Source organism: Fischerella major NIES-592, assembly GCF_001904645.1.
Classification (GTDB): Bacteria; Cyanobacteriota; Cyanobacteriia; order Cyanobacteriales; family Nostocaceae; genus Fischerella; species Fischerella thermalis.
On the sequence record NZ_MRCA01000003.1, the window covers coordinates 1 to 57671 of the forward strand.

A 57671-nucleotide genomic window follows, 5' to 3' on the forward strand; every position below is an offset into this window, starting at 1 on the left:
TTAAGTATCTGACTGCAATGGTCTACATGCTGGCGAAATGTTGGTTCTACTTCGTAAAGCTGGCGTCCCATATTTACATACTGGCTACCTTGACCTGAGAACATAAACACGACTGGACATTGACCGGGTTTATGGTGGTGAGTGAAAACACGTTGCGGATCTTGGTCGGTTAAGGCTTTCACTGCGTCTTCAAGGGAGTTGCAAACTACTATGCGGCCATAGTCGAAACTTCGTCGACCAACTTGTAGGGTATAAGCCACATCAGGTAGGTGAAGATCGGGATGTTGTTGGAGGTGAGCAATTAAATTTGCTGTGGTAGTTTCTAGGGCTGTGCTGGTTTTGGCTGAAAGCACCAACAATTGCCAAGGACGTGAGTGTAGAGACGTGCCACTTCTAGTCTCTACAACTGGGGCTTCTTCCAGGATTACATGGGCGTTAGTTCCTCCAATACCAAAAGAACTGACCCCAGCGCGGCGAGGTATACCGTTTGTTTTCCATTCGGTAAGTTTAGTATTGACGTAAAAGGGGCTGTTGGCAAAGTCTATCTGGGGATTAGGCTGTTGAAAGTGTAAGCTAGGGGGTATTTGTTTATTTTTAAGGGCTTGGACAGTTTTGATTAAACCAGTTACACCAGCAGCTGTATTCAAATGTCCCACATTGGTTTTAACCGAACCAATAGCACAGAAGCCTTTTTTGTCAGTACTGCGACGAAAAGCCTGTGTGAGAGCTGCAATTTCAATCGGATCTCCCAAAGGAGTTCCTGTTCCATGAGTTTCAATATAGGTGATGGTCTCGGGTTCCACTCCAGCTAAAGCAAGTGCTTCCAAAATTACTTCTCTTTGACCATCTACACTGGGGGCTGTGTAACCAACCTTTAAGGAACCATCGTTATTGATAGCTGAACCTTTGATCACTGCATGAATATAGTCGCCATCAGCAAGGGCATCTGCTAATCGCTTCAATACTACAATGCCCAAACCATCACCAAAAACAGTTCCCTGAGCATTAGCATCAAAAGCTCGACAGTGTCCATCAGGAGAATTAATTCCTCCTTCTTGATATTGGTAGCCAACTTTTTGTGGCACTTGTATCGAAACACCACCGGCTAAAGCGATATCACTTTCGCCATTCAGCAAACTCTGGCACGCTAAGTGAACTGCAACCAATGATGTGGAACAAGTAGTTTGCACATTAATGCTGGGCCCGGTGAGGTTTAGCTTGTAAGAAGTTTGGGTTGGTAAGTGGTCTTTATCATTACCAATAAAAGCTTGGAAATCATCTACTAACTGTGTTAAGTCTCGGTTGGGGTAGAGGTTCGTAAAAAAGTAACTACTGAAAGCTACACCAGCGTAAAGACCAATGCGACCAGTGTAAGTTTCCGAGTTATAGCCAGCATTTTCTAATGCTTCCCAAGCAGATTCTAAAAACAGGCGGTGTTGTGGGTCTGTGATTTCGGCTTCTCTGGGAGTAAATCCAAAGAATGAAGCGTCAAATAAGTCTATATCTTCCAGTACACTGCCTGCTTTGACATAATTTGGGTCACGTAGCGCAGCTGAGTCTATCCCCGCAGATACCAGTTCCTCATCTGTGAAATAAGTAATAGATTCTACACCATCTCGGAGATTTTGCCAAAATTTATCAACATTGTTTGCCCCAGGAAAACGACCTACCATGCCAATGATGGCTATTTCATCGTTATCATCGAAGCTGTTAAATTCACTGAAATTATTCATAGCAAAAAATCCCCACCGATTCTCATTCACAGCAACTACGCTACGTTCTCAGCAGCTTCTAGAGAATTTGATATTGATAACTCTGAGGCAATCTGAATCTGATCATTTAAAACTGCGTCAATATCATCTTGAGTAGTAAGTGGATTGGCAAGCACTGCACGCAGTGCAGTAATAGAAATGTTTTCTCCAAAGCAGGTAATTGTTTTCGTTGTCCGTGAAATAAAAGTACGACCAGCTTGGCGCTGAATTTTCTGAAGGCGTTGATTAAATTGATTAATTTGTTGATTGTCCGCTTCCGTCAATTGATTTTTGGCAACAAGTCCTCTAAATGGCTCCGGAATGTAACGATAAATAAGGAGATTCATCTCTGGTTCTGCCAGTAACTCAAACTCAGGCATGGCACAGATACGCGCAGCCATATACTGTGTCTTGCGGATTCCTTCATCAATCAAAAATTCATATCCCTTCAGCCCAATCAGATTTAGCCCTGCATGTAAAAATAATGCCATACCAGGTCGAGAGCCTTCCAAAGCGCGTTTCCCTAAATCGAAGGAACCCTTACGCATGGTGTAACTAGCACTCTTTTCAATCGATGCAGCCAGCTGTGGTTCGCGCAGAAAAAGCATACCAATCCCCATTGGTAGATACAGTTGTTTGTGTCCATCAATGGTCACAGAATCAGCCCGTTCAATCCCAGCAAGTTTGTGTCGATGTTGTTCAGAAAATATGAGTGGCCCACCCCAAGCCGCATCTACATGAAAATGAACATTGGCTGCTTGAGCAATATCTGCGATCGCTACAAGTGGATCAACATTACCAGAATCCGTAGTCCCAGCAACACCCACGATCGCAATAATATGGAACTTCTGAGCGCGACAGTCTGCAACAGCTTGACGCAATGCTTGTAAGTCAACATCATTATTGCAATTAGTGGGGACTTTAATCAAGCCATGCATACCAATGCCTAATAAATCTGCTGCTTTATCAAAAGAATAATGCATCAAATCAGAACCTATCACTACTGCTCCCTTATAGCCGTAGTAATCTAAAGCCGCAGCTAAACCTTCCTTTTCTACACCAGCAAAACCATCTTTTGGACCCAAAGAAGCATTACGGGCACACCACAGCGCGATGATATTTGCTGCTGTACCTCCAGAAACCAAAATACCCAATGTACTCTGGCTATTTTGAATGTGCTGAGTATAGAAATCATCAGAAAAATTATAAATTAGCCGATGCATCATCGCCAAAGCCTGACGTTCGTAAGGACTTAAGACTTTAGCAGTTTCCATTTTGACGACATTTTGGTTCATTGCTGTCATCAACTTTGCCAATGGTCGCACAAAATAGGGAAGGGCAGAGGTCATATGACCAATAAATCGTGGCGAAGATGTGCGTATAGAATGAGCAACAACATTATTAGCTAAATATTCAACATAGCTATCAAAATTATAAGGTTCAACAGGCACCTTACTATCAGTAAACTTAGACACTAACGCATTCAAATCAACATCAGTATTAGTATTGATCTCACCTAAAAAATCATTAACTAAAGTATTAACTTGCAGATCCATCTTACTTTCTACAGATACCGAGTGACTTGATGGCGTAAATAACTGCGTAACTTTTTCGGCAATCGTATACTGCAATGTTTGTTCAGTCTCAGCTACGTAATTTTGCTTTGTCATTTCTTGTTGACGCTTACTTAATGTCATTTGATACTCCAAAATAATTGTTGAGTAACTCTCTTAAAACTAGCCCCTTTGTGTTAGATAAAAATCCCAAAAATTTCGCCCAATTAAAAGCTTTTTACCTTCGTGTCTTTGTGTCTTTGTGGTTAATAAAATGATTTTTTCACCACCAAGACACTAAGACACCAAGAAAAATAGATTACTTTAACTTACAGCACCAAAGTCTACTCTATTAAGATTTACGCACCCTCTCAAATCCTTGGCGTCCTTACGGAAGCTGCTATCGCGTCTAAGCCGTTTTGGCGGTTTGTTAAATTAAGCTTATTAGGAGACTGAACTCATGTTGTTTTTCTATAATTTTGTCTGACTTCTCTACGACGCTTAATTGAAGTTGTTCTAACTTCAGTACGGTAAGAATCTTTTGTCAAAGCTGCTGGTTTATTTTGCTCTTGACTTAAATATTTAGCTAAGGAGCTAATAGTTGGATATTGAAACATTTCTACCAAGGATAAATCTTGCGGCAATATTTTTTGCAACTTACTATGAACCTGAACCAAGAGTAATGATTGACCACCGAGTTCAAAGAAGTTGTCATAAATACCTACTTCTTTCACATGCAGTACTTCTTGCCAAATATTAGCAATGGTTTGCTCTAGATCATTTTGGGGTGGTTGATAAGTCGTTTCCAACTCCGGACGTGTTTGGTCAGGTGCTGGCAGCGCCTTCCTATCTACCTTACCGTTAGGTGTCAATGGTAGTGCCTCTAGCGTCACAAAAGCGGTTGGAACCATGTAGTTCGGCAACTTCGACTTCAAAAAGTGGCGCAGTTCGGAAATTATCAGTGCTTGGTTTGGCTGTGGGAGTACATAGGCGACTAAACGTTGAGAACCAGGTTCATCCTCCCGGATCAAAGCTATACTGGTTTCAACTCCTGGATATTGGTTTAATAAAGCTTCAATTTCTCCCAGTTCAATGCGAAAACCACGGAGTTTGACTTGATTATCAATCCGCCCTAAAAACTCTATGCTGGAGTCAGATCGCAAGCGAACTAAGTCGCCTGTCTTGTAAAGACGTCCTCCTCCCGCCTCTTTGTGGAAGGGGTTGGGAATAAATTTCTCGGCTGTGAGTTCTGGTCGGTTGAGATAACCACGAGCTACCCCAGCACCGCCGATATATAATTCTCCTGGAACACCTATAGGAACGAGATGTTGGTGTTGGTCAAGGACATAAAATTGCGTGTTGGCGATCGGGCGACCAATAGAGACAATGCTATCTGTTTGTTCTGTCTTGTTTTCTACAATTTGCACAGCCGACCAAATAGTGGTTTCTGTGGGACCGTATAAGTTCCACACTTGCTTGCTACGTTCAAGTAACTGATTGGCAACAGAGCGATTGAGTGTTTCTCCTCCACAAAGAATCTTCAATTGTTTACTACCTTGCCACCCAGCCCCCAGCAGTAACCGCCAAGTGGCTGGTGTGGCTTGCATGACATTTGCTTGATGCAAATCTAGTTGTTTTGACAATTGAATGCCATCGCTAGCAATTTCACGGCTAACTATAATCAAACGAGCGCCGACAATCAGTGGTAGATATAGTTCCAATGCCGCAATGTCAAAAGATAGGGTAGTGACAGATAAGAGGATATCGTCTTGAGTCAGTCCCGGAGTTTGGCGCATTGTACTTAAGAAATTAACCACAGCGCTGTGGGGGATTTGTACTCCTTTTGGTCGACCTGTGGAACCGGAAGTATAAATTACATAGGCTAAGTTTTCAGTGCTGGCTTTATTTATAGGATTATCTATACTCTGTTTGTTAATTTTCTCCCAGTCGGCATCTAGGCATACTACCTTAGCTTGATGTTCTGGCAGTTGCGCTGCTAACTCAACAGAAGTCAGTAGCAGTGACACTTGGGCATCTTCCAACATCAAAGCTAAGCGCTGTTGCGGATAAGTTGGGTCTATTGGTACATAAGCCCCACCCGCTTTCAGGATCGCCAACAGTCCAACCAGCATTTCTATTGAGCGTGGCAAGCAAATTCCTACCAGTACCTCTGGTTTGACTCCCAGCTTTTGCAAATAGTGTGCTAGTTGATTAGCTCTTTGATTTAATTGAGTATAAGTTAATTGCTCGTCTTGAAAAACTACTGCTACAGCGTCAGGTGTACGTTCCACCTGGGCTGCAAATAACTGATGGATACACTGGTTTGGATACTCAGTCTCGGTGTCATTCCACTCGACTAATAATTGCTGTTGTTCAGCTTCGCTTAATAGTGGTAACTCCCCTAGCCGCTGTTCTGGATTGGCAACTATGCCAGAGAGTAAGGTTTGAAAGTGCTGTACCATCCTAGTGATAGTACTGTCATTGAATAAGTCGGTGCTGTATTCTACTAGTCCTGCTATCCCTTGTTCTGTATCCGAGAGGTTAAAACGCAGTTCAAATTTTGCAGTCCCATTATCAAATGCTAAAGGAATGACGGTCAAACCCGAAAGTTCTGGTGGTTCCACCTGTGCCAGCTGTAAATCAAACTTGACTTGAAACAGTGGCGTCATCTGGCTGAGAGTTCGCTCTGGATTCAACTCTTCTACCAGCTTTTCAAAGGGTAAATCTTGGTGAGCATATGCCCCCTGCATAACTTCACGTACCCGATGGAGTAATTCGCGAAAGCTAGGGTTTCCAGACAAGCTAGTACGCAATACCAAAGTATTGATTAAAAACCCTATTAATCCTTCGGTTTCAACCCGATTGCGATTAGCAATATCAGTTCCGACGATGATGTCATCTTGATGAGTGTACTTGCAAAGCAAAATGTTGAAAGCTGTTAATAGTAAGGTAAACAGCGTTACCCCTTCCTTTTTACTCAAGTCCTTAACAGCATCAGATAGAGGTTTCGATAATACCAACGACTGTTGCGAACCTTGGTAAGTCGGAACAACTGGCCGGGGTCGATCGCTTGGCAATTTTAACACTGGTAAGTTACCCTGAAGCTGCTTTTGCCAATAATTTAGTTGCTGTTCTAACACCTGTCCCTGTAACCACTGGCGTTGCCAAATTGCCCAATCTGCGTACTGGATTGGCAGTTCGGGAAGGGGTGAAGGTTTCCTATTGACAAAAGCTTCATAAAGTGCTTTCATTTCCCGGACAAATATTCCCATTGACCAGCGATCGCAGATGATGTGATGTACTGTCAACAGCAATATATGTTCTGCTGCGCCTAATCGGAGAAGAGTCAATCGCAGTAATGGTTTGGTTAAGTCAAAGGGCTGCTGCGCCTCCTTGACTACTAGCTGCTGTACCTCCTCCTCTGGATTAGAAACCTCTGTCAGATCCATGATCGGCAATGTTACAGGCTGGGGCGGAGTAATAACCTGGATCGGTTCTCCAGAAGGATTGGTAGTAAAAGTTGTGCGTAAGGTTTCATGACGCCTGACAATTTCAGTGAAGGTTTGTTCTAGCACTGCTACGTTTAGTTGACCCTGAATACGCAAGGCACTAAAAACGTTATAAGCACTGTTGTCAGGATCTAATTGCTGGATAAACCATAACCTTTGCTGAGCAAAAGATAAAGGCAAAGAATCAGAGTCTTTTCTCTGAGAAATTCTGGAAATTTTTACAGAACTCAAGCCTTTTTGCTGAAGTCGCTTTTCAAATAATGCCCGCTGATCTGGAGATAGTTCTGCTATTTGTTGATACAAATCTCTCATTAATGAGTACCTGAGTTAATTTATATTTAAAGATTTGTAGTTGGGTGCTGTACAGGGAAAAAACGAACACAGATGAACACAGATGAACACCGATCAAGCAGTGCTTTATCCAAGAGAGAAGGGTTATACGTTAATTTATTAGTTGAGTAAACTTACTTTTTCTTTTTTTGAATTACAAATATCTTTTAACTCTTTGAGATAAGATAAACTCGCCATCACTGCATCAAAATCTGAGTAAAAATCAATGAGACACGCCACTTCATTAACACCAGCCTGCTTTAAAAGTTCTATCATTCCCATACAGGTAGTTTTTGAACCAATTAAAGTCCTCCCTTTCAGCCAACCTTCGTAAGCAAAGCGCAAAAGACTTTTTATATCCGCTTCGGTGAATGTTGCCAAATTCACGTTTACGCCGGAATTTTTCGCTAGATTCTCTAGCAAGTCAATGTGTGTTTTGAGGTAGTTGTAAAAAGGTTCCCTCACTTGTTCTTTGACGATATTGAAGTCTTCTCCCACAAAAGTATGCAACATCATTGCTACTTTTTTAGCGAGAGGATCATGACCATGTTTTGCTAAAGATTCGCGATAGAGTGATATTTGAGTTGCCACCTCTTCTAGAGTCCCTCCCAAAAGAGAAGTTAGTATGTTAGCTCCAATCTTGCCTGCTTCAATAAATGTTGCTGGAGATTGACAAACAATCCAAAGTGGGAAATTGGGCTGCACTGGTTTGGGAAAAGTTCTCAACTTGAAACTTTTTCCCGTAACATCTTGGAACTCTACTTGTTCACCTTGCCACAGCTTTTGTACAGTCTCGATTCCACGCCACATAGCTTCTCTGCGATTAGCATGTGTTTCAGTAGACAGTACAAAATCATCTACAGTCCAACCAGAGGCAAAAGCGATCGCTACTCTACCTTGAGACAAATTATCAACCACAGACCAATCTTCAGCAATCCGTGCTGGATTATGAAGTGGCATCACAACACTTCCAGCCCGTAACTGAATCTGTTCAGTTACCATCGCTAGGGCTGTACTAGTTAAAGATGGATTAGGATAAAGCCCTCCAAACGGATGAAAATGTCGTTCCGGAGTCCAAACCGCAGAAAAACCATTTTTATCTGCAAATTTAGCAGATTCTATTAATAAATTATACTTGTTTGTTTGATTTGTTGAACCATCACCGGAGAAATAAAATAAACTGAATTCCATTCTGTAGCTCCTGATGTTTTGATGCGAGGGATTATTAAGTTGAAAATAGATGTGGGGGTGTAAGGGTGTAGGAAAATTAATCTTTTCATGCACTCTTTGTGGGATTTTCTCGTGATTGACTAGCTTGAAAATAGAGATTGAGAATCAACTTAACAGCAAACCCATAATCCATCGGTGTTAATCGGTGTGCATCTGTGTTCGTTATATTCTTCATCTCCTCATTGTGGGCAATAGCCCGTGAGAGTCTACCTTGAAAATAAGGAACACAGAGAAGCAGAATTTTCATGATTTGTTGTGTACCAACGTCAACGACTGACTTGAAAATAGAATTAAGATAAAAAACGAACACAGATGAACACAGATGCACACCGATGAAGCTCTAGCAATTCATGTTGGATAATTATTAATTTCTGTGATTAGCTAGACCAAAAATCTTTAGCCATTTCTGCTTGAACTTCTTCCGCTGAAAGATTCTTGACCTCTTGTAATAAAGCAACCATTTCTTCTAATTCTTCCTGTTGAGGTTGTTGTTGAGCAATAACAGCAGCAAGTCCAGCAACAGTGGATGCCTCAAACAGAATGCTGTTAAGCGGTAAATCTACTTGAAAAGTTTCTCGCAAACGAGAAGTAACTTGGACAGCCAACAAAGAGTGTCCTCCTAATTCAAAAAAGTCGTCATTCACACCTACTAGAGAAACTCCAAGAATTTCTTGCCAAATGTTGGCAATGGTTTGCTCAATCTCATTTCTGGGAGCTACATAAACAGTTTGTAAATTCGGTCTTGAGTGCTGTGAAAAAGAATCTGCCTGCTGTGAGTTTTTAGAGTTGCTGACAGTTTCTAAAGGTTTGAGCTTCAGGGATTGATTAATTCTTGCTTGTAAATCCCCTGTGGAAACAACAATCTGGTTTGCCGAACCCATAGACAAAATGCGTTGAAAAGCTTCCCAAACTTCCTTCGGTGTCATGAATAATTCTGTTGCAGTTGATCCCAATGACACATATTTTTCTTTTTCTAAATCGGAGATAAAAGCTTGGCGATTCACACTGAACCAAGGAACAGAATTTTGCTGTTTTTTTTGATGAACAAAGGCGTCCATGAATAGGTAAGCTGCTGAATAGGCAACTAGTCCTAATCCTCCCAAAATTGATGATAGTGAGGATTGTAAAAGATAGAAATCAAGCTTTTTATCTTGTAAAACTTTTTCTAATACAATAAGTCCATGTACTTTTGATTGAAATTCCTGCTCACATTCAGTCCTACCTATTTCATGAATAGATAAAGTAGATTTTTCATTGCCACTTATCTCTGGTACATAAAACACTCCATGAATTTGACCAAAACGCTCATAAGCTATGGTCATAGCCTGTTGCATTTGTTCTTCATTGACAACATCAGCTTTGATGATCAGAACATCTCCGCTTAACTCTTCTAAAGTCTGGATTCTTCTGATTTGATCACTGATATTATTGTGTTGATCATGAGTTGCTAGCCATTGTTCCCACTCATTTCTTGCCGGCAACTCTGAATTTTCAATTAAGATGAGTTTTGCATGTATTGTTTGAGCTAAATATTCTGCAAACACTAAACCCAGACCTTTGACCGGATCACCTACGATCAGGTAAACTCCCCCTTCTCTTAACCGTGTTTTTTCTGGAACTACTTCGTTCAATTGAATTGGTTCAAAGGTTTGCACCCAACGATGACCATTACGATAAGCAACAACTAAATCAGATGGTTGTTGAGTTAATTCAGCCATGAGTTGGTCTATAAGTTGCTTTTCCAGAAAAGTCTCCGATTCAGGGATGACGATATCAACACTGCGACAGGTGATATGTGGATATTCTTGGGCGATCGCTTTACATGGACCTAGCACTGTCGCTTTTTCTGGCTGCAACTGTTCTTGACCCACCACCTCGTGCATATTGTTGGTTATGGCTATTATTTGCACCGGGGTAGTTAGATGGTGTTTGGTCAATTGTTGTGCTAAAAATAGCAGACTGTAGAAAACTAGATCCTGAGATTTGCAAAAGTCCTCGACCCCTAATTGTGTTTTTGGGTGTAAAGTTTTACCCAGTGATGTAGTATTTGCTGTGACACCCCAGAAATGAGCAATATTTTGTGGAGTTTTACCTAGTTCGCGAAGAGTTTGCATTAAGGTAGTATAATCATTCTGTTGCTGAGGATTGATTGTGTAGACCGAATCACTCAGTTTGGTGAACTCTTCTCCTATTGTGACTATAATTACATCCTGACCTGCTTGTTCCAGTCGTTTGGCGATTTGTGAACCCACTCCACATGAATCGACAAAGATCAACCAGCAGGACTTGTGCTGATTTAACCCTTCTGTTTTCCAGGGTTCAAGTAACATGACTCGTTTCCAAGCAGGAACGTAGAACCAGTCAGCCATATTCGGCTTTCTGGTTAGTTTTATTTGAGGATGGCTATTGTCTACTTTTTGGGCTTCAATCCAGTAACGCTGGCGCTGAAAGGGATATGTTGGTAGGGGTATCCGTTGACGCGACTGCTGAGCATGAAATTTATACCAATCTACCTGCACACTCGCTAGCCAGAGTTGACCTACGGTGGTCAGCAAAAATGCTGAATCTGATTTTTGGTATTTTGGATGGCGGAGTGTTGCCAAAACTGTAGGTTCATCCGTCCTACTTTGTCTGGCAAAGGTACTTAATGTCATCCCCGGCCCAACTTCCAGCAGAATTCGTTCTGGCTGTGTCATTAACTCAGCCATTCCCTGGGCAAAGCGGACTGTTTGTCGTAGATGTTTAGCCCAGTAGGTCGGGTCAGTTGCCTCTTTGGCGGTAATCCAAGTACCAGTTAAGTTAGAAATAAAAGAAATCTGAGGAGGGTTGAGTTTAATTTTTTCTACCTGGTTTGTGAACGATTCCAAAATAGAATCCATCATTGGGGAATGAAAGGCGTGGGAGGTATGCAGGCGACGGCACTCCACACCTTGGTCAGTGAGACGACTTTGCAAATGAGCGATCGCTTCCTCAGAACCAGAAACTACACACAAATTAGATGCGTTACTGGCAGCCAGAGAAACTTCTTCACCCAGCCAAGGTTGCACATCGTCTTCTGCAAGATGAACAGAAAGCATTGCACCTGTTGGAAGTTCCTGCATTAGTTGTCCACGCACAGCAACCAATGTCAAAGCATCTTCTAAGGAAAGCACGCCCGCTAAACAAGCTGCTACATACTCGCCAATGCTATGACCAATCATGGCTTCAGGGTGGATGCCCCACGCCATCCATAACTGACTCAGGGCATACTCAATCACAAATAAGGCTGGCTGGGTAATATAAGTCTGTTGCAGTTGGTGTGTAGCTGCCTCAATCTGTTCTTCACTCGGATAGAGGACATGGCGCAAATCTATATCTAAGTGAGGCTTGAGCAGTTCACAGCAACGATTTACTTCTTCCCGAAATATTGGTTCAGTTTGGTACAGTTCTCGACCCATATTTACGTACTGCGCCCCTTGCCCAGGAAACATAAATACAACAGGTCGATTATGGAGTTCTTTTAAGTAAGTCGAACCTTGCTCTTGATTGGCAAACTCCAATTGTTTGACTGCATCCTCAAGGTTCTGACATACTACCATGAACCGATGCTCAAATGCTTGCCGACCTACTTGCAGAGTATAAGCAACATCAGCCAAGTTTAAATCACGATGTTGCTGAAGGTAGGCTACTAAGTTTGCTGTTGCAGTTTCCAGTGCCGTTCTGGTTTTAGCAGAGAGCAATAACAGATGCCAAGGTCGAGATTGTACAGACGCATCATGGCGCGTCTGTACAACAGGCGCTTCCTCAAGGATTACATGGGCATTAGTTCCCCCAATCCCAAAAGAACTAACCCCTGCACGACGGGGTGTGCGGTTTGTCTGCCACTGGGAAAGCGTGGTATTCACATAGAAGGGACTGTTGCCAAAATCAATCTCGGGATTAGGCTGCTGAAAGTGTAAACTAGGTGGTATTTCTTTATATTTGAGGGCGAGGACAGTTTTAATTAGTCCTGCAACACCAGCTGTGATATCTGAGTGTCCAATATTTGTCTTGACCGAACCGACAGCGCAGAAACCTTTTTTGTCAGTACTTGCACGAAATACTTGTGTGAGTGCAGAAATTTCTATTGGATCTCCAAGAGATGTTCCAGTTCCATGAGCCTCGATGTAGGTAATTGTCTCGGGGTCAACCTCAGCCATAACTTGGGCTGCCTTAATCACCTTTGCTTGGCCATCTATACGTGGTGCAGTGTAGCTAACTTTGAAAGCTCCATCATTATTAATAGCAGAGCCTTTGATCACAGCATGAATACAATCGCCGTCAGCGATCGCATCTTCCAATCGCTTTAAAACGACGATACCCACACCATTACTAAAAACAGTTCCCTGCGCTTTAGCATCAAAGGCACGACAGCGACCGTCCGGGGACACAATTCCCCCTTCTTGATAAAGATATCCTTCTTTTTGCGGCACATCGATCGCCACACCACCAGCCAAAGCAATATCACATTCACCACTCAACAGACCTCGGCAGGCTAAATGTACCGCAACTAATGAAGTTGAGCAGGCAGTTTGAATACCTACAGCCGGCCCTTCCAGGTCTAATTTGTAAGATACCCGTGTAGCCAGAAAATCTTTGTCATTGCCAAAGAAAAGTTGGTTGCGATCAATAGAACTTCTAATATTTTGATTGGAATAAATATTTAGTACATAGTTGTTTGAGCCTGCGCCAGCATAAACTCCGATCAAACCTGAGTACATTTTTGAATTGTAGCCGGCATTTTCCATAGCCTCCCAGGCACACTCTAAAAACAGACGATGTTGCGGATCAATAATCTCTGCTTCTCTAGGATTGAACCCAAAGAACTCAGCATCAAATAATTCTATGTCCTCTAATACAGCCCCAGCTTTCACATAATTGGGATCGTTGAGTAGGTCAGGGTCTATGCCGCCAGCAAGCAACTCTTCATTAGTGAAAGTAGTAATAGACTCTACGCCATTGCGTAGATTCTGCCAAAATTCTTCAATATTTTTAGCACCTGGAAAACGGCCCGCCATCCCAATAATGGCTATTTCTAAACCATTGCGACTAAATTCTACTGTATGACTCATTTTTATTGATTTCTCTTACTAATTGTCAAAAATTGCTTAATTCGTGCCTTGCCTTTTTCTAACTGTTCCGAGCGATCGCCAGTTTCCGAAAAAGATACTTGTTTGTTTTGCTCCTGACTTAAATATTTAGCCAAAGAGCTAATAGTCGGATATCTAAACAGCTCTAAAATCGATAAACTTTGCTGAAATCTTTTTTGCAGCTGGTTATGAATCTGCAACAACAGTAATGAATGACCACCCAGTTCAAAAAAATTGTCATGAATACCCACTTCATTCACATGCAATACTTCTTGCCAAATCTGAGCAATGATTTTTTCTACCTCAGTTTGGGGCGCTTGATAAGTCTGTTTCAACTCCGGACGTGTTTGGTCGGGTGCTGGCAAGGAATGGCGGTCTACCTTACCGTTAGGTAACAGTGGTATAGCTTCCAGAATCACAAAAGCTGACGGCAGCATATAGTCAGGCAGTTTCTCTTTCAGAAAATGATGCAGTTCGCTGACTGTAATCACCTGCTCCTTTTGAGCAACTACATACGCCACTAGTTGCTTATGATTTGGTCTATCTTCCCTCGTTAGAACTACAGCATCCTCCACTCCCGAATATTGAACTAGCGCCGCTTCAATTTCTCCTAGTTCAATGCGGAAACCACGAATTTTTACCTGATTATCTATCCGTCCAAGAAATTCTAGATTTCCATCAACTAAATAACGAGCTAAATCCCCAGTTTTATATAGACGTGTTCCTACTTCAGGAAAACCCAAAGAAAATTCTTGGTGTTCTTGGTGTCTTGGTGGTTTATTCTCGATTCCTATTTTATGCAACGCCGAAAAAATATTTGGTATAAACCGCTCCACCGTCATCTCAGGTCTGTTGAAATAACCCCTTGCCAATCCGACTCCACCGATATACACCTCACCCGGTACACCAATAGGCACAGGCTTGAGGTTTCTATCCAGCACATATACTTGGATATTAGCTATGGGACGACCAATAACAACCCGCGCCGGAACTGCATCTTGCGGACTTAAACTGTAACAAGTAACGTCAGCAGATACTTCCGACGAACCGTAAAGGTTTAAGAGAGTACTTTCCGGCAGCGTCTGGCGAAACTTTTGTAATAAGCTATGAGAAAGTGCTTCCCCACTTGTTACCCAAAGTTGCAACTGAGGCAATCGCTGTTGTAAATGAGTGTAGGTATCCAAGAGTACACGTAGCAATGAGGGGACAACAACCAGCCGTGTAATCTTGTTGCTAGCCAGAATTTCTATGAATTTTTGCGGAGCCTTAACAACACTATCTGGTATGATAACAATCTGGACTCCTTGGAGTAGGGGCCCAAAAATTTCCCAAACCGAGTCCACAAAATTTAAGGATGTCTTTTGACAACACACCTCCCCCTGTTTAAAAGGATAGTTCTGCCACATCCAAGCAAAACGATTGACAGCGCCTTGATGCAGACCTAAAACTCCTTTGGGTTTACCTGTAGAGCCAGAAGTATAGATGACATAAGCCAGACTGTTGGCAGTAGAACTATTAATAGGGTTGTCTTGGCTTTCTTGGGCAATACTACTGCGATCGCTGTCCAGACAAACCACTCGTGCCTGATGTGCTGGAAGTTTCTCAAGCAAATGCTGTTGAGTCAGCAGTATTGACACTTGGGCATCTTCCAACATCAAAGCTAAGCGCTGTTGCGGATAAGCTGGGTCTATTGGCACATAAGCCCCACCCGCTTTTAGAATTGCCAACAGTCCAATCAACATTTCTATTGAACGCGGCAAGCAAATTCCTACCAGTACCTCTGGTTTGACTCCCAGCTTTTGCAAATAGTGTGCTAGTTGATTGGCTGTTTGATTTAATTGAGTATAAGTTAATTGTTCGTCTTGAAAGACGACTGCTACAGCGTCAGGTGTACGTTCCACCTGGGCTTCAAACAACTGATGGATACACTGTTGAGGATACTCAGCCTCAGTATTATTCCACTCGACTAATAGCTGCTGTTTTTCAGCTTCGCTTAACAGTGGTAACTCCTCTAACCGCTGTTCTGGATTGGCAACTATGCCAGCAAGTAATCTCTGGAAATGCTCTGCCAGCCGTTGTATAGTTTGCGCCTCGAATAAGTCAGTGTTATACTCCACACTGCCAATCATGCCAGAGGCTGTTTCTGCCATATACAGTGTCAAATCGAACTTGGCAGTGCCACTATCACTTTCTAAGGTACTCAAGGTCAAACTTGGTAACTCTATCTCTAAACTGTGTGCATTCTGAAGCACAAACATCACTTGAAATAGAGGTGTGTGACTTAAATTGCGCTGGGGCTGCAATTTTTCTACTAATTTTTCAAAAGGCACATCTTGGTGGGCATAAGCTCCTAAAGCTACTTCCCGCACCCGACGTAGCAACTCTCGAAAGCTAGGGTTGCCAGATAAATCGGTTCGCAGCACTAGGGTATTGACAAAAAAACCGATTAACCCTTCTATCTCCCTGTGGTTACGATTGGCAATGGGAGAACCAATTACAATATCATTGTTTCCCGTGTAGCGATACAGCAGCGTCTTGAAGGCTGCCAGCAAGGTCATAAATAAGGTGCTTCCTTCTTGCTGGCTCAAAGTTTTCAACGCAAGAGTTTGCTCTGGAGATAGCCGGAAAGAATGGGTAGCACCTCGGAAGGACTGAACAGCAGGTCGTGGGTGATCAGTAGGTAACTCTAGAACAGCTGGCGCACCATGCAACTGCTGACGCCAGTAAGCAAGCTGAGATTCCAGTACTTCTCCTGTGAGCCACTGCTTCTGCCAAGCGGCAAAGTCTATATACTGAATTGGCAATTCAGGTAACGGGGAAGGTTGCCCGTGACAAAAAGCTTGATAAAGTGTCGCCAATTCATGCACTAGCACACTTGTTGACCAACCGTCAGAAACGATGTGGTGCATGGTCAACAGGATCACATATTCCTGTTCACTAAGGCGGAGTAATTTCACTCGCAACAGAGTATCAGTCTCCAGGTTAAAGGGCTGTTGTGCCTCTGCAAGTGCTAGTTCTTTGACTTTGGTTTCTCGTTGAGCAGCAGGTAATTCCGCCAGGTCAATGACTGTTAATAGCTGCGATGTTACCGATGAGATAAATGCTACGGGTTGCCCTTCGACTGTCTTAAAATTAGTTCGCAAGGCTTCGTGACGGCGTAGAATTTCATTAAAACTCTGCTCTAGCGCTGCTAGATTTAACTGCCCCTGTAAATGTACGGCATCGATAATGTTGTAAAAATGACTGTCAGGCTCTAACTGAGCCAGGAACCAGAGTCGTTGTTGGGCAAAGGACAGGGGTAAATCTGCCGTCCGGGAAATACGTTGAATAGGCGGTATTTCTAATCCTAAGTCTGCTTTGGTAGCTTTTTCAATTTCCTTGGCTAGCCCCGCGACTGTTGGCTGGTTAAACAAGCAACGCAAGGGTAGTTCCACCTTAAAAACTTGCCGCAGTTGCGAAATAACACGAGTAGCCAGCAGGGAATGTCCCCCTAACTCAAAGAAGTTGTCGTGAATCCCCACTTTTTGAATGCCAAGCACTTCTGCCCAGATTCCAGCTAGCATTTCTTCAACTGGTGTGGAAGGAGCTACAATATTAGACTCAGATATTAGTTGTGTTGGGTCTGGTGCTGGTAGCGCCCGGCGGTCTATCTTGCCATTGGGTGTCAAGGGTAACGCTTCTAGGATGACAAAAGCTGTTGGCAGCATGTAGTTTGGTAGTTTTGCCTCCAAAAAGCGGCGCAGTTCGGGAATTGTCAGTGTCTGGTCTGGGTGAAGAGTGATATAGGCTACTAAAGTTTTATTTGCAGTGTCATCCTCCCGCACAATAACCACACTCGCCGATATTGCTGGGTGTTGGCTAATGACTGCTTCAATTTCTCCTAGTTCAATACGGAAACCCCGAAGTTTCACCTGGTGGTCAATGCGACCTATGTACTCTATATCTCCACTAGGTAAATAACGAGCTAAGTCCCCAGTCTTGTATAAACGTACTCCTGGTTCGTTGCTGTGGGGATGGGGAATGAATTTTTCACAAGTCAAATCAGGACGATGCAAATAACCTCTAGCTAGGCTATAACCACCTATATACAGTTCTCCAGGAACTCCTATCGGTACTGGCTGCAAGTTAGAGTCGAAAATGTACAACTCGGTGTTAGCAAATGGGCGACCAATTGGTACTAATTGGTCGTTAACTAACTCCTGAGTTGTGGTTTCAAACCAGGAACTGTCAATTGTGGCTTCGGTCAAACCAAAAGAGTTAATTAAGCGGGTGTGGGAACCGCAAAAGTTACGAAATTTTTGATATTCTTTTGTGTACCAAACATCAGAACCACAAATCAGCAGCCGCATAAAGTCAAGTTGCTGCTGACTCTCCTCTAGGTACTGCATCAAGTTTCGCAAAACTGCTGGTACAAATTCGGCACAGTCAACTTTTTCTTCAACCATCAGGTTGTATAGGTCTTGGGGAGACAGTAGTAGGTCGCGGGGGCATAAAACCAGTTTGCCACCCGAACAAACAGCACGAACTAAATCTCCAGAAAAAACATCGAAGGAGAAACTTGCCATTTGCAGGTGACAGGTGACGTCTGTGTGTAGGTGGTAAGTTTCTTCCCAAGCAAAATAAGCATTGACGAGGCTGCTGTGCTGAATTGCCACACCTTTTGCTCGACCTGTAGAGCCTGATGTATAAATTACATAGGCTAGGTTTTCAGGTTTCGCCCCACTGATAGGATTATGTAATGTAACAGGAATATTACTGAAATAATTAGTATCAATAAGTATAACTTTAGCTGTGTGTGGTAGGAGTTCTGCGACTAGCCGTGCCTGGGTCAGCAGTACCAAAGGCTTGGCATCTTCCAACATCAAAGCCAACCTTTGTGGTGGATAGGATGGATCTAGGGGGATATATGCCCCGCCTGCTTTAAGAATTGCCAGAATAGCAATTACCATTAAGAGCGATCGCTCAACACAAACCCCTACTAATACCTCTGGTCCCACTCCCAATTTTTGCAATTCATGGGCCAATTGGTTGGCACGGCAGTTGAGTTCCCGATAAGTTAATTGCTGGTCTGCAAAAACTACGGCTACAGCATCAGGAGTACGTTCCACCTGGGCTTCAAACAACTGATGGATGCATAGGTCTTGAGGATAGTCACTCTGAGTGTTATTCCACTCCACCAATAGCTGCTGTTTTTCAGCTGCTGTTAAAAGTGATAATTCTTTCAGGCGCTGTTGGGGATTGGCAACCATAGCGTTGAGCAAAGTTGCCAGATGTCCTAGCATACGCTCGATAGTGGCAGCAGCAAAGCGCTCACCTTCATTGTAGGCAATGGTAAGCAACAGCTCTTTACCCGGGATCACACTTAGTGTCAGGGGATAGTTAGTTTGTTCAATGCTACGAAAATTCTTAATTGCCAGGTCTAAACCTGGTTCTGATAAAGAAATATCTACAGGATAATTCTCAAAAACGAGAATACTCTCAAATAGAGGCAAACCTCTGTTAACTTCACTCCAACCCTGAATTTCTACAAGTGGGCTATATTCGTACTGCCGTGTCTCAACTTGTTGGACTTGAACTTGCTTTAGCCAAGGTAAGAGGAAAGCTTCGGGATCAACTTTGACTCGGAATGGCAGCGTGTTGATAAATAACCCCACCATTGATTCGGCTTTTGGCAGCGCCGCCGGACGACCTGAGACCGTTACCCCAAATAATACATCTGCTTCCCCACTATAGCGGTTCAGGAGTAAAGCCCAAGCTCCCTGCACGAGAGTGTTGAGTGTTAGCTGATGTTTTTGTGCTAGTGATTGTAGTGCGGCTGTGGTTGATGCTTGTAGCCGCAGTTCTTGTTCTTTGTAGTTATCAGTAGGTGTTTGCTGATCATTCTGGTTTTCCCCTATCTTTGTGGGAGCAGTAAAACCTTTGAGAGTCTGCCGCCAAAATGTTTCAGCTTCGGAAAGATTTTGCTGCTGTAACCAGACGATGTAATCCCGGTAAGGACGTGGAGATGGGAGGGAGAGAGTTTGGCCTTGAGCGAAAGTTTTGTAAAAGGCCAGAACTTCTTGGAAAATTAAAGGAACAGACCAACCATCTAACAGCAGGTGATGACTGCTCCAAATGAAATGATAAGAATAGTCGGTAAGTTGAATCAGCACCAAACGCATCAGAGGTGCAATTGTCAAATTAAAGCCTTGGCAGCGATCGCTTGACAAAAAAGCCTCAATTTGTCCCTGCTGTGCAACTGATGACAAATGCCGCCAGTCCTGATGCACAAAAGGTAGTGTTACCTGACGATGCACTACTTGCACAGGTTCTTTTAAGCCTTCCCACAGGAAACAAGTTCGCAAAATCGGGTGTCGATTTACCACCTGCTGCCAAGCACGATGGAAGGCTGCAATATTGAGATTGCCTTCTATGGTGCAGCTAAATTGGTCAAAATATACTCCTGATTTGGGATCTGCAAGACAGTGGAAGAGGATGCCCTGTTGCATGGGCGAGAGGGGATAAAAATCTGCAATATTTTTCATGCCCATATCACATTTCTCTAATGACTGCGGTAATTGCATCCAGATCGGCTTGATTCCATTGGCTTTGCTGAAATTCGGCAAAATCGGAAGGAGTAAAGCCACCTGCATCGGCAGATTGACAGTGAGTAATTAGCGATCGCAATGCATCTATATAACCAACAGCCAATTTTTCCACTGTTGTACTTTGATATATCTCTTGACTAAAACTCCATTCCAAGCGCAATTGACCTGCACTCACCATTCCGTTAATTTCTAAAAGGTATGGCAGGGTTTCCTGTGGACTGTAAACGCGACCACTTGATTCTGGGGCGAACTGAAATAGAGAGGATGAAGACAAACTCTGGTCAAACTGACCCAGATAGTTGAAAGCCACCTCAGCTTGAGGTAATGCTTGCAGTGCTTGGGCAACTTCATCACCTCTGAGGTAGCGCCATATTCCATAGCCCATTCCCTGATTGGGTATGCGCCGCAGTTGTTCTTTAACTGCTTTTAAAGCTTCTCCAGGATGACTATCAGGACTTATTTTCAACACTACAGGAAAAACGGCAGTAAACCAACCCACAGTCCGGGATAAATCTATCGATTCTGAAAACGCTTCCCGGCCATGGGCTTCTAAATCTACTAACAAACAATCTATCCCCTGCCATTGGGCAAAGGTCTGTGCTAAAGCTGTCAGTAACACATCATTGATTTGAGTGTTGTAGGCTTGGGGAACCTCTTGTAACAAAGCTTGAGTTTCTTCTGGACTCAAAGCTACAGAGACAATTTCAGCTTTAGCCATTGTATTCTCTCCCCCTGGAAAGTCCACGGGTAGGGAAGCAATGGGTTGTTGCAGTTCTTGTTGCCAGTAATTGAGTTCTTGCTTGAATGCGTCTGCTTGGGCATAGGCTTGTAGTTGTTCAGCCCACTGTTTGAAGGAAGTCGTTTTAGAAGCCAATTGAATTCTTTGGCTACAACAGATTTGCTCATAACTCCTCTGCAAATCCTCCAACAGGATGCGCCACGACACCCCATCAACCGCTAAGTGATGGATGACAATTAGTAGGCGCTGTTGATTGCAGCCAAGGTGGAATAAGGCAAAGCGAAGCAATGGCCCTTCAGATAAATTGAGGCTGGCTTGAAGTTCGTTGGCAGCGTCTGCAATTACTTGTTTTTGTTGAGTTTCCGGCAAAGCTGAAAAATCTCGCTGCACCAACGGAACTACGCCATCAACATCAGCATTCACCTGCTGCCAACCAGATTCCCCCTTGACAAAACGCAAGCGAAGTGCATCATGGTGCTGGAGTAAGGCTTGCACTGCTTTCTCTAAGCAAGTAATATCCAGTGGTTGCTTTGGTGCGAGCAGAACTGCTTGATTATAGTGGTGAGGAAAATGGAGATTTTGGGCAAAGAACCAGTGCTGAATGGGTGTCAAAGGTACTGTTCCGGTGACAATCCCTTGTTCGGCGGCAATAATCGTCTCAGTTGTACTGACTACTGCTACTAATTCTGCGATCGTCTGGTATTGAAAAATCTGCTTTGGTGTTAATTGTAGTCCGGCTTCCCGAGCTTTAGAAACGACCTGAAGACTGAGGATAGAGTCTCCACCTAATGCAAAAAAGTTGTCTTTGATACCTACCTTTTCTCTACCTAGTGCCTGCGCCCAAATCGTAGCTAACTGTTTTTCGACTGTAGTTTCAGGAGCGATGAAAGCTGATGCTATTTGTGGAGTTTGCTGTTCTGGTGCTGGTAGTGCTTGCAGATTTACCTTACCGTTGGGGGTTAAAGGCATAACTTCCAGGAATACGAAGGCAGCAGGAATCATGTATTCTGGTAACTTTTCTTTGACGAAGTTACGCAGGTCATGGCTGAGTGCTGAGTGATGAATATTACTATTATCTAAATCTTGTGTTTCTTGCTCAAGAGTTTCCGACTGGAGGCGATCGCTACCCGCTATCAAATCCTCTTGCCCTCTGCTTTGTTTGTAAGGAACTATATAAGCTACTAAGCGTTTATTTCCCGCTTTTTCTTCTCGTGCTAAAACCACCACTTCTCGCACGGCGGGATGTTGACTCAGCACCGACTCAATTTCTCCTAACTCGATGCGGAATCCCCTAACTTTCACTTGATTGTCAATCCGCCCCAGGAATTCGATGTTGCCGTCTTGACGATAGCGTACTAAATCCCCTGTTTTGTATAATCGCGCTCCTAGCTGATTACTGAAGGGGTGGGGAATGAATTTATCGGCGGTCAAATCTGGACGGTTGAGGTATCCCCTAGCAATACCAACACCACTAATATATAGTTCACCAACAACACCAATGGGAACTGGTTGCAAATATTTATCTAATACGTAGGTTTGAGCATTGGGAATCGGGCGTCCAATCGGTATCTTGAGTGACGGGTTGTCTGTAGGTGCTAATGGTAATTTGTATGTAGTTGCGACAACAGTCGCCTCTGTGGGACCGTATGTGTTGATCAGTTCTGGGCGATCGCCTACACAATTTCGCCAAATTTCTACTTGTTTTCCCTGCGCTTGCTCTCCCCCAATAATTACTAGCCGCAGTGAGTCAGGCAACCGTAAATCTGCTGTGGCTATGTCAGACATGAGCTGTTGCCAGTAGGCAGTCGGCAAATCTAATACCGTCAGCTTTAAATCCTGGCACTTTTGCAGAAATGTCTGTCCATCACTGAGCATTTCATCAGTACGTAGAACTAAAGTTCCACCACACGTCAGACAGGGATAAATTTCTTCTGCTGCGGCATCAAAACTAATCGAGGCAAACTGAAGCACGCGATCGCCCTCTGTCAGTCCATATTCAACCACAGCAGCTTCCGTAAAATTAACTAAAGATTTATGTGTAATTAATACACCTTTGGGTGTGCCTGTAGAACCAGAAGTGTAAATCACATAAGCTAAATTTTCGCTTCCAGTATTACTAAAGGGATTGCTCCGGCTCTCCTGTGAGATGGCTTGCCAGTCTGTATCCAAACAGACAAGACATGCTTGATGCTCAGGCAGTTCTTTGATTAATTTTTCCTGAGTTAGAAGTACAAGCGCTTGGGAATTCGCCAAGATGTAGGCTATACGTTCCTGGGGATAGTTTGGGTCTATGGGCACATAAGCGCCGCCCGCTTTTAAGATGGCTAAGATTGCGATCGCCATCTCTAAGGAACGCTCAACACAAATCCCCACTGGCACTTCTGGTTGCACTCCCAACTTTTGCAAATAATGGGCCAGTTGGTTGGCTTTCTCGTTGAGTTCTCGGTAAGTCAACTGCTGATCTGCAAACGCCACCGCCACTGCATTTGGTGTTCTTTCCACCTGGGCTGCAAACAGTTGATGAATGCACTGGTCTTTGGTATAGTCTGTTGTTGTTTGATTCCAATCTACAAGCAGCTGATTTTCCTCAAACTTAGTCAGTAAAGCTAATTTTGAGATATTCTCATCGGGGTGAGAAACAATCCCTGCCAGCAAAGTTTGCCAATGCCCGATTATCCGGTTAATGGTGTCTGCCCTAAACAAGTCGGTGCTGTATTCTAAGGCTCCCATTAGTCCCAGCTTTGTATCTTCTAAGAACAAAGTCAAGTCAAACTCAGCAAATCCACTGTCTACAATTGAGGGAGTCAATTTCAGACCAGGCAATTCTAGGGCTTGGAGTGGCGAATCCTGGAAAACGAACATCGTCTGGAACAGAGGGTTATGACTCAATGTCCGTTCTGGTTGCAGTTCTTTCACCAGTTGCTCAAACGGAAAGTCTTGATGGGCATAAGCTGCCAAGGTGGTTTCCCGTACCCGTGCTAATAGTTCTCGAAAACTAGGGTTGTTAGAGAGATCAGTTCGCAAAACCAAAGTGTTAATAAAACAACCTAGTAAATTTTCGGTTTCAATTTGGTTGCGATTGGCAATGGGAGTACCAACTACCAGGTCTGTTTGTCCTGTGTAGCGATAGAGCAAAGTCTTAAATGCCGCAAGTAACACCATGAACAAAGTCACGCCTTCCTTTTGACTTAAGGACTTCAGTGCCTCTGTCAATGATTGAGGAAGGATGAGAGTTTGGCGCGCACCTCGCAAGCTTTGAACCGCCGGACGTGGATTGTCTGTTGGTAAGGCGAAAACCGGAGGTAAGTTTTCCAGTTTTTGCTGCCAATAAACTAACTGAGACTTGTATGTTTCGTCATCCAAAGATTGCCGCTGCCAAAGAGCGAAATCTGCATACTGGATAGGCAATTCTGGCAAAGCTGGGGCAGTGCCATCACAAAAGGCTTGGTAAAGTGTTCCTAATTCTCGATAAAAGATTTGTCGAGACAAGCCATCACAGATAATGTGATGCATGGTTAAAAGTATGATATGTTCTTGCTGTTTTAATTTGATAAGTTTGCACCGTAATAGAAGTTCTTGAGTCAGATCAAAGGTTTTACTAGATTGTTCGGTAATAATTTGTTTGACTAATTCTTCTTGTTCAGGTTTTGACAACTCTTGCAAATCTAAAATAAGCAGTTTTAATGTTATGGTCGGAGCAATAATTTGAATTGGTTGAGTGTCTACAATTTTAAAAGTGGTGCGGAGTATTTCATGTCGTTTAATAATTTCGTTGAAACTTTTTTCTAAAGCTATACTGTCAAGCTTACCTGTAACATGAATTAGAATGGAATCATTAAATAAAGGAATATCTGGTTGTAATTGATAGAGAAACCATAACCGTTCCTGAACTAAAGATAATAATAAAACATCAGAAGATTTTCTTTTAGAAATAGATGTTAAGTTTTTTATACTCAATTCTTTTTGTTTCAGACGCAGTTCTAACAGTGCCCGTTTTTCTGGAGGAAGATTTGCAATTCTTTTACTAATATCACTCATGATAAATCACCCAAATAAGTTGAGTGCTGATTTATGTTTAACAGTATTTTTAGCTTGATACTCTTCTGTGAGTTTTTGCAACTTATATAGGCTTGTCATCACAGAATCGAAATCCAAGCCAAAATCAATCAAACACGCAATTTCATCAACACCAATTGATTGCATATATTCAATAGTTTCACGACAGGTTGCGATAGGGGTAAGAATTTTTATAGCAAGGTTTGTGCCATAACCTAGTGTAATTAGCTGTTTTGAAAATAGCGATCGCAGATCAAAATTAGGAGCAAACCCATAATCCATCTGTGTACCCTGCACCGAAGCCGCGCTTGGGTGCGTCTAAATCTGTGTGCATTTGTGTTCGTTATATTCTTCATCTCCTCGTTGTTGGCAATTGCCCGTGAGAGTCTAGTGATCTGTTGCATTAGTTCTGAGGGATTAAAATGTAATTCATTAAACTATGTAACTTATCAAAATTAATGACACAAACCACTAGCTTGTGATTCTTGAGCAAGTTGTTGTTTAATTTCATCCAGTGAAACATTTTCTACCTCTGCTAATAGCTGTTCTATCTCCTTCAATTCTTCTGCCTTTAGTTGTTTTTCTGCTATGACAATAGCTAGTTCAGCTACAGTGGGGGCTTCAAATAAAAGAGTGCGCAGGGGTAGGTCTACTTGAAATGTTTGACGTAAGCGAGAAATTGTTTGTACAGCTAGTAAAGAGTGTCCGCCTAATTCAAAGAATTTGTCATAAATTCCTACTTTGTCAATACCTATCAGTTCTTCCCAAATATTGGCAATACTTTGCTCAATTTCATTACGGGGAGCAACATAAGTAGTTTCTTGGAGAGTGCGTGCATGTCTGGTGCCGGATAAGTGAGTGAAATTCTCGGATTTAGAGTTGAGAAAACTTGATGAAAGAAATTGATTAAATTGATCAATGACTAATTGTAATTCTTGTGTGGAAACTAAAATTTGAGGAAGCGGATTTGCTAAAATCCGTTCAAAGGCTTCTACTGCTTCTGTTGGCAATAGTCCATTTTTGAGAGTTTCAGAGCGCCATTTCTTAAGTTCTTCAGGAACAGCAGTATTGACTGTCATTCCCACTTCTTGCCATGTATCCCAGTTGATTGCTAATGTCAGTTTACCATTTTTGGATGTATTAAAGTGAGCAAATTTATCTAAAAATGCATTGGCTGCGCAATAATCTACTTGTCCAAATCCTCCATAAATTGAACTTAGAGAAGAACAAAGTACCAAGAAATCTAGATTGATGTCTTGGAGGACTTCATTTAGCACTAATGTTCCCTGTAATTTGGGAGCAAAAACACTATTCACAATCTCTAAAGTTTTCAGTTGAACTATACCACTTCCCGGAACTCCAGCTGCATGAATGACGCCATGAATTTCCCCAAAATTTTCTAGAGATTGAGCAACTGCACTTTGCATTTGTTCATAATTAGTGACATCGGCAGGCAATATTAAAACTTCAGCCCCCAGTGTCTCTAATTCCTGCACTTTTTGAATTTTGCGGCTAATAGGATCAGATGTATCATAAGTAGCTAGCCATTGTTGCCAATGCTCTTTTGCTGGTAATTGAGAACGTCCGATGAGGATAAGTTTAGCTTGTACTGTCTGGGCAAGATACTTGGCAATTTCTAAGCCTATACCCCCTGTGCCACCAGTGATTAAATATACTCCTTTTTGCCGTAATCGTGTTTTGCGGCTGGTAGGTTTTTCTAAAGTTATCGGTTCAAATACTTGTACCCAACGATGATGATTTCGGTAGGCGATGATAGATTCGTTGGATTCTGCTGTGATTTCTGCGAGTAATTCTTGTACAAGATTGTCGATTCTGGAAGTAGGTAAGACTACATCTATTTGACGGCATTTAATGCCTGAATATTCTTGGGGTATGACTTTAAAAGGTCCTAAAATAGTGGCTTTTGCAGGCAATAATTCCTCATTACCAGTGACATCATAGAGATGATTACTCACAACGAAAAGTTGAATTTTTGAGTCACTAATATTTTGCTGTCCTAAAGCTTGCGCTAGATAAATTAAACTCCAGAAACCATGATTTTGAATTGCTTCTAGTGACTGATGAATTAAATGAGTGAGGCTCCAAAAATGAAGGATTGTTTCTGGTATTTTACCTTGTTGATGAATAGTTTGGAGCAAAGTATAGTAATCATCTTTTTGAGTAGGATTGATTGTGTAAGTATTGTGGTTAACTTGGCTAAATTCCGCACCTACTAAGACTGCGATCGCATCTTGTCCTGTTTGTTGCAAATGTTGAACAATTTGCGAACCTATGGTGCATTCATCAACAAAAACCAGATAACAAGTAGACTTTTTCTCTCCAGTTTTGACTAGAGGAATTTGTTTCCATGAAGGAATATAAAACCAGTCAGCTATATTGGATTTTTTACCAAGTTTACTTTCCGCTTGCCCAGATTTTTCTGCTGTTAATTGGGGTTCAATCCAGTAACGCTGACGCTCAAAGGGGTAAGTCGGTAATGGTACGCGCTGACGTTGTTCGTGAGCATAAAAACCAGACCAATTGATCGATACTCCCGCTAACCAGAGTCTACCTAAGATGTTGAGTATAAAAGCAACATCCGATTGTTTGTCCTGGGGGTGGCGTAAGCTTGGCAAAACCACCTGTCCTGCTGCTTGGTGGGAATGCTGTTTGGCGAGTGTACACAAAGTACGTCCTGGCCCCACTTCTAATAAAATCCGATTTGGTTGTTGCAGTAATTGAGATATTCCCGCACTAAAGCGCACAGGAGAGCGTAAATGTTTTGCCCAATAGTTGGGATCTGTGGCTGCTTCTGGGGTGATCCAAGTTCCTGTGACATTGGAGGTGAAAGGTATCTGGGGAGGATTGAGTTTTACCTTTTTAACTTCAGCAATGAATGATTCCAAGATCGGTTCCATCATCTGGGAATGGAAGGGGTGGGAAGTATGCAGGCGGCGACATTCTACGCCTTTGGCTTGCAGTTGTGCTTCAAAGGTGTTGACGGCGTCATGACTTCCCGAAACTACACACAAATTGGGAGCATTGCTAGCAGCTAAAGATAACTCTTGATGAAGTAAGATTTTGACTTCCTCTTCTGGGAGTGCAACAGAGAGCATTGCACCTGTTGGTAATTGCTGCATCAGTCGTCCCCGCATCGCAACCAAAGTTAAAGCTTCTTCCAGAGACATCACACCAGCAAGGCAAGCCGCGACATATTCGCCGATACTATGGCCAATCATGGCGCTGGGAGAAATTCCCCAGGACATCCACAACTGAGCCAGCGCATACTCAATTACAAACAATGCACTTTGAGCGATACTGGTTTGTTTGAGTTTTTCTGCTGCTTGCGCCTGATTCTCATCGGGATAGAATAGCGATCGCAAATCAACCCCTAAGAAAGGTTTGAGGATCAAGCAGCAACGATCCAGATGTTCACGGAATATCGTCTCAGTTTGGTAAAGTTCTTTACCCATTTCCACATACTGAGCGCCTTGTCCCGGGAACATGAAGGCGATGGGACGTTCTACCGGTTCTTGGAAGTGGGTTAAAACTCTTTGTACATCGTGCCTATTTAATGTAGTGACAGCATCTGCAATATCCTGGCATACCAAGATGCGACGATAGTCAAATTCTCTGCGCCCCACTTGCAAGGTATAAGCTACATTTGCCAAGTTTTCTTGCGGATGTTCACTCAGATGGTGAGCGAGATTTTGAGTCGCCTTTTCCAGGGCAGATTCTGTTTTGGCAGAAATTAGTAACAACTGCCAAGGACGAGAGTGTAGAGACGTGCCACCTCTCGTCTCTACAACTGGTGCTTCTTCCAGAATTACATGGGCATTAGTGCCACCAATTCCTAAGGAACTGACACCTGCACGCCGGGGAGTTTTTTCAGCTTGCCATTGCGTGGGTTTTGTATTGACATAAAAAGGACTGTTGGCAAAATCAATCTCAGGATTGGGCTGCTGAAAGTTCAGGCTCGGTGGTATCAATTTATGCTGGAGAGCCAGGGCGGTTTTGATGACCCCTGCTACTCCGGCAGCAGCATCTAAATGACCGATATTCGTTTTGACAGAACCTATGGCACAGAAGCCTTTTTTGTCAGTATAGTCGCGAAAAACATTGGTCAGGGCATTGATTTCAATGGGATCACCCAAATTAGTGCCTGTGCCGTGTGCCTCAATATAGCTGAGGCTTTCCGGTTCCACTCCCGCCAAAGCCAGCGCTTCTGCTATGACTTCAGCTTGACCGTTGACACTGGGTGCAGTGTAACCAATTTTACCAGAACCATCGTTGTTGATCGCAGCTGCTTTAATTACTGCATATATGTGATCCCCATCTGCGATCGCATCTGCAAGACGTTTTAAAACTACCACTCCTACACCATTGCCAATAATTGTTCCCTGTGCTTTGGCATCAAAGGCACGACAGTGCCCATCTGGCGATAAAATTCCTCCTTCTTGATACAAATAACCTGTTTTTTGTGGGACTCTAATTGAAACTCCACCTGCCAATGTCATATCGCATTGGTAGTTTAATAAGCTTTGGCAAGCCAGAGTTATTGCTACTAGGGAAGTAGAACAAGCTGTTTGAATTGTGACACTCGGGCCAGATAAATTTAATTTATAAGAAACACGAGTAGTCAGAAAATCTTTATCGTTACCAATCAACTTTTGAAAACTATTCGCTGACCCGATTTGATCGCGATTTATATTAAATGATAAATAGTTATTTAAACTAGCACCTGCATAAACACCAATCCGACTTTCACACCTTTGAGAATCATAGCCAGCGTTTTCTAGTGCTTCCCATGCACATTCTAAAAACAGGCGGTGTTGTGGATCGGTGATTTCTGCTTCTTTAGGGTTAAAACCAAAAAAAGCAGCATCAAATAAATCTATATCTTCTAATATAGCACCTGCTTTCACATAATTAGAGTTATTTAATAATCCAGGTTCGATTCCAGCAGCGATTAACTCTTCATCTGTAAACAGAGAAATTGATTCTACTCCTGAGCGCAAATTTTGCCAAAATTTTTCAATATTTTTGGCTCCAGGGAAGCGTCCTGATATACCAATAATTGCAATTTCTTCCATTGTCTTTCCTGCTTTGTTCAGAAAAAAGCGAACACTCATGGAACACAGATGTAGACGCCCGTAAGGGCGGCTTTCCGTAGGGTACACGGATAAAGCTGTATTTCATCTAAATGAGAAGTGCTATATTTTCACTGATTACGAGTTTTTTTATTTTGTTTTATCCAGAAATTTTTTCGTTGATTTAGCACTTCCATTTGTTTTTGCGCGCGATCGCGCATTGACCCAAAACCAGGTACATCCTCTGGCTGCTGGCTTAAATATTGGGTCAAGGAACTTATCGTTGGATGTTGAAACATTGCTACAACTGATAAATTCCGTTGAAAAACAGCTTGCAGTTTATTAGTAACCTGAACCATCAACAATGAGTTACCGCCAAGGTCAAAAAAGTTATCGTTGACGCCTACTTTTTCTAGATGCAGTACTGTTTGCCAAACTTTAGCTATTTCTTGTTCTATCTGGGACTGGGGAGGTTGATATGTAGATGCTAACTCGGGGCGCAAGCTATCGGGAGCAGGTAAGGCGCGGCGATCCACTTTGCCGTTGAGTGTAAGTGGTAATGCATCTAACATCACAAAAGCAGAGGGAACCATATATTCAGGCAGCTTGTCTCGGAGGCGATCGCGTAATTCATCAATAGAAGGTGCATGATCTTGATTGGGAACCACATAGGCAACCAAACGGCGTTCACTGAGTCTATCCTCTGTGGCGATCACAACTACCTCCCGCACCTGTGGGTGTTGTCCCAGCACTGCTTCAATTTCTCCTAGTTCGATGCGGAAGCCGCGAATTTTCACTTGGTGGTCAATTCTCCCCAGGAATTCGATGTTTCCATCAGGATGGTAACGTGCTAAATCCCCTGTCTTGTAAAGGCGATTAAATTTTAGATTTTGGATTTTGAATTTTGGATTACTAAATTGTATGCGATCGCAATCTTCTGGATTTTTACTACAATCCCCCAATTTATAATCTAGAATCGGTAATTCAAAATGGGTCAAGGGGTTGGGAATGAACTTTTCTTCTGTCAATTCAGGTCTATTTAGATAGCCTCTTGCCAATCCCACACCACCAATATGCAATTCACCCGGAACTCCGATAGGGACAGGTTGAAGATGTGTATCTAATATATATATCTGGGTATTGGCAATTGGTCGACCGATAGGAACTATTTTTTCGTTGCTACCCCTTTGACAGTGCCAGGCTGTGACATCAATGGCGGCTTCGGTGGGTCCATAAAGATTGTATAATTCTGCATCTAAAGACTCAAAGAAGCGTTCTTGTAGATCAAAAGGTAAAGCTTCTCCACTACAAATTACACGTTTGAGACTCTGACAGTTCTCTAATCCCGGTGCTTCTAAGAATACTTGCAGCATTGAGGGAACAAAATGCAGTGTGGTAATTTGCTCCTGAGCAATCAGTTCGACTAGATAGCCAGCATCTTTATGACCTTCGGGTTTGGCTAAAACTAGGATTGCGCCTGTCAACAAAGGCCAAAAGAATTCCCATACAGAGACATCAAAACTAAAAGGTGTTTTCTGTAAAACTCTATCTGCTGGTGTTAATTGATAAGTATCTTGCATCCACAACAAACGATTGCATAAACCCAGATGAGTATTCATTACTCCCTTGGGTATGCCTGTAGAACCAGAGGTATAGATGACATAGGCGAGATTTTCTGGTTTAACTTCACCCACTAGATTTTCTTGGCTGTGAGCAGCAAAAGTTTCACTATCTGTGTCTAGGTATATAACTTGCCCTTGGTGTCGCGGTAGTTTTTTGACTAAATGTTGTTGAGTGAGTAACACTTTTACACCAGCATCTGCCAACATCAATGCCAAACGCTCTTGAGGATAGGCGGGATCTAGGGGTAAATAAGCACCACCCGCTTTGAGGATGGCTAAGATACCAATCACCATTTCTGGCGATCGCTCCATGCAAATACCAACGACTACATCTGGTTGCACACCCAACTGTTGCAAGCTATGGGCGATTTGATTGGCTTGATGATTTAATTTCCGGTAGGTGAATGTTTCTTTGTTAAAGACAACAGCGATCGCATCGGGTGTTTGTTCTACCTGCTGCTCAAATAAATGATGAACGCACAGATTTTGCGGATAGTCGGTTTTGGTATCATTCCACTCAACTAGAAGTTGTTGTTTTTCAGGTGCTGTGAGTATAGGTAAATCTGCAATGCACTGATCGGGATTGTTGACAACCCCTGTGAGCAATGTCTGGAAATTACCTAGCAGCCGATGAATGGTATCGGCATTAAACAAATCAGTGTTGTATTCAGCAGTGATCAGCAATCCATGTTCTGTGTCTGCTACAAATAGAGTCAGGTCGAACTTTGCTGTGCCGTTTTCGCCTTGCTGACAAGTTATGGATATGTCTGATAACTTGGGACTCGGTATTGGCACATTCTGGAGAACAAACATGACTTGGAAGAGGGGATTGTAGCTGAGGTCTCTATCTAGGTGTAGTTCCTCAACTAACTTCTCAAAAGGCAAGTCTTGATGAATATAAGCTTCTAGGGCTGTTGATTTCACCCGAGAGAGCAATTCTCTAAAACTGGGTTGGTTGGCTAGGTCTGTACGTAGCACCAAAACATTGACAAAATATCCAATTAATGATTTTACCTCTGCTTGATTACGATTGGCGATCGGAGAACCTACCAAAATATCAGTCTGTCCTGTATAGCGATAAAGTAAGATTTTGAAAGCCGTAAGCATTGTCATAAACAGGGTCACGCCTTCGCTATGACCTAGTTTTTTCAGTTCTGCTGTCAGGGTTGGGGACAGAGTTAGTCTTGCTTGAGCGCCTTTGAAGGTTTGGATCGGCGATCGCGGACGATCTGTGGGTAAATTCAAGACAGGTAGTTTGCCACCCAGCTGCTGTTTCCAGTATGTCAACAGGGTTTGGATGCGATCGCTTTGCAACCATTGCCTCTGCCAATAGGCAAAATCTATGTACTGAATAGGTAGTTCCGGCAGTGGTGAGGGTTCTCCACGAGAGAATGCTGCATACAGCGCTGCCAATTCTTGAATGAGAATGCCGATTGACCAGCCATCGGTTATGATGTGGTGGAGGGTGAGGAGCAATGTGTACTCTTGTTGGTCTAAGCGCAGTAGTTTGGCACGCAAAAGTGGTTGACTGGATAAGTCGAATGGTTGCTGAGCAAATTCATTAGCTAAACGTTGTACTTGTTCACCCCGTTGGTTGAGTGTAACTTGCTGTAAATCTTCTGTGAGTAAGGTCAATCTACTAGCTGGCTGAATAACTTGCAGAGGTTGTCCATCCACGACCACAAAGTTTGTTCGCAAAACTGCGTGACGTCTGATGATTTCATTTAAGCTTCGGGCGACTACTGCCTCGTTAATCTTACCTTTGCAGTTAATCAATATGGGAATATTGTATGCAGGCGAATCAGGAACGAACTGATGGATAAACCATAATCCCTGCTGAGAGAAAGATAAAGGGTGAACAGATGTAGTTTTCTGGACTTGGGTAACAGATATAGATGGGATGGAAGTTGTTGTTGCTAATTGAGTAAGTATCTTAGTGGAGAGCGATCGCGTACTCAACCCTTCAAAGAAGTCTGCTACAGATACAGTAACTTCTAGGTCGGCCTCAATCTGGTTTTTTAACTCAAATACTCTCAAAGAATCGAGTCCCAAGCTGCTTAATGGCTGTTGTGGGTTAATTTCCTGTGGTGCGACACCAAGGACACGCGCTACCTGTTCTCTGAGATAAGATTCTAAAAGTGGTTGAGACTCTTCTGGAGTCAGCGCTAAGAGGGTTTGTCGTTGTAAGTAGTTTTCTTTACCTAAATAAGCAGTATTATTACTGATATTACTGCCGACCACATCCAGTTCGCCTGCCAGAAAAGCTGCTTTGGTGGCACGACGTTGAATTTTGCCACTGGAAGTTTTAGGAATAGTACCTGGTTTAATCAAAACTACTGCATGAACTTGTACTTCATGTTCTTCAGTCACTGCTTGACGAATAGCAGTGGTGGCTTCATTGATATCCGGTTTGGCGCGAAATTCCAATTCTTGGACGATGACCAGCTGTTCTTGATCATTGACCTCAACTGAAAAAGCAGCTGTACTACTTGATCGCAATGATGGATGGCTGCGTTCTGTGGTTAATTCAATATCTTGGGGATAAAGATTGCGACCTCGAATGATGATTAAATCTTTTGCTCTCCCAGTAATGAAGAGTTCTCCATTGTCTAGAAAGCCTAAATCCCCAGTCCGCAAAAACGGCCCTTCTCCTGTATCTTTGAGGTAGGCACGAAAGGTTCGCTCTGTTTCCTCTTGCCGATGCCAATAACCTTGACTCACACTTGGCCCTGATACCCAAATTTCTCCCACTTGATTTGGTGAAGAGCGTGTTAATGTTTCAGGATTGGCAATCACAATTTGTTGTTGAGGAATGGTTTGACCGCAACTGACAAAGGTTTGGATATCTTTATCTTGTGTCTCAGTACTAACTTCAATGACCTGATTGTTTGCAAGTGCAGATTTGTGGACTTTTTTCACAATCGGTAAGGCTGTCTTGCTGCCACCAGAAACCATCAGAGTTGCTTCAGCCATGCCATAACAAGGGTAGAAGGCTTCTCGACGAAATCCACACTCGGCGAAGGTGAGTGCAAATTGCTCTAGAGTATCCTGTCGCACAGGTTCAGCGCCATTAAACGCTACACTCCAACTGCTGAGATCAAGACAAGAGCGCTGTTCTGGGGTAATTTTGTAAATACAATATTCGTAGGCAAAGTTAGGAGCGCCACTCGTTGTCCCTTGATATCTAGAAATAGCTTGCAACCAGCGCAAAGGTCGTTGCAAAAAAGATGCTGGCGACATCAATATGCAACTAAATCCGCCATATAAAGGTTGCAAAATACCACCAATCAGTCCCATATCATGGTATAGGGGTAGCCAGGAGACAAATTTACTGTTGGGTGAATGTCCCATGAACTGGTAAGTGGCGGCGGCGTTGTGCAGCAGGTTGCCATGACTGAGCATAACTCCCTTGGGGATGCCTGTAGAACCTGAGGTGTATTGGAGAAAGGCTATGGTATTTGCATTGATATCAGGCTGTTGCCAAGAGTCTTCCAGATCCTGTGCTAGGTTGTCGGTAACGAGCCAGCGTATATTTTCCAGGTTTGTTTGCTGTGCAAGTATGGATTGTAATGTGGGGAGCATCGCTGTTGTAGTGAGAGCGATGCTAGCCTGTGCATCTGTGCTGATAGCCTGGATTCTGGGTGCTTTGCGTTTATTCTGAGGCGGATAAGCTGGAACCGCTACAACCCCAGCGTAGAGACAACCAAAAAAAGCACTTAAGTAATCTAGCCCTGGCGGATAGAGTAGTAAGGCACGTTCCCCTTTTAAATTCAAAGCTTGGAGTTGAGATGCGATCGCACGAGAGCGCTTATCCAACTGTTGATAAGTCAGTGTCGTTTCTTGGCTCTCTCCATCCTCCAAGAAGGTAAAGGCGCGACGCGTGGGCTGTGTAGAGCTTCTCAAGCGCAAAACGTCAACAACCGTAGAACAGTTATGGGAAATTTCTTTAGAGCTTTTGGTTTGTTGAGCCATCTTAATTCCTCGAGGCAGTTAGATGCACTTGACTCTCCCCCAACATTGAATGTACGGGGATTCAAACTGTTGCTACGGGGAGGGCACCCATCCATTCCCTTGTTGCTTTTCACAGTTATTCTTCCAGAGAAATATTCTCTGTGGAACGGTCAAAACTCTCTTAGAGGTCTTGGCTAAATCTAGGTTTAGTTGTTCCTTTACCTTCAAGAGCGAATTGGCGCTTCCATTAAGATTAAGATCTGCGTTGATTCTAATACCTTTCGCGATAACAAATAGTCCAAGTTTTACTCGTCTACCTGACGATTTCCACCCTTCTGGCTTGTTACCAAATATAGGTAAAACATCATCTAAAAAGCTTGATTGGCTGGTGTAGCTCTCTTCTGTTTCAACAAAGTTAATTCCATATATTTGGCACAACTGATCTATTCGCTTTTTCAGCTTTGCAGTAGGAATATGAACAAAAGTTTGATTGTTTTGAGAGCCAAGACTAATACTATTTTTGTTCCCTTTGTTCCAACCAAAAACTATTGGACTAATTAAATTTTGTTGATATCCATACATAGGCTATTAATGAAAGGCATTGCTGAATCATAGGATGATTTAGTCCAATATGGATCGAAGTTTCAATGTTTACAGTCGCTCATTCATTCTACGAATATGCAACGCCGTCAAAAAATACATTGAGTCCTAGACTGGGAATAGACAGGCAACTTAAGAGTTGCAACTGCGTTTCATATAAAATCTTGATGATGTTGCTTTATGGTAAGTACCTAAGTAGTTACAGCATCAGAGGCGCAAGTGTTTGTTGAGTATATTCCAACTATTTTGGTTACGCCTACTTTACTTTAATGGCAAATAATATCTTTTGGCAACCAAGTAACAATAGAGAATTCCTATCAATAGTCTTAAGAGACATTGTTCTTCACTATTTGAAATTATTGCTAAGATTTCCCGCATATCTCACAAAGAGAAAAAAATGGGATCAAAAACTGCGAAAATGTATATATAGAAAGCATTCCAGCCGTTATAAGCATGACCCCAACATTAACATATCAGATCGTAGACCAAAACAATTCAAATTCTCACCGGAAAGGTCTCGTCCGATTTTTCACAAGCGAGAAATCCTGGATTATTTAAGAAAATTAGTAAACATTTGTAAAGAAGAGATTGATAATTGCTATAGATTTGCATTAATCTAAGTCGAGTATAACCTAAAAAAATTGCAACAAAGTAAGCCAAGTTAGATTGATGATATGACAACCACACAGACATTTAACTAACTCCTGAGTGACATGTCGCAAACCGAATCCTCAAGCTATAGGCCCATTTATTTTGCTTTCCCTACGCAGGTGTTGGTAGCTCTTTGATTTTTTGCACATTCGGACAGCCTACCCACAGCTGTCGAGTTTTGTCCCATCAAACTACCTGGACCGTTCTCGCGGCTTAGAATCTCTTGTTGGTGCGATCGCTCGCTTCCGCCCTTGTTCCACATTTACACAAGCCATTCGCTTTTTTGGTCACGGTATGGGGGCGCTCGTTAGCTTTGAACTTGTCCGTTTACTCCGCAAACAGTATGACACCTTACCAGTACACTTGTTTGTTTCCGCTCACCACGCACCGCAAATTCCCGATCTAGATGAACCCATTCATTCATGCTCTCGGTGAACCTGCTTTCAAAGAGGAGCTACGGTATCTCAATGGTACTCCCGAAACAGTGCTAGAAAATACCGAACTCATGCAACTTCTCATCTTTTTGGAGGAAATTTTTAATATTTGCTCAGGATATTTCGACTGTACAAAAGCTTGTCAATTACATTAATCAAAAGGTTGTTATTTAAGAAATTATTTTCAATTTGGCAATATTTTTGGTTAGGGTTTAAGCAATCTTAAGTTTGTCAATTTAAATTACGTATGTATCAAGTAAATTAAAAAGATGAAAAACTTATTAGTGTTTATCAAGTCATTGATGACCCCTAAAAATACCTCGTTAACAAACCTTAGCTCTAGACCTAAACACACCCTCTTCGTCTGCAAATCTTGCCACCGCTCTTCTGATGAGCGGCAAAAAAATCAACCCTGCGATGGTACTATCTTACTTGATAAACTAAGGACTTTATGCAATGATAAATTCCAACTTGACGAACTTGAAATTAAACCTGTTAAATGTTTATGGGCTTGTAGTCAAGGCTGTGTTGCATCTGTATCAAGTCATGACAAACCCACTTATCTGTTCGTCAATCTTCCCCCTGAACAAAGCCCAGCAGCATTACTAGAGTTTATGCAATTGTATATCAAGACTCGTAGAGGTGCTGTAGCTTGGAAAAATTTTCCCGAACTTTTACAATCTGCTATTTTTGCCCAGATTCCACCTGTTATTGTTGATAAAAATTAGCAATCATATAAAAACTAATTACGTAACTTTTTGATGAAAGCCTTTACATTAGGTAAAGTATCGCAATACACTAACATTCGGCAATAACAAGCTTGACAAGATTATATATAAATGCATACAAGGAAGAAATTTAAGTTGATGAAGCAAGTAAAATCATTATCTGATTAATACAGTAAACTGTTGATGATTAAAGATACGAAAATAGACTCCAATAATTGAGTTAAAAAATCAGAACATAATAAACATTTGGGTGAGAAAATAATTCAAAAGCGAGTGTAAAAAAATTATGGACTTAATGCAAGAGGCAATTTTAATTTCGTGACACAGTCACAAAATTAATGAATTAGTAACAGAACAAAATTTTCGGCTTTGGACAGCATCAGTGGCTTGACGATCTGTGAGTCCTTCGATGTACTACAAGATTGTAACTAGAACTAATCGCAGCGGTGATACTCCAGGTTATGGTTAGAAAACAATCTACTAAAATCTTGGTCACTCATAAAGGAGCCAAGGTGACCTGCCATCCTGATGCAGAGGTTACCTTTTGGAAAAATAGCTTTGGCAACTTTAGCAGTTTCTGCTGGTACAGTATGACCCGGTTTTGGATTCAGTGACATCGAACGATACAGGGATGCGATCGCTGTTTAGATCCTAAATAACTCTTGATGGAGCCAACTTCTTTGTTAAGCAATATTTCGCCACCAGTATCAAAAGTTGCCAAGAACCCAGATAATGTGCAACTCGACACTTTTAGTTGAGAAATAATGTATCTTCTATAACCAAGATTTATTAACATATACGGTTTATTCTTAAATAACGCTAATGCTAATAAATGCTAATAAGCAAATTATTAGTATTTATTAGCATTTAGACCACAATTGCAAATTAAGTTTTTTCAGTGTTTTAACTAGGTGTGAGGAATAAATGAAGCTACAGCTATTGATTCAAAGTCTATTAATTACAGGCTCCTCATTTACTTTATTGTTAATAAATCCTGCTTTCAGCAAGGAAGCACAAGTTCTAGATGTCAAGACTGAGAATACCCAATCTGACAAAAAGGCGAATCTTCAAGCAGTCAATACGCCAATCAAAAAGATACCGCACCTGAGTGAAATAGATTTTGTACCTAAGGTTATCCAGAAGCTGGTGCAGTCACCCGTAACAGAAGTCATAGAAGTGACGGGAGTTCAAGTTAATACAACAGAAAAAGGTCTGGATGTAATTCTCCAGACTTCCAAAGCAGAGCAACTACAAGTATCGGGAAGGAATGAAGGCAACGCCTATATTGCTGACATACCAAATGCACAACTACGCCTACCTGATGGCAATACATTTCGTCAAGAAAAACCTCTTGCCGGAATAGCTGAGGTAATTGTGACTAATCAGGATGCAAATACTATTCGGGTCACAGTCAGAGGCGAAACGGGCGCGCCGACAATCGAGTTGTTTGATAGTGATAATGGTTTGATTTTTGAAGTTGCTGCGCCTGCACCTTCCGCGCCACAACCACAGCAGCAACCGCAAACGCCAGCAACTCCTCCGCCAACACAGCCGGAAAGTCAAACTCAACCAGAGCAGCCATCAGCAGAAACTGATGAACCGATTGAACTGGTGGTAACAGGTGAGCAAGACGGATATAGCGTTCCGAGTGCCACTACTGGGACTAGAACTGACACTCCGATCCGAGACACTCCCTTTTCAATTCAAGTTGTTCCTCAAGAAGTACTCGAAGATCAGCAAGTGCAGCGACTCAATGAAGCTCTGAGGAATATTTCAGGTGTAACACCGGGTGTATCTACTCGCTCTCCCTTTGATTTCTACACAATACGTGGTTTTGGTGGTTTTGGTACTAACAACATCATCATCGACGGTTTGCGTGACAGGTACAGCAGTGGTGGTACAAGCCTGGGTAACGTTGAGCAAGTAGAAGTCCTCAAAGGCCCAGCAGGTGCTTTGTTTGGTCAGGGTACACCAGGAGGAACGATTAACGTTACTACAAAAAGACCTTTGAGTACTCCTGCCTATGACGTAGAGTTAGGCTTGGGAAATTTCAATACATACATTGGCAGTATTGATTTAACAGGCCCTCTTGATGAAAACAAAAATATCCTCTACCGCTTTAGTGCCTACGGGTTTAGTTCAGAAACCTTTGTTGATTTCTTTGATGTCACGCGCTATTCTTTTGCTCCTGCTTTGTCCTTTCGTTTGGGCGAGAATACTAACTTGACGGTAGAAGGAAGCTATTCCGTTGTTGAGCAGAAAAACGATCGCGGTTTACCAGCCAGAGGAACTGTCCTACCCAATCCCAACGGTGATATTCCACTCAATCGCTTTCTTGGTGAGCCTTCTGTCGATTTTGTTGGGCAAAACATCGGGCGGATTGGTTATCAGTTTGAGCATAACTTTAATGATAACTGGCAGCTTCGCAACTCATTCCGAGCCACCTTTTACCGTCAGCCTCAAAACACTTTTCTTCCTCTAGGATTGCAAGAAGATGGTCGTACTCTTGAACGTTTACAAAACCAATTAGATGAACAAGATGGTACTAGTTACATTCTAGACACCAATGTTGTTGGTAACTTTAAAACAGGAAGTATCGCCCATAAGCTATTATTTGGTGTTGATCTATACCGAGATACCTATAACTCTTCTGGGGTAGATTTAGAAATTACACCAATTGACATCTTCAACCCTGTCTACGGTCGTGATCAAGTAGGTGCGAGAATTCCTGACACGGCTTCTTCTTTTGAAGAAACTAATCAAGCTTTAGGCATCTATATTCAAGACCAAATTACTCTATTAGAGAACCTGAAAATTTTGTTGGGTGGACGTTTTGATCTGATCAATCAAAGAAGCGAATTTGTAGATAGTTTTGGTGATGCATTCCCTTCTTTCCAACAAGATGAAGCCTTTAGCCCTCGATTTGGGATTGTCTATCAACCAATTCCCGAAGTTTCACTCTATGCGAGTTATACTCGCTCATTTCAACAAGTTGTGGGAACAACTTTTGATCGAAGATTATTTAAGCCAGAGCGTGGCACTCAGTGGGAAGTTGGTGTGAAAACTGATTTAACTGATAAGCTTTCTGCAACCCTTGCATACTACAACATAACCCGTTCTAATGTTCTAGCTGATGATCCAGAAAATGCTGGTTTTTCTGTGCAAACGGGTGAACAAAACAGTCAAGGTGTGGAATTGGATATTGCTGGAGAAATACTTCCTGGATGGAAAATTATTGCCTCCGCAGCATATACTGATGCCAAAGTTACAGAAGATGCCGATTTTTCAGGTAATAAACTCAATAACGTCCCGGAATTTGGTGCTAGTTTGTGGACTACTTATGAAATTCAGAGGGGAGATTTGCAGGGATTGGGATTTGGTTTTGGGCTGTTTTACGTCGGAGAACGTGAGGGGGATATAGCTAACACCTTTACCTTACCAAGCTACGTAAGAACGGATGCCGCGATTTTTTATCAGGAAGACAACTTCCGTGCTTCTATTAATATCAAGAACCTGTTTAACATTGAGTATTTTGAAAGTGCCCGGAATGACCGAGAAGTATTTCCAGGCGATCCATTAACTGTGGTTGGTTCTGTCTCCTGGAGATTTTAGCCATCATGAAAAATCCACTGCATCTTTGTATTCAACCATTGTTCCTCATCGCTCTGTTCTTGCTCTGGATAACAGCTTGCGATAGTCAGGCTATTCAAAAAACTGACATTTCCAAGACATACTTAGGCATTTCTGAGTGTCGAGTCATTCAGCATGAACTAGGAGAAACTTGTGTTCCTCTTCAACCCCAGCGTGTGATTGTTACAGATGAAGGAGCCTTAGATGCAGTGCTAGGACTAGGTTTGCAGCCAATAGCAGCAGCAGAATCAAATCTTGCAGGTAGCAGAGGACAGCAGTTTGCAGGGAAGAAGATAGAACAGATAATTTCTATCGGCAAATCATCCCAAGTCAATATAGAAAGGATGGTACAGTTGCATCCAGATTTGATTCTGGGATTTTACTTCACTGCTGAGAATTACAAGCTATTTTCCCAGATAGCTCCCACAGTCAAACTGGAAGCAAAATACCTCAAAGATGGTTGGAAAGAATCTTTGCGGGAAATTGGCCAAATATTAGGCAGAACTGAAAATGCTGATGATGCGCTTGCACACTACCAACAACGGGTGAGAAAACTCCGAAAACTGATAAAAGAAAAACTGGGGACAATGGAGGTATCTGCGAGCCGTTTCTATGCAGGGCTGCATAATCCACAGTTTGATACTGTCTTCTCATTTTCTGGATGGATTTTAAAGGAGGTGGGGCTTTCTGCACCCAGACATCAACTTCAGGCTACCACCAGTCCAGATACATATTCTGTATTGGTCAGCTTAGAACGCGTAGACTTGCTGGATGCAGATGTTTTATTTGCAATGTTAGATCCCGGCGCTGAAGAAAACTTCAAAAAATATCAGAAAAGTCAACTGTGGCAATTACTCAAAGTAGCCAAAAATAACCAGGTGTACACAGTTGATTCTGGTTATTGGTATGGAGGCAATATCCTAGCAGCTAATGCTATTCTTGATGACTTATACAAATATCTACTGAAAGAAGCATGAAAATTTTTGACTGAAGAAAGGCAGCTATGCTGAGGAGAGCGAAGATTTTTGGGGGAGATGGACATTAATCATCCACGAACTGGACTGTTCTGGCTGCTTCTCTGGGCGCTATCATCGCTCTCACTCTACAACCGAGTAATATGTTTGTTATTATACTTTAACCAAAGTGATGAAAGAGCATTAATCACTATTTGTTGGCGGTAAAAGATAAATTGCCCCAGAAATTAAGGTGAGGAGGACAGAAACCCAAAAAGCAATGAGGGAGGGAACTTTCCAAACTTCTGGTAAAGGTGCAATTAAAAGAGCGATCGCAATAATTTGGCTAACGGTTTTGAGTTTACCCCAAATATTCGCTCCGGTAATTGTGGTTTGATTGACACGCCAACCAGCGATCGCTAACTCCCGTGCTAGTATCAAAAATACTCCCCAAGCTGGAATCTGTCCCAGTTCAATTAATACCAGTAATGGCGCAAGCACTAACAATTTATCGACTAGGGGGTCGAGAAATTTACCTAAGTCGCTAATTTGGTTGAGTTTCCGTGCTAAGTAACCATCTAACCAGTCAGTACCAGCTGCAACCAGGAAAATAGCTAAACACACCCACCTAGCTGTTGGTGTGGGGTTTGGTAAGCCGTAAAGTAGGAATGGCAAGCCTAAAAGGCGGGAAAAGGTAATCCAGTTGGGTAAAGTCATGGGATTTTAAATTAGGTGATAAGTAATAGGTGATAGAAAAATAATTACTGATTACCAATTAACATCTAATGGGAATCGAACAAGCAACACAAGATTTTTTGACAATTTTCCCGAATTTGATTTTAATTAACGAACACCGTGCAAGGCGATGTACACAGATAGATTATCAGTGTGTATCTGTGTACCCTGCACCGAAGCCGCGCAAACCGCGTCTACATCTGTGTTCGATTATCAAAACAGGATTTTTGCCATAGTTTTAATTCGCATTAGGCGTAATTACCAATTACTATTACCAATTGTTAAACCAAAATCACTATGACTGAACAAAGAAATTCTCAATCCAGAATAGAACGCGATTCAATGGGCGATCGCGAAATTTCCAGTAGTGTTTATTACGGCATTCAAACCGTACGTGCTACAGAAAACTTCCCAATTAGCGGTATTCGTCCTTTACCTACTTACGTAGATGCTTGTATTTTAATTAAAAAAGCTACTGCTATAGTGAATGGTGAACTGGGTTGTATTCCCCAAGACATCAGTCAGGCAATAGTCCAAGCTGCCGATGAAGTTTTAGCTGGCCAGTTCCGTGAGCAGTTTGTGGTAGATGTTTATCAAGCCGGTGCTGGTACTTCCCATCACATGAATGTTAATGAAGTATTAGCAAATCGGGCGTTAGAAATTCTTGGTGATCACAAAGGAAACTACAAGCGTGTCAGTCCCAATGATCACGTTAACTACGGACAGTCTACCAATGATGTGATTCCCACAGCAATTCGGATTGGTGGTTTATTGGCGTTGTCTAGAACACTGCACCCGGCTTTGGAGGGGGCTATAGCAACTTTAGAGGCAAAAGCAGCAGAGTTTCAAGATATCGTTCGTTCTGGTAGAACTCACATGCAAGATGCTGTGCCGGTGCGGTTGGGTGAAAATTTCCGTGCTTGGGCACACATTCTAACAGAACATCAAAACCGGATTTACACTGCTAGTGGGGATTTGATGGTACTGGGTTTGGGTGGTAGTGCAGCGGGTACGGGGTTGAACACCCATCCCCAATATCGCGCCCGTGTGGTAGCAACTCTGGCAGAACTGATTAATAGTCCACTACAACCTGCCCCTCATTTGATGGCGGCAATGCAGAGTATGGCACCATTTGTCAATGTTTCTGGTGCGTTACGTAACTTAGCGCAAGATTTAGTAAAAATCTCTCATGACTTGCGATTGATGGACTCTGGACCAAAAACTGGTTTAAAAGAAATTCAACTCCCACCAGTACAACCTGGTTCTTCAATTATGCCAGGCAAGTATAACCCCGTGATGGCAGAGATGACATCGATGGTGTGTTTTCAGGTGATGGGTTACGACAGTGCGATCGCACTGGCAGCCCAAGCAGGACAATTAGAATTGAATGTGATGATGCCACTGATTGCCTATAACTTGATTCACAGTATCGAAATTCTCGGTAATACTATTGCTGCACTCACACAACGCTGCATTCAAGGAATTACCGCCAACCGGGAACGTTGTTTGGCATATGCAGAAAGTAGTTTAGCTTTAGTAACAGCTTTAAATACTCACATTGGTTATTTGAATGCCGCAGCCGTGGCGAAAGAATCTTTGGAAACAGGCAAATCCCTACGACAAATTGTTTTGGAAAAAGGACTAATGAGTGAAGCAGAATTAGCTAAAGTTCTAAATCTGGAACAAATGAGCCAAATTTTACCCCTTGAATAGGAATTGTTAGTAGTTAGTAGTTAGTAGATAGTAGTTAGTAGTTGCTTGGTAATTAGCGATTAACCAATCCACCAACCACCAACCACCAACAAATATGCAAACACCAACCGTTAGTTTCATTCGAGCCAATTCTTACGAACCAGATGTTTTAAGAGATTCTTTGGCAACACTGCTAGAACCATTCGGAGGAATGGCAGCGTTTGTAAAACCAGGGAATCGCGTTTTACTTAAACCTAATTTGCTCACAGGCGCACGTCCTGGCAAAGAGTGTACCACGCGATCGCAATTAGTTTATGTAGTGGCACAGATGGTAATTGAAGCTGGCGGTAAACCATTTTTAGGTGATAGTCCTGCTTTTGGTAGCGCCAGGGGAGTTGCCATTGCTAATGGCTATCAACAGATTTTAGAAGAACTTAATCTTCCAATCATTGATTTTCATGGGATTCGTTACCAAACAGTTAGTCAAGAGTTTAACCATCTGCTACTCTGTAAAGAAGCGATGGAAGCAGATGTAGTCATCAATCTACCCAAAGTCAAATCTCATGTCCAATTAGTACTTACCTTGGGTGTAAAAAACTTGTTTGGCTGTGTTCCTGGCAAAATGAAAGCTTGGTGGCACATGGAAGCAGGAAAAGATGCCAACAGGTTCGGGGAAATGTTAGTAGAAACTGCTAGAACAATTAACCCGAATTTAACTATCTTAGACGGTGTTATCGGTCATGAAGGCAATGGCCCTAGTGGCGGTGAACCTCGTTGTCTGGGTATTTTAGGCGCATCACCAGATGTATTTGCTTTAGATCGAGCCATGGTAGAGATACTTAATGTCCCAGCCACAGAAGTACCTACTGTTGCTGCATCTATGCGTCTGGGAGTTTGTCCGAACCTCAACGCTATCCACTATCCTTATTTAGATCCTCAGTCACTACGGATAGATGATTGGCGATTACCAGACAAGTTCGTTCCCATTGATTTTGGTATGCCTCGCCTAATTAAGTCTACGTTCAAACACCTCTACATCAAGTTTATCAAAGAACCACTCAGCGCTTATGTTAGAGGATAACTACAGCAAGTGCAAACTCTGCTACAGCAATTTCAAAACTGGCACAGTAAGCTGAAAATACCCTCCGATTGCTTAACCAGACCGCCCTACTCTACTAGTGGCGGTTTTTTTAGTCTCATGTTTTCCCTGATCTAATTGCTAACAATCATGCTAATTTTTGCTTGAGATATATTAGCTTCTTGGGAATGAAATACTTACTTATCTACCTATTGATATATTGACAAAATTTAGTAGAAAGAATGTCTTTCTTCAATTTTCGATTATATTAAATTTTTCTTAAGTAAAATCACTGATTGAACTTACTAAATATTAAACATTATCCTAGTATAAATTTTGTGTAAATTGGTGGATTAAAGTGTTTGCTCTCGGAAACGCTTTTAACTCACTAGCAGTTACTAATCTCAAAAACTTAAATATATATCTAGTATTGATACGGTACTAATACAAGTAAATATAACAAACTAAAAATATCTAAAGTTAGATTTTTATCCTTTTGTAGGGCTATATTTCCCCAAAAATGTATTTTGAATTACATAAACTTACTTTAATAAAATTGATAAATGTACTTTTTATGCTATAATTTTGTTAAATCCCAACGCAAAAACGATATTGTTTAACAACCAAGTCAAGCAACAATAGTTACACAATTATGCAAATTTTTTATCATCTAAAATTAGTATCAAGTTTTTTATATACAGAAGATTAGCAAGGAGTCACTCAAACAAAAGCGGTGCTTGACGATTAAAAAAATTACGGTTAAAAAGTAGCTAAAATAGTAGTTAGACTCAGAGAAAAGAGTCTAAATGCAAAATCAGGTAATCAAACAAACTTTTTATGAATTCAAACAGCGAGTCTGCCAGTTCAACTAACATATCCTCCCATCGTTTGGCAGACATCATCGGAACTGTCATTGGTGTGCTAACCCTGATCTTACCTTTGTTAGTTATTGCTAATTACTCTTCCGCTAATATTCCCAATACTCAGCCATCTTTCACATACAACCTCAAACAGAAGTAGAAAATACTGGTAATGAATTAAAAAACAATTTTGAAAACTCAAGATATATAGCTACTAGATTAAGCTTAGATTAACCATAGATAATGTTTACCTTGTGAGCTACAGCTAGTAGTTTAGGTTACTGCAAAGAATCTGGACTATTGCTAAATAGTTCAGATTCTCGAATTTATAACTTGAATTAAATGATCAGATTTTGACTTTGCATAAAATAGAGATGGATTCTTGAACCACTTTAGACGCAAAGCTGCTTCCCGTAAGGGTAGATCGAAGTGCGCGTAGACGCGTAGCGGCTTCCGTAGGTAGAAGTTAGATTTTTTCGTTTACAACAAACAATTCAAAAACATCCTGCTTTCTCTTCAAAGCCCAGATTTTTAATATATTCAAGGCGATCGCCAAATCAAACAGAGTTACATTTACTAAATATCAGTTTTAAGTCCTCTTAGGTTTTCATTCCCTGAGAGGTTATTTATAAAGTAAATCTAAATCTAAAGGAGAGAAGAAAAGATTTACGGCAAAGATAAGATACTTCATACACAGTGTATTTACATAGTGGGACTTAAACAAAAATTAAGCCCAAATGTAGCCTAAACTAGCTTTATAACTCGACCGATAAATCAACTCCCTTTGCTACTTCAGAGATGCTGTAGCCCATGCTCACTCATGGGTGCTGCTGCTTTTAACAAAGGTTTGACGTTCCAAGTCTCGGTAGATTCGTGTTTCTTCAATGTTCAGTAAGAGCATGGTTTCTAAGTCTTCACGGCAAAACTTACAAAAACTTGTAAACGCCAATCTCCCGTGTGCTTACTCCTCCCTGTTCTCAATAGCAGCCAGCCGGACAGCTTCTACATCAACATTAAGTTGTTGAGCAATCTGTTCTATACTCATTCCTGTTTTTAGTAACAGGGGGACAGCTGCTTTCAATATTTTTTCTTCACCCTCGGCTTTCGCTTCCTGATAAACCCTCGTTTCCTCTAAAGTTAGTCCTAGCATCGCTTCCACTTCCTCTCTACTCAACGAAGAAAACTTATAAACAGCAATTGTCGTAATAATATCTATTATCTCGTTTTTCGGCAGTGTGCCAGTTGACTCTAATTGTACTCGCTCAATTAATAGACGCGCTTGCTCTGCCATCGAGTCATTTGATGCGATTGTCAACTGCATTAAATTGATGCCTATTGGCAGAGTATTAGGAGTACCTAACTCATCCAAATAAATGCGCTGCACTTGGTCGCTGTTTAAAAATACGCGATGAGTTCTTGTATCGCTTGGTTCTAAACTGCGTGATGGAAAAATTACCACACAGTACCAGTCATCGTAAAAAGACCGATTCCGGTTCAAATACATCATCGACTCAGTAAAGAAGCGATGATACAAACCTTCATCGCTCTGGAATTGAACTTCTGCAAAAAAGATAACTCTGGGTGTTGCACCCTCTGGAGGTAAAAATACCCCATCAATGCGAAAGGCGGTTTCTTTTACCTCAACTGACTCAAATCGATAGTTATGCGCCTGTTCAGGACGGTCATCAACGAGTTCAAAAATTAACGCAGGAAAGCGTTTAAATATTTGGTAATAAATGGAGTCGCGTTTCACTAAAACAACCGTAATTTTGCTGTTTATTCACTATTAATTTTATCGTTATTTTGTATAGCAAATTCATTGTTTACGTATATCACTATTATTGTTGTCGGTTAATCTTTATAAAATACAAATAAGTAAAACTTGATTTTTTATCTATATTAAAATTTTAAAGATTAAATTATGACTTCTGTTACTAATGTCTTACAACCTTTTATAGATATAGCTAACTTAATAAACACAATTTGGCTTTTTATCTTTCTTGCATTAGGAGTATCAGCAGCTTTTAACCGTCATACTTTTTTATTTTTGTTTGCTTTTCCTATTGCAACAATCCCACTTCGCAGTATCACTCATTTTATGCCAATAGCCTCCACACACATAAATAATTTGATTATATTTTTGGGTATAGGTTTTTGCATCGGCAAGGTAATCAAATGGATTTTTGGTTTTCAGCGTTGCTATTAATAGCCAGTTAGCCTTTGTGTTTACAGGTATACTCCTCAGCAACTTAGCTTTTTAGCCAATCAGCAATTAAGCATTAAAATAAGTCAGCTTATCGTTGAAATGATTGTAAATGTCCTTTGGGTTAAACCAGCTTTGCAAAACTTTTCATACAACCTCCATAATTGTCGGCAAATTGTATGATTCAACAGGATAGTTGGTGATGAACAGCTCCTTGCCTTTGTCTGCCTTCCCCTGTTTGTAGTTGTTCATCCCGTATTGCAACTCCCATTCATAAATGTAGGCAAAGGCAAAGTTACGCCGCACTTGTTCACAATTATCGTAAGTGATCAACCATTTATGTGAACATTCCGCCATCAGCTTGGCAAAGCGAGAATGGTCAAAACAGGTATGCAGATCACCTTTCTTACCATAGAGCTTAGATTGAGTCTTGCTGAGATAAGGTGGATCTAGAAAGATAAATACATCTTCCCCTGGTTCAGTAAGTAGGGTGCTGTAGTCGAAGTTAGTCACACGGGTATTAACAAAGCAACCATCCAAGGCTGCTAATCGCTCAATCGAAGAGTCTGTAAACCGACTTTTGAAAGAAGCACCAGAGTAACCACCACTCTCAATCGTTCCCGAAAAGGTAATCCGGTTAAGAACAAAGAACCGCACCGCACGATATAGTGGACTCATGGTACTTGTATCTGCGGCGGCGAGAGATTTAAACAAAGCACGTCCATCTGTTGTCTGTTTTTTTACTTTCCAGACCGACTCAACTAGCTCTGGTAGATTAGTTTTGACCATGAGCCAGAAGTAATACAGTTCTGGGTTGAGGTCATTAACCCAGCAAGGCATACTGGGGTACTTCTGTGAAACATGAAAAAATACAGAACCTCCGCCGACAAAAGGTTCGCGGAACTCCTTAAATTTAGAAGGTAGGTAGTGAGCAATTTGAGGAATTGCCTTTTGTTTACCGCCGGGATAACGTAATGGACTTTTAAGCATAAGGAATTATCGTAGCAGGAAGCGGATTTTTTAGTGCTTTAGTATCAAATTTCAAACTGGGAGAGTTTTTAATTTGGCTGGATGCGGTATGTAAGCGCATAGAAATTTCCCATCCATTATCAAAAATCAAATTTACATACTGTTTATCAGCCATTTGCTTAACGATGCCAGTCAGTTGTTCACTCGTCAGTGAAGCAGGAGTATAGCGACGGTCGGTATCGATTCCAGTATCGTCAGCAAGAGTATTAAAATCGCCCGTTTCTGGGATAGTATCACCGATTCCGGTATCGTTTTCAGTATCGATACCAGATGATTCTAAAACCTCAGAAGCCTTATCAGTCGGCTGGTATCGGTCGGTATCGCTTGGGTTTGGGTGCAGAGTTGGCGGTGGTGCATCTGATATTATCCAATTGTCATTAATCCACGCTCTCGCCTGATTTAAAAACTCATCCTGTGGCTTTTCTTGGGGTGGTACAGAATCAGCCAAAGCCGGGGAATCACTTCTTAATTCAGGGAAATATTTAAGCAGTGTCCGCGCCGGATCTGGTTGAAGAGAATGAGGATTAACCTCAGTTTTTAACCATTCTGGAATGATACCAATTTCACCCTGAGCGATCGCCTTATCAAAACTGTCTATTTCTGCCAGGAAGTACCGTCCAGTTGCCAACGAGATTGACTTGAGGGGAGACAGCTTCTTACAGGTGGCCTCACAGCCAATGAAAGTAGCCCCACTTTTGAACGTATCGCCAAAACCTGCGGTGTTTTTCGTCCCCACCCAAGAAGTCAGATTCTTACCGTGCAACACCACGAAAATCTGAGCGCCCTTCTTGCTGGCGCGAGTGAACAGGAAGCGAATGATCCATTGCTTCTGCTCATCGGTGAGATAGTCAGATAAAGCCACAGCTTCATCAATCACTAAAATGTGTAACTATTTTGGGTGGCGTTGTCCATCTCCCTTAAATATTGGTACAAATCGCTTTGCCTGCTTCTACGCCCGTTAAAAAATCGGTTAAGGTGCTGGTGTACTGCCGCAGCATCACAAACTCACTACGCTCTGTGGGTGCGATCGCTCAGCATTGGTACTCATCCCTGACACTTCATAACAATGAGTAGTTAAAGCCTTGTGATTGAGCAATAAATCAGCTTTCTTCCGTTGTCCAGCCAGAGGGCGAAAGTGATACTTTGGATGCTTGATTGTACCCGTTTTGTACAGGTATTGGTACAGGGTTCGGTCTATTTGATAGACCTTGGAATTGGTTAGTAGGGTTGAGTCATAGACTCTGCTTAAGTTATTCATGAAGCCACTCGCTTAAACTGAGAAGCCATGTTTGCTAGTCCGGTCTTATTCGGTTGAATTGCTGTTGGTGTTGATGGAGAATTCTGAGTTTTTGGAAGGGGTCTGTACACCAATACCACCGGAGAAAATCAGCTTTTCTACTGCTGCACTAAGAGACCATTTATAAAGTAAATCTTTAGACAACAAGACGGCGTAACATAATACGAGGCATAACAGCATATATGGCAGCTTCACTCATTTCTGGCAGATGCTCATAATCCTTACTGAGACGATGATACTGGTTTAACCAACCGAATGTTCTTTCTACTACCCAACGTTTCGGCAAAACCTTCCATTCCTGTTCAGTACGCCGTATTACCTCAACATGAGCTTGAATCATCAACCAGACACAAAGCGCAAATTTATCACCGTCATAACCGGAATCGACCCATAAAACTTCCACTTTTTCCAGTAATTCTGGGCGTTCTTCTAGTAACTCCATCAAAGCATAGGCAGCAAGTACTCTTTCTGAGGCATTTCCTTCACTAACAATGACTTTCAACAACAATCCCTGACTATCAACTATGGTTTGTCGCTTTCTTCTTTTTACCTTTTTAGCTCTATCAAAGCCGTACACATCCCACGCCAGTTGCTTCAAGTCGGCGAAGTCGCCCAACGCATTGGCTCCCTTTTTTCAGCCGTTTTTACCGACTGACTATCTGCGGCGATAGCACTTGGTTGTGTTGATTTACCCAGTTTTGCGCAAACTTGACCCCGCAGAGTATGGTTTAATTTTTCCCAAACTCCCTTGCGCTGCCACTTACGGTAGTAGCTGTATACTGTTGAACTTGGCGGGAAATCGCCTGGAAGCATATTCCATTGGCATCCCGTTTTCAAACGATAATAGATGGCATTGCATATTTCACGCATATCTGTTGTGCGTGGATGCCCACCAGGTTTCGCTGGTGGAATCAAGGGGGCTAGGATTTCCCACTCCATATCAGTTAAGTCTGTGGGGTAAGACTTTCGCTCCATGAACAACTATGTAAATACACTGTGTATGAAGTATCTTATCTTTGCCGTAAATCTTTTCTTCTCTCCTTTAGATTTACTTTATAAATAAGCATAAATAAGCTCTTACCTCGTCTTTGCTAAATGCTGTGATTTTGCTAAGCCTATTATCAGGCTACTAAATACTTTGAATGTGGCTGAATTCATTATATGTTTATTTTTCCAATAATGAGTCACTATTGGTTAAAACTATGCCATTAAAAATACACTTATTACTTGATAAACTTTACTTAACTTTAAATTTTGAATGATTGAGAAGTTAGGGAACAGAAATTTAGGATTAGACAGCAAACTTGTTCCATAGTATTTACTGTATTTAGTGGAAAAAAGATAACTTTCCTTTATATACAGGAGCATAACAGACATTGAGTGCCTATCATCCCTTACTTTCGGTAGATATCTACTCCTAGCTTTTGATATATAACGCAGACACGCAAAAACAGGTATCATTAGTAAATAGGTAAGTATTGACTAAACTAACTGCCTAGTATAGAAGGTGTAATTCATTATCACTTTCTAGTTTCATCATCATTAATCGATGATATGGCTTGTAATTGAGCTAACAAAGAAACTGCTTATTGTCTAGGCATTTTAAATACTTGCAAACAAATACCATCAAAAATTATACTTAAATAAAGTATTATTTTTGATGGATACGTTTGAAATTAGAGGTAAAAAACTTCTGAAAAAAAGTCAAAACAAAAAGCTCTGTTTTCATTTACAAAATCAACTGATATCATCACAAATAAAACGAGAATGATTGTATTTTATCTGTCTAAGTCAACGTAAAAATCCAGTTTGATAAACTTTCGAGAAGTGTTGTTGAGGAGGAAGTGTTCATGCGTAGTTTATCTGGTTGGTCGTTAACAAGTAGCGCATTAGTAGCTCTGGGAATATCGGCTACTACAGCTACTCCAATGATGATTTCCGCTCCTGTATTAGCTCAGGTTACAACCCCAACTCCAGCGCCTGCACCAGCTACAACAGCTCCTAGCTTTGCTGATGTGCCAGCAGATTATTGGGCACTACCATTTATTCAAGCCTTAGCTGCAAGAAATGTAATTGTTGGTTATCCGGATGGTACATACAAACCAGATCAACCTGTAACCCGTGCTGAACTGGCTGCTATGTTCCAGAAAGCTTTTATACTGAATCCAGTAAGACAGCTACCGCCGGAAGGCTTTAGAGATGTGCCTGCTAACTATTGGGCAGCACCTGCAATTAGAGCTGCCTACGAAGCTGGATTTTTGTCAGGTTATCCCAATAACTTGTTTGGACCGAATCAAACAGTTTCCAAAGCAGATGCAATTACTGCTGTAGCCAGCGGACTCAATCTAACTCCCAGTGGTTCTGTAGAACAAACTCTTGCTAACATCTATGTAGATGCTGGGCAGATCCCCTCTTATGCTGTTAATCAGGTGGCAGCAGCAACACAAGCTAATCTAGTCGTCAACTACCCTGATGTGAGAACGCTCAACCCACGGGGAGGTTTAACGCGGGCGGATGCAGCTGCACTTTTGTATCAAGCTTTAGTGAGACTTGGACAGGTGCAACCATTACCTAGCAATGTGGCAGCGGCGAATTATATTGTAGGTGGTACTCCTCAAACTACAGGTGATATTGTTTCTATAGCTGAGGCTAGTGGTAGTTTCAATACTCTGACTTCTTTGCTAAGGACAGCAGGTTTAGCAGATGCTCTGAGACAACCAGGTCCCTATACACTTTTTGCCCCAACAGACCAAGCATTTGCAGCTTTACCTCCAGATGTTCTACAGCAGTTACAGCAACCAGAAAACAGAGAAACCTTAATCAAAATTTTGAGATACCACGTAGTTGCTGGCGAATTACCTGCTGAAAAGCTGACATCTGGTGAAGTAAAAACTCTAGAAGATGCAGCAGTAAATGTAAAAGTTGATAATAGTCAGATTGCGGTTAATAATGCAAGCGTCGTTCAACCGAACGTCAAAGCTACCAACGGTGTTGTCCACGTCATCAACCAAGTTTTAATTCCACCAGAATTGGCACAGGGTGAGGAAACCGAAGATGAAGCTGCTGCTACAGTAAAAAGAAACTATATTGCCGTTGCTGGTAACATTGGTTTAGGTGGTAATACGGCTCTTGGCAGTGGTAACTTTGCAGTAACCAGCAAATTTGGTCTCACAAACAATTTCTCAGTAAGACCAGGGGCAGTTATTGGGGATGATACGGTGTTTCTAGTTCCTATCACCTATGACTTTGCTTTCCGACCCACTGATATAGGTGGAGGTGACGCTGTTATATCTCCTTATGTGGGTGCTGGTGTAGCTATTGGTACTGGCGATGACACTGATTTTGGTTTACTACTTACTGGTGGTGTAGATTATCCCTTATCTTCCCAGTTTATGGTAACAGGTGCTGTGAATGCTACTTTTGTAGATGATACAGATGTAGGGATTATGTTAGGAATCGGTTATAGATTCTAATTAATCATTGTCGAATTGCCGATGATTAAATAACCCTGCCCCAACTTCAATAGTAGGGGTGGGGTTTTACTTTTGATATCTTAAGATAAAACAATCAAAATTTGGGAATCTGCAAACAGGCGAGTTAGAAAACACCCTCACCGGGCATGCATAATGACTTAGTTTATGCTGTAGCGATTAGCCTAGATGGACAAACTCTGGTGAGTGGTAGTGCTGATAAGACAGTGAAGATTTGGAGAATACCTTAATGAAGGTTCAATTGGCTAATATAACGAGTTTACCCTTTACCCTTACGTAGTTGGTTTAGTGTATTTCGCCACCAAACTGCCTAGTAATGGTAAATCTATCGGTTTAGAAATATATTCATTGACTCCTGCTGCTAGACAAATTTCGCGATCGCCTTTCATTGCCATTGCGGTTTGCACAATTATAGGGATGCTTCGATACTGCTGATGTTCTCGCAATTGTTGTACTATTGCTAAACCATTCTCATTTGGTAATTTAATATCCAATAAAATTACTGCTGGCTTTTGCTTATCTAAGATTTTCCACATTTGCTCACTATTATTTGCCAAATTGACCTGATAACCTAATCTTTCCAAATAAACTTGCATTAATTGAGCATTGTGTGAGTCATCTTCTACCAACAAAAGATTTGTGTAATGGTTATTTATGGAGACTAATTGAGAAGGTCTAGATCTATCTTCACTTTTCCCATCTTCTCCTACTCCCCCCACTTCTCCTACTTCCCCTACTTCTTCTACTTCCCCACTCTCCCTTTCTTCCTGCCTGAAGGGTAGTACAATCGTAAAACGGGAACCACAACCTAGTTTTGATTCTACTTCTACACTACCACCGTGAAGTTCAGCGAGTTTTCGAGTTACTACCAATCCTAAACCAGTGCCTTCGTTTGGACTAACTACACTGTTAGAAATTTGAAAATAAGGTTGAAAAAGTTCTGCTTGATGTTTCTCAGAGATACCAGTACCAGTATCCCAAACTGTGAAATAAATCCAAGCATTGTTGGATTTAACTTGTAAACCAACAGTGCCATTAGTAGTGAATTTCAAGGCGTTAAACAATAAGTTCAGCAGCATCTGCTTGAGTCGCAAGGAATCAGCTAATAAGGTATTAACGTGAGGATCTAATTCTAGTGATAGCTTTAAACCTTTATTAGCAGCTTTTTCTTTCACTAGAATTAAAACATTGCGACACAATGTTTGTAAATCAACTTTTTCCCATTGCATTTCCAATTGATTGGCTTCAATTTTGGACAGATCCAAGATATCGTTAATCAAAGCCAATAAGTGCTTACTACTAGATTGAATAATGCTTAAGTACTCTTGATGACGTTCCTTAGAGGGATCGTAGCCTTGGGCTAATAGTAGGTGGGTAAAACCAGTAATTGAGCTCAGAGGAGTGCGGATTTCGTGACTGGTGTTTGCCAAAAATTGATTTTTAAGTTGATTCGTTCGTTCTAGTTCCTGATTGATTGTCTCTAACTGTTGGCAGTGTTGCTGCAAAGATTGTATTTTTCGGAATTGGGTGATGGTTGTAACACATTGCTGGGCGGCGCGTGTCAGCAGTTGTGATGTAATTTGCACACAAGTGTCTTTGAATGAATTGCCATCAGACTCTACAGGTGTTCTGATAATTATTAACCAGCCAATGACGCCATCAATATCAGTGGCTAACTGCCAAGCACTAGGCGGTTCTTGCTGTTCAAGCAACTGCAAATCATCAATTTCTATTTCTTCTGCTAATCTCAAACGAAGTTTTTTTTTCTTTTTCACCATCCCTTTTAGCACTAGTGATGGTAAATTTTGGGGTGGAGAAGCAGGAATAAAGCAAACTTTGCCAACAGTTTGTTGTGGTTCTACAAGTGCGATCGCCACCTTACTATTATTCAAAACGCTGCTTAACTCATTGACCACAGTTTGAAAAATTTCTGCTTCACCCGCCCCTGTTTGTTGATTGCTAGTGAGATTCACAAGGCAATCATTCAAGCGATTTTGCAACTGATTTAAGCTGCGTTCCAGCCACAACTCAGCCCGCAGTTGTTGGATAGTTGTCAAAACTGTTGGTGTTGCATCTACTTGTGAGTTTTGTTCTGGTAAGCTTGAATACTGCTGCATGGTCAACTAGACCGCTTAAGAAGTTTAGCTTTGCACAAAAGTGCAAATAGGATGCTATGTATATTAACGCACTCCTCTTTTTATATTTATAAACTAAAACTGGAAATGTCGAGTTTAAAAGCAATACAAAAGATTTTTGGATGAAATTTTTATATGAATGCACAACTAGTTCAATTAGTAGTCAATGGTATTTCAGTAGGAAGTATTATCGCTTTGGGCGCAGTTGGACTAACTCTTACCTATGGAATCTTACGGTTGTCTAATTTTGCTCACGGTGACTTTCTCACTCTCGGCGCTTATTTAACACTGCTTGTCAATTCCACTGGCATAAATATTTGGCTGTCAATGATACTAGCAGCAGTGGGGACTGTTGCTGCAATGCTGCTGTCAGAAAAATTACTGTGGTCAAGAATGCGTTCGATTCGGGCTACTTCCACTACCTTCATTATTATTTCCATTGGACTTGCTCTATTCCTTCGTAATGGCATTATCTTCTTTTGGGGTGGTAGTAACCAAAAATACAATGTACCAGTTGCACCAGCCTTGGACTTTTGGGGAATAAAGATACCTCAAGTCAAGCTGTTGGTGATTGTTTTAGCAATATTAGTCATTTTGCTTTTGCATTACCTCCTACAAAATACAAAAAT

28 protein-coding genes and 2 pseudogenes (1 of these 30 running past the window's edge) are annotated in these 57671 nt (G+C 41.8%); 10 read left to right on the forward strand and 20 right to left on the reverse strand.

Going from position 1 to position 57671, the window contains the following annotated elements:
* The 12 genes from NIES592_RS07305 to NIES592_RS07360 form a co-directional block, all read right to left on the reverse strand.
* Nucleotides 1-1733 (reverse strand): type I polyketide synthase (locus tag NIES592_RS07305; RefSeq protein ID WP_143168345.1); only part of this gene is annotated, 1733 nt, incomplete at its 3' end.
* Between the two features lie 35 nt (nt 1734-1768).
* Nucleotides 1769-3448 (reverse strand): pyridoxal-dependent aspartate 1-decarboxylase PanP, encoded by a 1680-nt coding sequence (gene panP, locus NIES592_RS07310; protein WP_073555333.1) that lies wholly within the window; start codon nt 3446-3448, stop codon nt 1769-1771.
* A gap of 314 nt (nt 3449-3762) precedes the next feature.
* Nucleotides 3763-7125: a non-ribosomal peptide synthetase gene (locus NIES592_RS07315; protein WP_062246109.1), complete on the reverse strand. Its 3363-nt coding sequence runs from the start codon at nt 7123-7125 to the stop codon at nt 3763-3765.
* Between the two features lie 138 nt (nt 7126-7263).
* Nucleotides 7264-8334 (reverse strand): LLM class flavin-dependent oxidoreductase, encoded by a 1071-nt coding sequence (locus NIES592_RS07320; protein ID WP_073555334.1) that lies wholly within the window; start codon nt 8332-8334, stop codon nt 7264-7266.
* An 85-nt stretch (nt 8335-8419) separates the two neighbouring features.
* Nucleotides 8420-8620: a hypothetical protein gene (locus NIES592_RS07325; protein ID WP_256678076.1), complete on the reverse strand. Its 201-nt coding sequence runs from the start codon at nt 8618-8620 to the stop codon at nt 8420-8422.
* Between the two features lie 130 nt (nt 8621-8750).
* On the reverse strand, nt 8751-13463 hold the full coding sequence (locus NIES592_RS07330; RefSeq protein WP_073555336.1) for a type I polyketide synthase: 4713 nt from the start codon (nt 13461-13463) through the stop codon (nt 8751-8753).
* Between the two features lie 2 nt (nt 13464-13465).
* Nucleotides 13466-20011 carry an amino acid adenylation domain-containing protein gene (locus NIES592_RS07335; RefSeq protein ID WP_443134928.1) on the reverse strand — a complete coding sequence of 2182 codons (6546 nt, stop codon included), beginning with the start codon at nt 20009-20011 and terminating at the stop codon, nt 13466-13468.
* A 1-nt stretch (nt 20012) separates the two neighbouring features.
* Nucleotides 20013-24845, reverse strand: a complete 4833-nt coding sequence (locus tag NIES592_RS07340; RefSeq protein ID WP_073555338.1) for a non-ribosomal peptide synthetase — start codon at nt 24843-24845, stop codon at nt 20013-20015.
* A 6-nt stretch (nt 24846-24851) separates the two neighbouring features.
* Nucleotides 24852-25145: a hypothetical protein gene (locus NIES592_RS24985; protein ID WP_062246097.1), complete on the reverse strand. Its 294-nt coding sequence runs from the start codon at nt 25143-25145 to the stop codon at nt 24852-24854.
* Between the two features lie 173 nt (nt 25146-25318).
* On the reverse strand, nt 25319-29956 hold the full coding sequence (locus tag NIES592_RS07350; RefSeq protein WP_073555339.1) for a type I polyketide synthase: 4638 nt from the start codon (nt 29954-29956) through the stop codon (nt 25319-25321).
* Nucleotides 29957-30084: 128 nt separating this feature from the next.
* Nucleotides 30085-35547 (reverse strand): non-ribosomal peptide synthetase, encoded by a 5463-nt coding sequence (locus NIES592_RS07355; protein ID WP_073555340.1) that lies wholly within the window; start codon nt 35545-35547, stop codon nt 30085-30087.
* 72 nt (nt 35548-35619) lie between these two features.
* Complete coding sequence (locus tag NIES592_RS07360; RefSeq protein ID WP_062246091.1) at nt 35620-36108, reverse strand: IS200/IS605 family element transposase accessory protein TnpB; 489 nt, start codon at nt 36106-36108, stop codon at nt 35620-35622.
* An 810-nt stretch (nt 36109-36918) separates the two neighbouring features.
* On the opposite strand from NIES592_RS07360, the gene NIES592_RS26200 reads away from it, so the two are divergent.
* Together NIES592_RS26200 and NIES592_RS07375 are read left to right on the forward strand one after the other, a co-directional pair.
* Nucleotides 36919-37212 (forward strand): thioesterase II family protein, encoded by a 294-nt coding sequence (locus NIES592_RS26200; protein ID WP_071846733.1) that lies wholly within the window; start codon nt 36919-36921, stop codon nt 37210-37212.
* 301 nt (nt 37213-37513) lie between these two features.
* Nucleotides 37514-37939, forward strand: a complete 426-nt coding sequence (locus NIES592_RS07375) for a DUF1636 family protein (protein ID WP_062246087.1) — start codon at nt 37514-37516, stop codon at nt 37937-37939.
* Between the two features lie 417 nt (nt 37940-38356).
* Here NIES592_RS07375 and NIES592_RS07380 read toward each other — a convergent pair.
* Nucleotides 38357-38556: pseudogene (locus NIES592_RS07380) on the reverse strand (IS5/IS1182 family transposase); the annotation flags it as partial.
* A 307-nt stretch (nt 38557-38863) separates the two neighbouring features.
* Here NIES592_RS07380 and NIES592_RS07385 point away from each other — a divergent pair.
* Nucleotides 38864-41551: a TonB-dependent siderophore receptor gene (locus tag NIES592_RS07385; RefSeq protein WP_073555342.1), complete on the forward strand. Its 2688-nt coding sequence runs from the start codon at nt 38864-38866 to the stop codon at nt 41549-41551.
* A gap of 5 nt (nt 41552-41556) precedes the next feature.
* Entirely contained in the window at nt 41557-42546 is a 990-nt protein-coding gene (locus NIES592_RS07390) for an iron-siderophore ABC transporter substrate-binding protein (protein ID WP_178379495.1), read from the forward strand.
* Nucleotides 42547-42726: 180 nt separating this feature from the next.
* Here the strand turns inward: NIES592_RS07390 and pgsA are convergent, their stop codons facing one another.
* Nucleotides 42727-43239 (reverse strand): CDP-diacylglycerol--glycerol-3-phosphate 3-phosphatidyltransferase, encoded by a 513-nt coding sequence (pgsA, locus tag NIES592_RS07395; RefSeq protein WP_062246078.1) that lies wholly within the window; start codon nt 43237-43239, stop codon nt 42727-42729.
* 315 nt (nt 43240-43554) lie between these two features.
* On the opposite strand from pgsA, the gene NIES592_RS07400 reads away from it, so the two are divergent.
* From NIES592_RS07400 to NIES592_RS07410, 3 genes are all read left to right on the forward strand, one after another.
* Nucleotides 43555-44970, forward strand: coding sequence for an aspartate ammonia-lyase (locus NIES592_RS07400; protein ID WP_062246076.1), 1416 nt, complete (start codon nt 43555-43557; stop codon nt 44968-44970).
* A gap of 94 nt (nt 44971-45064) precedes the next feature.
* Nucleotides 45065-46030: a DUF362 domain-containing protein gene (locus tag NIES592_RS07405; protein ID WP_073555344.1), complete on the forward strand. Its 966-nt coding sequence runs from the start codon at nt 45065-45067 to the stop codon at nt 46028-46030.
* 834 nt (nt 46031-46864) lie between these two features.
* Nucleotides 46865-47047 carry a hypothetical protein gene (locus tag NIES592_RS07410; protein WP_071588136.1) on the forward strand — a complete coding sequence of 61 codons (183 nt, stop codon included), beginning with the start codon at nt 46865-46867 and terminating at the stop codon, nt 47045-47047.
* Nucleotides 47048-47848: 801 nt separating this feature from the next.
* On the opposite strand, the gene NIES592_RS07415 is transcribed toward NIES592_RS07410, so the two are convergent.
* From NIES592_RS07415 to NIES592_RS24055, 5 genes and pseudogenes are all read right to left on the reverse strand, one after another.
* Nucleotides 47849-48640 (reverse strand): Rpn family recombination-promoting nuclease/putative transposase, encoded by a 792-nt coding sequence (locus NIES592_RS07415; protein WP_073555345.1) that lies wholly within the window; start codon nt 48638-48640, stop codon nt 47849-47851.
* Nucleotides 48641-49237: 597 nt separating this feature from the next.
* On the reverse strand, nt 49238-50080 hold the full coding sequence (locus NIES592_RS07425; RefSeq protein WP_073555347.1) for a DNA adenine methylase: 843 nt from the start codon (nt 50078-50080) through the stop codon (nt 49238-49240).
* Entirely contained in the window at nt 50073-50996 is a 924-nt protein-coding gene (locus tag NIES592_RS07430; protein ID WP_073555348.1) for a HaeIII family restriction endonuclease, read from the reverse strand. The genes NIES592_RS07425 and NIES592_RS07430 overlap by 8 nt, the downstream gene beginning before the upstream one ends.
* 120 nt (nt 50997-51116) lie before the next feature.
* Nucleotides 51117-51377 (reverse strand): hypothetical protein, encoded by a 261-nt coding sequence (locus tag NIES592_RS07435; RefSeq protein WP_073555349.1) that lies wholly within the window; start codon nt 51375-51377, stop codon nt 51117-51119.
* A 175-nt stretch (nt 51378-51552) separates the two neighbouring features.
* Nucleotides 51553-52391: pseudogene (locus NIES592_RS24055) on the reverse strand (IS5 family transposase).
* A gap of 875 nt (nt 52392-53266) precedes the next feature.
* On the opposite strand from NIES592_RS24055, the gene NIES592_RS07450 reads away from it, so the two are divergent.
* Together NIES592_RS07450 and NIES592_RS25735 are read left to right on the forward strand one after the other, a co-directional pair.
* Nucleotides 53267-54889, forward strand: coding sequence for a fasciclin domain-containing protein (locus tag NIES592_RS07450; protein WP_073555351.1), 1623 nt, complete (start codon nt 53267-53269; stop codon nt 54887-54889).
* Between the two features lie 146 nt (nt 54890-55035).
* Nucleotides 55036-55137 (forward strand): hypothetical protein, encoded by a 102-nt coding sequence (locus NIES592_RS25735; protein ID WP_073555352.1) that lies wholly within the window; start codon nt 55036-55038, stop codon nt 55135-55137.
* A gap of 42 nt (nt 55138-55179) precedes the next feature.
* On the opposite strand, the gene hrmK is transcribed toward NIES592_RS25735, so the two are convergent.
* Nucleotides 55180-57024 carry a hybrid histidine kinase/response regulator HrmK gene (gene hrmK, locus NIES592_RS07460; RefSeq protein WP_073555353.1) on the reverse strand — a complete coding sequence of 615 codons (1845 nt, stop codon included), beginning with the start codon at nt 57022-57024 and terminating at the stop codon, nt 55180-55182.
* A gap of 153 nt (nt 57025-57177) precedes the next feature.
* Between hrmK and NIES592_RS07465 the strand changes: the two genes are divergently transcribed.
* Nucleotides 57178-57671, forward strand: the 5' portion of a protein-coding gene (locus tag NIES592_RS07465) for a branched-chain amino acid ABC transporter permease (protein WP_062246057.1). 373 nt of this gene lie beyond the right edge of the window; the window shows 494 of its 867 coding nt (coding positions 1-494); it begins with the start codon at nt 57178-57180; the stop codon falls past the right edge of the window.

Excerpts from the sequence above, each read along its gene's own strand:
- panP (WP_073555333.1), bottom strand. The coding sequence starts at position 3,448 with ATGACATTAAGTAAGCGTCAACAAGAAATGACAAAGCAAAATTACGTA.
- NIES592_RS07315 (WP_062246109.1), bottom strand. The coding sequence starts at position 7,125 with ATGAGAGATTTGTATCAACAAATAGCAGAACTATCTCCAGATCAGCGG.
- NIES592_RS07320 (WP_073555334.1), bottom strand. The coding sequence starts at position 8,334 with ATGGAATTCAGTTTATTTTATTTCTCCGGTGATGGTTCAACAAATCAA.
- NIES592_RS07325 (WP_256678076.1), bottom strand. The coding sequence starts at position 8,620 with ATGAAAATTCTGCTTCTCTGTGTTCCTTATTTTCAAGGTAGACTCTCA.
- NIES592_RS07330 (WP_073555336.1), bottom strand. The coding sequence starts at position 13,463 with ATGAGTCATACAGTAGAATTTAGTCGCAATGGTTTAGAAATAGCCATT.
- NIES592_RS07335 (WP_443134928.1), bottom strand. The coding sequence starts at position 20,011 with ATGGGCATGAAAAATATTGCAGATTTTTATCCCCTCTCGCCCATGCAA.
- NIES592_RS07340 (WP_073555338.1), bottom strand. The coding sequence starts at position 24,845 with ATGAGTGATATTAGTAAAAGAATTGCAAATCTTCCTCCAGAAAAACGG.
- NIES592_RS24985 (WP_062246097.1), bottom strand. The coding sequence starts at position 25,145 with ATGGATTATGGGTTTGCTCCTAATTTTGATCTGCGATCGCTATTTTCA.
- NIES592_RS07350 (WP_073555339.1), bottom strand. The coding sequence starts at position 29,956 with ATGGAAGAAATTGCAATTATTGGTATATCAGGACGCTTCCCTGGAGCC.
- NIES592_RS07355 (WP_073555340.1), bottom strand. The coding sequence starts at position 35,547 with ATGGCTCAACAAACCAAAAGCTCTAAAGAAATTTCCCATAACTGTTCT.
- NIES592_RS07360 (WP_062246091.1), bottom strand. The coding sequence starts at position 36,108 with ATGTATGGATATCAACAAAATTTAATTAGTCCAATAGTTTTTGGTTGG.
- NIES592_RS07375 (WP_062246087.1), top strand. The coding sequence starts at position 37,514 with ATGACCCCTAAAAATACCTCGTTAACAAACCTTAGCTCTAGACCTAAA.
- NIES592_RS07385 (WP_073555342.1), top strand. The coding sequence starts at position 38,864 with ATGAAGCTACAGCTATTGATTCAAAGTCTATTAATTACAGGCTCCTCA.
- NIES592_RS07390 (WP_178379495.1), top strand. The coding sequence starts at position 41,557 with ATGAAAAATCCACTGCATCTTTGTATTCAACCATTGTTCCTCATCGCT.
- pgsA (WP_062246078.1), bottom strand. The coding sequence starts at position 43,239 with ATGACTTTACCCAACTGGATTACCTTTTCCCGCCTTTTAGGCTTGCCA.
- NIES592_RS07400 (WP_062246076.1), top strand. The coding sequence starts at position 43,555 with ATGACTGAACAAAGAAATTCTCAATCCAGAATAGAACGCGATTCAATG.
- NIES592_RS07405 (WP_073555344.1), top strand. The coding sequence starts at position 45,065 with ATGCAAACACCAACCGTTAGTTTCATTCGAGCCAATTCTTACGAACCA.
- NIES592_RS07410 (WP_071588136.1), top strand. The coding sequence starts at position 46,865 with ATGAATTCAAACAGCGAGTCTGCCAGTTCAACTAACATATCCTCCCAT.
- NIES592_RS07425 (WP_073555347.1), bottom strand. The coding sequence starts at position 50,080 with ATGCTTAAAAGTCCATTACGTTATCCCGGCGGTAAACAAAAGGCAATT.
- NIES592_RS07435 (WP_073555349.1), bottom strand. The coding sequence starts at position 51,377 with ATGAATAACTTAAGCAGAGTCTATGACTCAACCCTACTAACCAATTCC.
- NIES592_RS07450 (WP_073555351.1), top strand. The coding sequence starts at position 53,267 with ATGCGTAGTTTATCTGGTTGGTCGTTAACAAGTAGCGCATTAGTAGCT.
- NIES592_RS25735 (WP_073555352.1), top strand. The coding sequence starts at position 55,036 with ATGCATAATGACTTAGTTTATGCTGTAGCGATTAGCCTAGATGGACAA.
- hrmK (WP_073555353.1), bottom strand. The coding sequence starts at position 57,024 with ATGCAGCAGTATTCAAGCTTACCAGAACAAAACTCACAAGTAGATGCA.